We start from the raw sequence: 57,261 nt of genomic DNA, 5'->3' as shown, positions 1-57,261 counted from the left end.
TTCTATGTGAGTATGTATATTCGACATAATTTAATAAAATCCTTTTTGTATTTATTACCCTTTTAATGAATTTATTACAAATGTAATTCATTAAAAGGGTTTTTGTATAGTCGGAAGATGAGTTATAGAAGGATTTTTTAAATATTATAACCAAAAGAATTTAGAAGGTATGAATACATTCACAACTGAAAAATATCATTTAAATTGGGAATTTGATAATTTAGAATATATTAAAGTTATCAAAATAATTGAAGATACTAATAAAACAAATAAGGAAGTCTATCTACACCAGATGAAAAAGGGTCTGATAATAGATACGGAAAAAGAAAAATCAGAATTAGAAAATGTAACCATTTTTAACGTGGATTTTTATGTTAAGTATAAGAAAGAGGGAGTAGGTCCAACTGATAGTGGTCCCGATAAATATAGTTATACTTTAATCAGAAAAGACAAAAATTCACCTTGGCTAATAAGTTCTTTTGGACATTAGTATAATCAAACAACATTAAAAAAATATGTACTTGCAAACGGATATTTCCTAATCTTCATTTAAGAAGTCATAGTCAAATTGATTTCAAGTATATTATGGCTTATTAATAGGTTATAAGGAGGACTAAATATGCTTAAAAAACTAATTTATGAAAAAATTTGGATTCTGGGAATAGTGCTATTGATTTGTAGTGTATTTACTTTAAATAGTTTCTATTTTATATCTAATGTTGTACAAAATATTTATTATGGTATACATGTTGTTTTGTCAATTATAACTATTTTAATTATTCATAAGCATAATTCTTTTAAAATTCATCATGGCTTGTTTATACTTTTTAATTTGTTACTGATATATATATTATATGAAACTTTTATTCCTGTAACATTATTTGTAATATTTCCATCATTATTGATATTCCCATTATTTTGCTCCGAAAAATCACATAGAATATTTAAATTTCTTTCTAATTTTTCATATATTCTGATTTTAATTATCCTATTTGTGGGATTGATTTTTACGGATGCAACATTAGTTAAATTAGTAGATTCACCAAATAACAAACAGATGATTGAAGTTTATTCTATAAACAATGGTGCTGTAGGTGGCTCTACTCGTGTATATTTAGCAGAAAAATATTGTTACTTATTTAAGAAAAATAGGCTTATTTACACTGGTCATTATGGAGAAGGCAATGATGTTGTTAAGTGGATAGACAGTAATCATGTTCAAATTGATAGTAAGACTATAGATATTACATCCCAGTAATTGGTGAAATATATAATTATAAAAACCCTTATGTATTTTCTATCAATATTCTTAAAACATAGCCATTATTTATAACTTCACAGGTGATAAGGGAGTAATTATTATCTGTGAGTTAGTATAAGGTATAGGTAATAGTTGTATTTCCGAATTACCAATTTGTAATGACGATGTCGCTCGAACTCCTTCATTACTAACCTTCTCTTTAGTATTTGGGATACAAGACTTTTCAATATGGGAAAGATAGAGGTGTTTAAAAAGCATGAACAAAATAAAAAATGTTTTTATTGGCTTAGGTGTAAGTGCGTTCATACTAATAATATGGGTATATAAAATGGTAGTTACAAGTGATATACCTGTTGAAATATCTTATAAGGATAGTGTAGTAATATATTGTTTGTTAGTGCTATTTCTAATAATATATAGTTTTTATATAAGAAAAACAAAATATATATTAATGAATACGAATTTGTTGTTAATACCGTTGTTTTTATGGGGTATGTGTATGCAACAGGCATTAACATATCACTATCACAAATATGATACTCTGGTTAGTATTATAGGCTTTTCTATTACTTTGATTTCATTTTTACAACTTATCTATAGGAAAGTAAAAGTAAAAATAAAGGTTAAGTCGTAATTTATGATGAATTGAAAATATTGGATAGGGGGTATAAAATGCTACTTATAAAAAGGTTATTATTAATACCAATAGGTTTGTTAATATGCTCATTTATTTTAGTAGGGTGTAAAGGCAATAATCCAGAAATTAAAACGGTAATCACATTAAGCAATATTACAGAACAGGAATACAACAATAATGATTTAAGCAAGTCAGAAGGGGCCTCTATAGACGATATTAAAAAACTATATATTAATGTTAAAATTAGCAATTCAAAGAAAGCAGAAGAGAGAACAATTATTATACCAGACTTATCTATAGTTCTTAATGGGCACGATAAAGTTAGAGCAGTAGGAGGTGGAACTACTGAACAAAATAATGTAGGTAAACAAGATACCGCAGATTCTATGGCATTTGTTATTTTTGATAGCAGGGGTTTAAGTGAGCAAGACATAAGAAACTTATATAGCAAGTCAGAGATTAAAATAGAATATAAATTAAAGAATAGTAATATGGTTGAAAGCAAGATTACTATAGGAAAAGATTTAATGATTAATAATAAAAATTAATGTTATCAATGTTCATAAAGGCTACATTAATCATGGGTTTAGATATAGTGCAACATTGTAAAAAAATACGAAGTGAAAATTATATATAATATTGGGGAGTGTAGTTATGAAAAAGTATGAATATAAATTTGTTAAACAAGAAGTGAAATTAGGTTTTGTACAAAATAAAAAAGTTGAAGATGTGGAAATGGAATGGAATGAGCTTGGTAAAGATGGATGGAGATTTTGCAGAGAAGGTACTGGAGTAATGATTTTTATTCGAGAAATTAACGAATAAAATAATTATAATTTTAGTTAATGTCGTACTTTTCTAATTATGCGTCACAACTGTATAATATTGTGCCTTAACTAACCTAAATAATGGGGGGATATTATGAAAAACAAAAAAACATTTATTAGTTTTGTTATCCTAAAGTGGTTCAAGTATTATGCGACCTATTGGCACTAATACTTTAGTAACAATATATGAGAAGGCACTTGTAGATAAAGAATCCTGGCTATTTGTACGGATACCAACATACGATTCTTCTGCAAATAATAGAGGTTGGATAAGAGAATCTGATACGACTGCATATACAAAAGACAAGATAAAATTAGTTCAAAGTGATGTAGATATTAAAGCAGGTTCAGAAGTCTATGAAACATATGAGTTTAAAGATGTTAAAACTATAACTCCTATAAAGTTGAGAGCAATAGATGGTGGGAGGCTTGAGGAGAGAAAAGATGGCTATTGCAGAATTTCTCTTGCAGGTGGAAGAGATATGTGGGTAAAAGAAAGTTCTGTGATTTATCCCGAAGTAAAATAAATTTTAATGAATTAATTTTTCTTTTATAATAGAAATTTATAATTTTTTCTTTATGAAAAACTTTTTTTCAATATATACGTCTAATTTATAAAATAGAGAAAGGAAGGTGATTTATAGTGAAAAAACTATTATGTATTGTAATTGAATTGCTATTTCTAATTGTTACTGGTTGTAGTGAAACTGGTGATAAAGGCACAGCAGTAAAGTATATTAAAACCCAAGGTTATGAGATTATTACTTAAAAGGGAGACATACAGAAATACACATTAGATAAAAGCAAACTTCAAACTTTCACATATCAGCAATATTGGGGTGTACAGAATACATACCCTTATAAATATTTAGGAAAAGAAATAAGCACCTATTGTTTTACAGTAGAAAAACACCCTTTGGAAAAAAATTATAAGGTTAAGACCAATCTTTACATTATGATTTCTGATGGTAAAGTTATTGGTGGATACGCATTCGCAGATGGAACATTTGTAGGTTCAGTATATTCATTAGATGGAAAAACATTAGAAGAAGTAGTGGGATTAAGTTATGAAAAGTGGAGAGAAAATTGGAAAAACAAATATGAAAATTAGATTAGTGATACGCACTTTTCTAAGGTTGTGTCTCAACTGTATAATAATGCGGTCGGTGCGTCTATTAATTATTGTGAGTTAATTAAATTTGTATGGAATAAAACTAATTGTATGATATTTTTATTATGGAAGGTGGCATATTATGTGGTTATATAAAATTATATTTGCTACAATAACTTTCTTATGTTCTGTAGGTATCTTTATTATGGCATATAGAAGCAAAAATAAAGGAGACAAATTTAGTACAATTGCATGTATAGTTGGAGGAATACTAACACTCTTTAGTTCTTTTTTTATGCTGACGAGGTATAGGAATAATTATATTTTTTACTTTATACTGATTGTAATAAGTATAGTTATTGTGATATCTATAATCTTTGAAATAAGAAGATATAACAAGAAAAAGAGTTCATAATAAAATCAAGGTTGTTTTAATGTAACTTAACAATTGTAGTAAACTTGTAAAAAATGACGAAGTGAAAATCAAAATGGGGGGGTATGCGAAATTAATAGAAGAGGTGCAGGAGTAGTATTTTGCTTTATATCAGCATTTTTATTTGTAACAAGGTACATTAGTGCTTCTATTTTTGGTTCAAGTCTTACTTCATTGAATAAAGAATTATTTAATGCTATGCTTCAATTCACGGGTAATATGCTTATAACTTTAAGCATAATTTCATTAATTGCAGGAATTATTTATCTTGTATTAGCAGAAAGAGAAAGTAAATAGCAAGTTCAGGTAAGCCTTCACAAACACCCCAGGGGTGTTTATCTTCCAACTAACGAGGGATACCAACAGTTGCAAAGGTTAGAAAGCTTGAAATTTATTTGTTTTCCGACGTTATCTAAGCCCGTCGGAAAAGTTTTTGAAATGTATATCAACAATTTGCATAGGGTCAATAATTATATGTAAGGACCTTAAAACCAAAAGAAAGAACTATCAGCTTAGATAGTTCTTTCTTTTGGTTCACCATAACATTTTATTATATTGTATGGCACGTTATTATTTAAATTAGCAAAATTCTTTATATGGAATATATGTTATATATAGTATAATTAAGTAAAAAATCTAATTAATAAAATTATGCGGAATATGAGGAGGACTTCAATATGACTGATTTAGAAAAGAATAACGATAGAGAAAGCATTGATGAAAATAAAAAAAATCTAAAACCAAGCTATCTGGAAAGGGAACTTACCTTGCTATTGCTTTAGGAGTTGCTATTGGAGTATCAATGGATAATATATCTATTGCTATTGCTATAGGAGTTGCTATTGGAGCATCAATGGATGCTGTAGCAAACAAAAATAAGAGGCGACAATAGTAACATATTATGCATAAATAGAACCTATTCAAGATATACCAATACAGGTTTAAGATATTCTGAAAGTAACACAATACCAACTGAGTTACTTCCACATTGAGGCTATTGAGCATTTTTTAAGAATTGTAAATATACTTAATTTATGGTAATTATGTTATAGTTAAATATATATTTTATGACGAACTTGTATCTTAAGGTTTTATGTTTATGAATAAGAGGGGGTGATATTTTGGCTGTTTTTTACTCATAGGTTTCTTAGTATACATATTGATGATTGAAACAATACAGCATGTTTCCCACAGCGAAATATTTGATATAAATGATATTATTTTAAATACTCTTGGATTCTTTTTAGGTGTTTTATGTAGTAATTTTATTATGAAAACTTCTGTAAAACATTTTCCAAATACCTACTGTTAATAGACACTTTTCTTATAGGTTGTGTAAATACAAGAAATACTATATATACAACTTTGTATTTCATTGCAAGATAAAAGGGGGAGAGAGTAATGCTCTGGTTAGTAATTCGATTTGTGCTTTGTCTTTTGACTATTCCTTTGTTCATGATAATCTCAATAAGATTTGGATGGAGCAGAGCATTATGGACTGTTTTGGAAAGAAATATTAAGATAAAACATACGATTGTTTTCTATATTCTTTTATTCATTATTTTTGACGTGATAGTACAATTTTTCTGTGGGATTATTGGTGTGAATTATAGAAGTGTCAATTTTATTGTGGTAGCATTGGGTTTTGCCTTCATGCCACCACTTGCAAAAATCTCCAAGTGAGTTAATTCGCAATTTTCTTAGAGGATTCATTAATTTTAAAAATGAAATAAATGAACAATAGTATTCTAAGATGCTTTAGCATACTTTACGTTATTTGCAAGTAACAAAAAAGGGGGACTATTCTTGAAAAGATTATTATTACAAAAAGGTGTTTGCATTAAATATAATGTTAATATATAATTACACTTGGCACTTTTGATATCTCAAATAAGATATGCTAGCTAAGTATTTTTTATGAAATTATATTAGTGTGTAGGTGAAAATACAATAGTTGGGTGTTAGTTATTCGTAAAAATCTAAAAAAAGAATGGTTATCAAATATTAACAAGGACATTATGGCAGGAATAGTTTTAGCATTGGCAATTATTCTTTGCTTTAGCAAAATATTTTATAAATGTTTTCAAATACGATGAAGACAAGAAAAATATTCATATTGATTTTCAAATTCTCATATTTGGGACCATTCAGCAGTTAATGCCATAGATAAAGTGGTTTTGAAATATCATAAAATAGGAGTAAAGATATATATCGTAGGAGCTAATACTGATAGCATGAGTCTTATAGACCAGGTTGCAATGTTTAATAAACCAGGTGGATTAGAAGGACAAATTGGGCATTAGTTATATAATTATTTGTGAATTTAATCAAAATATGTACCCTTTTTTATTTGAATTGCATATAAAGTAATATATATGCAAATGAAGGGGGCACATGCATGTCAGAAATACTTATTCAATATGTATTAATACTACTTTTGGTATCAGGACTTGGCTATTTAGTTTACTTATTAAAGGATAAGGATATAAATATTAGGGAAGACTATTATGGTCTTGACTATATAATACTGGGATCTTTATCCGCAGAGGAATCCACACCTGAAAATGTAAAAAAAATTATCAGAATTGTTTCAGATGGAGTGCAATATGTAGAAATCAACTATAAAAACAGTGCAAATACCTTTAAAGAACAGGAAGCTATTGCGAAGTCTAAGGATGCTATTAGTTTAATGGGTTTTAAAAGTAACATAGATGATGATAGCCTAAAATATCTTATAAGATTAGCTGCGGCATTATTATCACCAACTAACAAAGTAGAAGAGTAAGTATCAGCAAAATTACAGCAAATCACACTATTAACCGGCAGGAGAATTTTGTTCTGCCGGTTAATGTTTTGAAAAACGATAATAAATTTTACAGTTAACAGTGGTAAGTTAATTGCTATATTTTAACTATACAAAAGATGAACAACGAGGAGGAAAGTTAATGCTAAAGACCATAGAATATGGAGAACTTCAAGGAAATTATATATTAGTTGACGTAAGAAGCCCAGGTGAATTTCTCGATTCAACTATAAAAGGGGCGATTAATATACCTTTATTTGACGACGAAGAAAGAAAAATTATTGGTACCGTGTATACAAAAGAAAGTGCTGAAAAAGCAAAAAGACTTGGCCTAGAAGTGGCATCTGGAAAATTGCTTCGTATTTATGATGAAATTAAAGGACTTTATAGTAAGTGCGATAAAATTGTACTGTTTTGTGCTAGAGGAGGAATGCGAAGTGGTGTACTTGGAATGCTACTTAGTTCCCTAGGAGTTAACACAGAGAGAATAAGTGAGGGTTATAAGGGATATAGAAGGTTTGTAAATGAAAATCTATCAGCACTTAATGATAGGGTTCAATATATTGTTTTACATGGTAATACTGGTGTTGGGAAAACTGAAATACTTAAACAATTAGAATGTGATGGATTTGATGTTTTAGACCTAGAAGGTTTTGCCAATCATAGAGGATCACTTTTAGGTACGGTAGGACTTGGAAAAACAACTAGTCAAAAATCATTTGAATCTAAAATATTTCATATGTTAAAGGACTGTAAAAGTTCATACGTGTTTATTGAAGCTGAAAGCAAACGTATAGGTAATGCTACTATACCTGATTTTATATTTGATAAAATGAAAGCTGGAATACATGTATTTGTGGATGCAGATATTGAGTTTAGAACAGATCTTATTATTAAAGAATATACACAATATGAAAACTGTAATGAGGAAATAATTAATTGTTTAAAAAGACTAGAAAAATATCTTGGAGAAAAAAATGTTGACAGATACTGTGATTCTGTTTTAAAATCGGAGTATGAAGTTGCAGTAAGTGAACTTATGATAAAACATTATGACCCAATGTATATGCATTCGTCCAATAAATATAATTATGATTTAAAAATTAAAGTAGAAGACATAAAAACTGCCACAAGTGAAATAGAAAGCTGGGCAAAATTTATATAAAAGAATAGAAATGCAAAAAACAGAAACTAATGTTCTGTTTTTTTATTTAAATCCTTTACCTTTTGTAAATAAACATATAGAATAACAAATGTATAATAAATTTTACTGGAGGATTTTTTATGAGTTTAGAAACTGAAGAACTTCAAACCTATGATGTAACGGACTTAACTTCACTAGAAAAACTAGAGTCTGTAAGAATAAGACCAGGTATGTACATAGGTTCTACTGGGAGCAAAGGGTTACATCATTGCATATGGGAAATTTTAGATAATTCTATAGATGAGATAGCAAATGGCTTTGGGGATAAAGCTATAATAATATTAAATAAAGATAAAAGTGTTACTATTGTAGATAATGGTAGGGGAATTCCTACAGGAATGCATCCTATAAAACATAAATCTGGTGTGGAAATGGTCTTTACTGAACTTCACACTGGTGGAAAGTTTAATAACAAGAATTACAAAACCTCTGGTGGACTTCATGGTGTTGGAGCTGCAGTTGTAAATGCCTTATCGGAATGGCTAGTAGTTGAAATCAAACAAAAGGGTGAAATTTTCACTCAAAGATTTGAATATTCTTATGATAGTGAGTTAAAAAGACTTATGCCAGGAACACCGGTAAATAAGCTTTGCGTAGTGGGAGTAACAAAAGATACGGGTAGTAAAGTTACTTTTATGCCAGATAAGAATGTATTTACTACACTGGAATTTAAATATGATGTCATTGATGAAAGACTCCAAGAACTAGCTTTTCAAAATAAAGGAATTACCTTAGTATTTATAGATAAAAGGAAAGAAGGAGTCCCTGAGAAGGAATATCATTCAGAAAGGGGCCTGCTTGATTTTATTGATTATCTAAATGAAAGCAAAACACTAATTCATAAGGAGCCCATATTTTTTCAAGGTGAAAAAGAAATAAATGGCTTACAATTGTACGGGGAAGTATGCATACAATTTACTGATTCTACTACAGAATATATTGCTAGCTATGTTAACAACATACCAACTACAGAATCGGGAACGCACGAAACTGGATTTAAAACGGGAATGACAAGGGCATTTAAAGAGGGAGCTAAAAGGCTTAATCTTTTAAAAGATAAAGATAAGGACTTTGAAGGTGACGATTTAAGAGAAGGTATGACTGCAATAGTTAGAATTAAAATAAGTAACCCAATTTTTGAAGGTCAGACTAAGAGCAAACTAGGAAATAATGAGGCCTACAGCATGATGAATGAATTGTGCTTTGTTAAGATTTTAGAATGGATAGAAGATAATAAAGAAATTGCTACTAACTTAATAAACAATGCTATTTCGGCTGCATCTAGGCGCGATAAAATAAAGAAAATTAATGATGCTGAAAGAAAAAAAGTTGGTAAAGGAGCTTCTCCTCTTGCAGGTAAGATTGCAGTATGCACAATAAAGGATTCGGATTTTACAGAATTTATAGTGGTGGAAGGAGACTCAGCTGGTGGTAGCGCAAAGCAAGCTAGAGACAGAAGATTTCAAGCTATAATGCCTTCTAAGGGTAAAATTATGAATACTGAAAAGCAAAAGTTAGAAAATGTACTAGCTAGTGAAGAACTTAAATTATTCAATACAGCTATTGGAACAGGAGTTTTAGATAATTATCATGAAAAAGATTTAAAATATGGCAAGATAATTATATTGAGTGATGCGGATGTTGATGGGTATCACATTAGAACCCTATGGATGACTTTTATTTATAGGTATATGAGACCGCTCATCGCAAATGGACATCTTTATATGGGAATGCCTCCACTTTATAAGGTTTATAAGAATGGTAAAAATGGTGAAGTTGTTAAGTATGCATATAGTGATGAGGAATTAATTAAGACTAAAAAAGAAATTGGAAAAGGTGCACTTATACAGAGGTATAAGGGTCTTGGAGAAATGAATCCAGATCAACTTTGGGAAACTACACTAAATCCAACATCTAGGACTCTGCAACAAGTTACCATAGAAGATGCAGCAAAGGCAGAAAAAATGGTATCACTTTTAATGGGTGATGTGGTTGCGCCTAGAAAAAATTACATGTACAAATATGCTGAGTTCTAACGACACTTTTGAAAGTCGCTAGCATCACTCTAGGTGATGATTACAGCACTGACAGTGATGATTACAGCACTGAAAGTGATGCTTAAGGGGGATTTATTCAATGGCAAAAAAAATTGACATACCTAAAGATAATAATATAATAATGACTCCAATAGAGGAAGCAATGCCAGATAACTACCTTCCATATGCAGTGGAGGTTGCCAGAGAGAGAGCTCTCCCAGATGTGCGAGATGGTTTAAAACCAGTGCATAGAAGGATTCTTTATGGGGCATATATGCTAAGGGCCTTCCCAGATAAGCCTTATTTTAAATCAGCTAGAATAGTTGGAGATATTCTGGGTAAATATCATCCTCATGGAGATAGTTCTGTTTATGGTGCCATGGTAATACTAGCTCAAAGTTTTGCCACAAGAAAACCACTTATAGATGGCCACGGAAATTGGGGAAGCCAAGATGGTGATAATGCAGCTGCTATGCGGTATACAGAAGCAAGGCTTTCACCTATTGCTCTTGAAATGATAAGGGATATTGATAAGGGCGTTGTGGATATGGTAGATAATTATTCTGATACAGAGAAGGAACCATCAGTTTTGCCTTCAAGATATCCTAATTTGCTAGTGAATGGAACCTTTGGTATAGCAGTAGGAATAGCAACAAACATACCACCTCATAATTTGGGGGAGGTAATTGATGGTTTGCTTGCTTATGCTGATAATACGGACATTACAACAAAACAGCTTATGAAGTATATTAAAGGACCAGATTTACCAACCGGAGGCATATTAATTGGAAAGAATGCTATAGAATCTGCTTACGCAACTGGAGAAGGTAAGGTAACACTACGTTGTAAAGTTAAAATTGAGACTTTAGAAAATGGGAAACTTGGCATAGTTATTACAGAGTTTCCATATAGAAAAAATAAGGCGAAATTACTGCAATCTATTTCTGATATGACTGCAGACAAAAAACATGCAAAGGCACTGGAGTCTATTATAGATATTAGAGATGAATCAGATAGAACTGGGCTTAGATCTGTAATTGAATTTAAAAAGTCTACAGATAAGGACACTGTAACTAAGGTTCTTAAATATTTACTTAAGAAAACAGAACTTCAATGTAATATACCTTTTAACATGGTAGCGCTGGCTAATGGAAAACCTCAAACTATGGGGCTTAAAACTATATTAATGCACTATCTAAATCATCAAAAGGATGTTGTTACTAGAAGGACTCAAAGTGAACTTTCAGTTGCAGAAAATAGATTCCATATTGTAGAAGGATTTATTAAGGCTGTAGATGTTATGGATGAAATTATAGTAATAATTAGAGCCTCAAATTCTAAAAAGCATGCTGGTGAAAATCTTATAGCTAAATTTGATTTTTCAGCTATTCAGACTGAAGCAATACTTGAACTTATGCTATATAAACTTACAGGTCTTGAAATAAAAATATTCTTAAAAGAATATAAAAAATTAGAAGCACTAATTAAGGGGTATAAAAAAATTCTTGAAAACGAAAAGGAACTTCTTAAAGTGATAAAAACAGAGATTTTAGAAATTAAAGAAAAATATGATGACCCTAGAAGAACGGAAATTATTGAAGATGATAACGAAGCTAAGATAGACGTGGAAGAGTTAATCGTAGTAGAGGATGTTATGATAACATTATCTAATGAGGGGTACATAAAGAGAGTTCCAATGAAATCTTATAATAGAGCTAACGTTAACATAGATGATATAGAGTATAGAGAGGGAGATTTTAATGCATATTTAATCGGAGCAAGTACTAAAGATACGTTAATAATCTTTACTGATGCGGGAAATATGTATCAGCTAAGAGGAGATTTAGTTCCAGAATATAAATGGAAGGAAAAAGGTGAAAGGCTTGATACCCTACTGAGAGGAATAGATTTAACAAAAGAAAGAGTTGTTGCTTGTTTTACAACTGAAAATTTATCTTCTAATGTGGAATTTATGCTTTTTACTAATAAAGGGAATATAAAGAAAACCGGCTTAGAAAAATTCACCACAAATTATAGCAAGCTATCTGCGTTAAAACTAAGAGAAAATGAAAAACTTCTAAGTGTTAGCTTAATAGATATAGAAAGGCAAGAAAACTTTATAAAGGTAGTCACTAAAGAGGGGCTAGAATTTTCTGTAGAGGAGCCAGTGCTCCAGAGTGTTGATAGAAATACACTGGGAACTCAACTATTTAATCTTACGGCTGTGGACGAAGTGGTAAATCTAGAATTTACGCAGACTTATGACTATAAAGAATTTTATATTAGCATAAACGCAAAAGGTTCAATAAAAGTATCTAGTAAAAAAACTCATACGCATTTAAGTACTTATACTAAAGCTACATCTACACTGCTGGTTTTCACGCAAAAAGGTATAGTTCATAAATTACCTAGCTACATGATGCAAAACATGGGCAAAAGTGGTACGGGAATTACTACCTTGCTTGATAATTTTGATCTTGATGATAAGATAGTAGATCTTATATCTGTTGATGATTTCAGTGAAGAAGCAAGTATATATTTCTTTACAAAAAAAGGATTTACTAAACGGACTAAGCTTTGTGAACTGGAGGGGGATTTCTTTTCAACACTAGTTTATAAGCTTAAAACAGAAGAAGATAAATTAACCTCTGTAAAAATTAACAGGGATAATGAAGACAAAGATATACTAATGGTGACAAAAAAGGCAATGTGCATAAGATTTAATGTAAGTGCTATTAATTTCATGGGAAAAGTTGCATCTGGTGTAACGGGAATAAGTTTAAAAGATGATGATGACGAAGTTATATTCGTAGATTTGGTAATGGCAGTAACAAATAAATCTGAAGATTCTAATGGAGAAGTAAGTTCTAATGAGACAGCTGTAACTTTTGAGGAGAATTTATGTTTAATAGTGAGCTGCTTTAAAGGTGAAAAAAAGACTATAAGACTACAAGACATAAATGTTCAAAACAGAGCAGGTAGAGGTAAAAACTTAACTAATGCGCTAGTAGATGATTATGTAGAGGGAGTTGTTTTAGCAACTGAAAACAAATAGATTTGTTATGGCATGCAAGATGCCTTTAAATAGAAATGCCTTTAAATAGAAATAAAGAAAAGACACGCAATAAAAGTTAAATAAAACTTTATTCAGTGTGTTTTCTTTTTATTAAAAACAAAAAACTTATTAACTAAAAATCCAAGCAGTCCTATAGTCATAGAATCTATTAGGATACATATATTAAACCAAATATGGTTTAATCGCATTATATTTATACCCCTATGCATATGATGGATTAGTGGATTGTGACTTGTTAATAGGATTAGCATAAGGCTGTTTAAAAGCATACTAAAAAAAAGTACAGAGGCATATTGAAAATAAGCTTTTTTATGTGAAGTTTCTCTAAAAGTAAACTTAGTGTTTAATTTGTAGCCGCAAAATGAATAAACGCAAAAGGCGATCACATTAAAAACAAATAACATTTTTCCGCTAGTAATGCCTGTAGTATAGGAAAGAGTGTTTAATATGATAATATCTATTATAATGTTAGTAGCACCAACTAGTGAATACTTAATAAATTGGGCTAAGGATTTTAATGTTTTATTTTTATTATTCATAGAATATTTTTCTTAAATAAAATAATTTTAAGAAATTAGTCACCACCCTTTTTATGAAAAGAATATAATAATTTGCCACAAACAATAGTGTACAACAAAAGAATAAAAAATAATATAGAAATATTTATAACATGTGAAAAATAAGAAAATGAAGGTGAGTGTGTGGAAAAAATAATATTTAAAAATGGAGTAAAGTTACTATACAAGAGAGCAGAGAATAATTTAACTTCTTTTACCATAGGATATAACGCAGGTGCAAATGTAGAGGAAAACAGTGAACTAGGAATTGCTCATGTGGTTGAACATATGCTTTTTAAGGGGACATCTTCTCGCAGTGAATATCAGATAAATAAATTATGTGATGAAACCTTTGGATTTTGTAATGCTATGACTAATTATCCATATGCGGTATATTATGGTACTACCTTAGATGAAGATTTTGAAAAGGGATTTGAAATTTACTCTGATATTCTTTTGAATCCTACCTTCCCCCAATGTGGATTTAAAGAAGAAATAGGAGTAATCTGCGAAGAATTAAAAGAGTGGAAGGATGATTCCTCGCAGTTTTGCGAAGATTCATTATTTTATAATGGGTTTGAAAAGCGAAGAATAAAGAATTTAATTATAGGCACGGAGGAGTGCATTCGGTCCATAACCATAGAGCAGATTGTGAATTTTTACAAAAGGTATTATAGAGCAAATAATTGTGTAGTATGTGTAATATCATCATTGAGCTTTAAAGATGTTTCAGAAATAGTAGAAAAGTATTTTTGTAATTCTAGTATTATATTAGCTAATGAAAGTCAGCATAATGATGATGTAGCTGACTACAACTACGAAAATAACAAACCGGGCACACACTTTCAATATAGAGAGGATGTGCAAGGAGCCAAAATTCAATACTGTTTTTCAATTCATGATTTAAATCCTAGGCAAATTAGTGCATTAAAATTATTTAATTTAGTTTTTGGAGAGGGTACAAGTAGTATACTATATGATGAAATTAGGACTAAGAGAGGCCTTGTATATGATATAGGAAGTAAAATTAAAAATGAAACAGGAATAAAACTTTTTACTATATCACTTGGGACCTCCTATGAAAATGTGGATAAAACTATAGAAATCATTAATAATGAAATTGAAAAAGTTAAAAAATTAGATAATTTTTTTGATCATCAGTGTATTATGAAATTATGTAAAAGTTACAAATTAAGACGAATGATAGCCTTAGAAAAATCTATTCAAACTAGTGTGAGTTTATGTGCATATGAAATTATGTATGGAGATGGTCCTGGAATTTTTTCTGAATTTGAGAAGATGGAAAACATAAGTGATGAAGAAATGATGGAAGTAGTAAATAAAGTCTTAGTAAATGCTACTATTCAAGTACTAACTACAAATGTGAAAAAATAATTGTAGTAGTGTAGTTATAATAATAGATAAATGGGAGATAGATATGGAGAAAAAGTGGCTAATAAAAAATACCTCGAAAGACATTAGTGGGATAGCAAAAAGCTCAGGTGTAAGTGAGGTTATAGCTAAGATTTTAATTAATAGAGGATTGCACAAGGCCATAGATATAAAAAAATTTATGCGGGCTAGTATGGAGGATTTATATGATCCTTTTTTAATGAAGGATATGGAAAAGGCTACGGAGATAATTGTACAAGCCATTGAAAACAAGAAAAAAATAGTAGTCTATGGTGATTATGACGCAGATGGTGTTACTAGCACTGTTATAATGTATAAGGCATTAAAACAATGTGGTGCAGAGGTAGATTATTATGTGCCAGATAGGGAACATGAAGGCTATGGCATAAATAGTGAGAGGATAAGAAAATTAAATCAGCAGGGTTTTCAAGTGGTTTTAACTTGTGATAATGGAATAGCAGCAACCAAGCAGGTTAAATTGGCCAAAGAATTAGGAATGACGGTTATAGTAACAGACCACCATGAACTGCCCTTTGATGAAGATAGTAATGGCCTTAGAGCTTTCAAGATTCCACCGGCGGATGCAGTTATTAACCCAAAACAAGTAGAATGTAATTATCCTTTTAAACAATTATGTGGGGCAGGTATTGCACTTAAATTTGTACAGGCACTCTATATAAAACTTGGAATTAATGTGGAGGCTTTAAAGGAATTTATAGAAATAGCAGGCATAGGAACAATTTGTGATGTGGTAGATTTGGTAGATGAGAATAGAATAATTGCCAAAAATGCATTAGAAATGCTTACCAATACAAAAAATCTTGGACTAAAAGCCCTAAAAGAGATTCTGAGTATTAATGACAAAGAGATGAAATCTTATCATGTGGGATTTCAAATAGGACCTTGCATAAATGCTACTGGAAGACTAGAGTCTGCAGCTATTTCAGTGGAACTTCTTATATGTGAAGATGAAACTCGCGCAGTGGAGCTAGCTAAAATATTATTTGACCTCAATAAGAAAAGACAAGACATGACAACGGAAAATGTGGAAGAGGTAATAGAACTTATAAAGCATTCTACTTATTTGAATGATAAAGTATTAGTAATTTATAAAGATACTATTCATGAAAGTATTGCAGGGATTGTAGCAGGTCGTGTTAGAGAAACCTTTAATGTGCCAACAATAATATTAACTAAAGGTAAAGAAAACCCTAAAGGCTCGGCAAGATCTATTGAGGAATATAATTTGTTTGAGGAATTAATAAAATGCGAAGAATTACTTTTAAAATTTGGAGGACATCCAATGGCTGCAGGTCTTTCTATAAAAGAAGAAAATATAGAAAAATTAAGGCTAAAATTAAATAAGCTTTGTAAGCTAACGGATGATGATATTATTCCTAAAGTAAGAATAGACCAGAGAATGCCACTTAATAAATTGAATTATGACCTAATTAATGAGTTAGAGATGTTAGAGCCCTTTGGTAAAGGCAATTCATCCCCATTATTGGCTGAAAAAAATATTCCTGTTCTAAAGATAAGTATATTAGGCAAAAAAGCTAATACAATAAAAATAAGATTTTTAATGCCAGGCTCAAATAAAACAATAGATGGAATATTTTTTAATAGAGTAGATGAATTCATGGAAATGTTAAATGTTGCTTATGGAGAAAACTATATGAGCTACCTTGAAAACCCACGAGGAATGAAATTAGATTTAATTTTTTCGCCTCAAATAAATGAGTACAATGGTAGGCAATCTATTCAATTAAAAATTATAGAATTTAAACTCAGTTAAAAAAACTAAACTTTGATAAATTAGTAAGGGTACATAGACAACAGTCTATGTACTCTTATAATATTCTAACTAATATTATAAATTCTGCTCGTATTGCTGTACCATCTTTTTAACCATTTCTCCACCAACTGATCCACACTCTCTTGAAGTTAAATTACCATTATAATCTGTAAAATTAACACCTAGTTCTTTTGCGGTCTCCATCTTAAATGAGTTTAAACCAGCCTTAGCTTGAGGTACTAACTTTCTGTTTGACATTTGTTAATCACTCCTTTTGTGTTTTGTTTTTGTTATGATAGTAGCTTGTGCAAAAATTTAAAATATATAATAGAGTCTTTAAGACAAACTAACCAAGTTCAACATTTTACATTAATACTTGGTATAAAAAGAAATATTTACATAAAAGAAGAATAATTTATTTCTAAAAAATATAGTTAAGAGGTATATGACAAGCATATACCTCTTAACCAATCTTAAATCTTAAATTTTAAATTTGAAATTTTAAATTATAGATTTTTTTCGTATTGTTCAACCATTTTCTTAACCATTTGTCCGCCCACAGAACCGTTTTGTTTTGAAGTAAGATCTCCATTGTAACCATTCTTCAAACTAACTCCAACTTCTTGAGCAGCTTCCATTTTAAATTTGTTAAGTCCCTCTCTAGCTTGTGGTACTAATGTTCTGTTTGCCATTATTAAAAACCTCCTTTTTAATTTGTGATTATTTTATAATAGTAGTTTATCCCCAAATTACAGTTTTATATTAGTGAGTTGAAGGATAGTTTTGAAAAATATATACTGTTTAGTAAATTATGGACGATATGAATTTTAATAAATAGTAGAACTTTTTATTGAAATTGGTATATAATAATGTAGAATAAACTGAGTAAAACATGGTTTTTAAAAGGAGTGTTAAAGTGGAAAAACACAAAATAATAATGACTGGTGGCGGTTCAGCAGGACACGTAACACCCAATCTTGCGCTTGTACCTAAACTTAAAACCTTAGGATATGAAATCCAATATATTGGAACAAAAGCGGGTATCGAAAGAAAAATAATAGAGGACGAAAATATAAAATATTATCCTATTTCTAGTGGTAAACTTAGAAGATATTTTGATGTGAAAAATTTTACTGATCCGCTAAAAGTAATAAAGGGAATTTTCCAGGCTAAAAAAATAATGAAGATTGAAAAACCTGATATTGTTTTTTCAAAGGGTGGATTTGTTTCTGTGCCTGTAGTGCTGGCGGCTTATTTTAGTAAGGTACCAGTAATAGCACATGAATGTGATATCACTCCGGGACTTGCGAATAAACTGGCGGCTCCTTATTGTACAAAAGTATGTGTAACTTTCCCAGAGGCTCTGAATGAAATAAAAGGTGGAAAAGGTGTAGTAACAGGTAATCCAATTCGCGCGGAATTATTTAAGGGGAGCAAATTAAAAGGTAAAGAAATATGCGGTTTTAAAAATGAAAAACCAATATTATTGGTTATTGGTGGAAGCTTAGGCTCTAAAGTTATAAATGAAGCCATAAGGACGAAACTTGAAAAACTGTTGCTTCAATATAATATCATTCATATTTGTGGCAAAGATAACTTAGATAAATTACTCCAAAAGAAAATTGGCTATGTACAGTTTGAATACGTTAAGGATGAATTACCTGATCTAATGGCTTGTTCAGATCTTGTTGTATCAAGGGCAGGAGCAAATGTAATATTTGAACTTTTGGCGCTAAGAAAGCCTAATTTATTAGTTCCCTTATCTGCCAGTGTTAGCAGAGGTGATCAAATACTTAATGCTAAATCTTTTGAAAAAAGTGGCTATAGTATGGTTGTACAAGACGCAGAATTATCTCCTGATTATTTAGAAATGAAAATTGGTGAGTTGTATAGGGATTCGTCACAATATATTAAAAAAATGAAGCTTAGTAGCACTGAGAATAGTATTGATTTAATAGTAGATTTAATAGAAAAATATAGAAAAAGATGAAGAAAGTAAAATTTCTTCATCTTTTTTCTTTCTAATAATATTTTTTAGATAAAAAAGTCCAAAACTGTGTAAACTGTAATAATAAGAATATATATTTGTATATTATATAGAAAAAAATATATGAAAGAAATGAATTATGTAAGAAAGATGAATAATATACATTGAAGGAGTGAAAAAATGGAACTTCAATTTTTAGGTGCGGCGCAGTGTGTTACAGGTTCATGTCATTTGTTAAAGATAGGTGGCAAGACTATTTTATTAGATTGTGGATTGTACCAAGGTAGTGATGGAGATGGAGACAAAAATGAAAAATTTGAATTTAATCCAAAAGATATAGATTTTGTAATACTATCACATGCGCATATAGATCATAGTGGCAGACTTCCACTCTTATATAAGGGCGGATTTAAAGGCGAAATACTATGTACAAAAGCTACAAAAGAGTTATGCCAAGTGATGCTTCCAGATAGTGGTCATATTCAAGAGATGGAAGCTCAGTGGAAAAATAAAAAGCTTAAAAGGAAGGGTCTATCCACAGTAGAGCCCTTATATTCTTCTGAAATTGCGGCAGAGTGTTTAAAACTTTTTAAGAGTTATTCTTATAATGAAGAAATAAAACCTTTTGAGGGTTTATCAATTGTTTTTGTGGATGCAGGTCATTTGCTGGGGTCAGCTATTACAGAACTCACTGTAAAAGAAAGTGGAAAATCCGTAAAACTTGTTTATAGTGGAGATCTGGGCAATGTTGATATTCCACTTATAAGTGATCCTACATTTATAGATAGTGCAGACTATGTAATTATGGAGTCTACTTATGGAGATAAAGTACATAACAATTTCAAAGATGTTTTAAAGGAACTTGCCAATATAGTACGTGAAACTTTTGATAGAGGAGGAAATGTATTAATTCCATCCTTTGCTGTAGGAAGAACCCAAGAGGTTATATATGCACTGAATAATTATTTTGAAAAGGATATGCTTAAAAAGCTCACTGTGGTTGTTGATAGCCCTCTTGCAGAAAAAGCAACAAGAATTTTTGAAAATAACAGAGAATTTTTTGATGATGAGGCAAAAGAGATGGAGAAACATGATAATAATATATTGGGGTTTAAGGGACTTGTGTTTACTCATTCCCCAGAGGAGTCTATGAAATTAAATGAAGTGCAAAAGGGAATGATAATAATATCCACCAGCGGAATGTGTGATGCTGGTAGAATAAAACATCATTTAAAACATGGGCTATGGAGAAAGGAAAACTCTGTAGTATTTGTAGGATATCAAGCAGAAGGAACCTTAGGCAGACAGATATTAGATGGTAATAAAATGGTTAAAATTTTTGGAGAAGATATTGCGGTTAACGCATCTATATATAATTTGCAAGGGCTTTCAGGGCATGCAGATAGAAATGGATTAATTAATTGGATAGACTATATGAGTGTAAAACCTCTCAAGATTTTTCTTGTGCATGGGGATATGGATGCTCAAAAGAGTTTTAAGGACTTATTAGATTCAAAAGACTACACCTCCGTAATAGTAAAAAGTGGAGAAATGTTTAAAATAGGAGAAAATTAGCGAAACTTAGCTGTATTATACTTTATTAAGGAATTATTAAAGTCTAATGCAATATTTATGCAATATTCATAACAAAGAACTTGAATATTTTTCATTTTGATGTATACTTAAAGGGTAAGAATAACTATCTATTAATATGAAAGTATGGGGTGATAATAATGAAAAAATTATCAATAATTTATTGGAGCAATAATGGAAATGTAGAAGTTCTAGCTAATCATATAGCTAAAGGTGCAAAAGACGCAGGGGCAGAGGTACTAGTTAAACTAGTTAGCGAAGCTACAGTGGAAGATGTAACTGGAGCAGATGCAGTTGCTTTCGGAAGTCCATCAATGGATAACAATAGAATAGAACAAAAGGAAATGCAACCTTTCATTGATAAGTTCAAACTAATTCCACTTAATAATAAAGTTACAGCTTTATTTGGATCTTATGGTTGGGATGATGGAGAATTTATGAACAAATGGGAAATTCAAATGAAGGAATATGAGTTTAATGTTATACAAAAATTAACTGTTAATGAGGCACCTTCTAATGCACAATTAGTTGAAGCTGAACAAATGGGAAAAAATTTAGTTAAATAACATTTGATTATAAGAACCTGTAATGCCAAATAGTAAAGATAGTTTATAAAGTAAATGGCATACAATTTGAATAAAAGCAGTTTCAATGGTCAAACTAAACAGAAAAACTTAAGAAAAATTGTTTTATGAAGCTTTTAAATGCTTTTTATAATATTTATGAAAGAAGGTTTATTAATGAGAAAAATGAAAACAATGGATGGTAATACAGCAGCAGCACACGTTGCGTATGCATACACAGACGTGGCAGCAATTTATCCTATAACACCATCATCAACGATGCCTGAATATTGTGATGAACTAGCAGCTAAAGGAACAAAAAACGTATTTGGTCAAAAACTTAAAATTGTAGAAATGCAATCAGAAGCAGGAGCTGCAGGAGCAGTTCATGGTTCACTTCAAACAGGAGCATTAACTACAACTTTTACATCTTCACAAGGATTGCTTTTAATGATTCCAAATATGTATAAGATTGCTGGAGAACTTTTGCCAGGAGTAATTCATGTAGCAGCTAGATCACTTGCTACTCATGCACTTAATATTTTTGGTGATCATCAAGATGTAATGGCTACAAGAGCAACAGGATTTGCATTACTTGCAGAAGGAAGCGTTCAAGAAGTAATGGACCTTGCACCAGTTGCCCATTTAGCAGCTATTGAAGGAAAAATACCATTTGTAAGTTTCTTTGATGGATTTAGAACTTCACATGAAATACAAAAAATTGAAACTTGGGATTATGAAACTCTAGGATCTCTTATAAACAAAGAATCACTAGAAGAATTTAGAAATAGTGCAATGAACCCAGAACATCCTGTAACTCGTGGAACAGCACAAAATCCAGATATATATTTCCAAGGAAGAGAAGCAGCTAATGGATTTTATGATGCACTTCCTGCAAAAGTTGAATCATATATGGGAAAAATAAACGCATTAATCGGAACTGACTATCATTTATTTAATTATTATGGTGCACCAGATGCTGATAGAGTAATAATAGCAATGGGATCAGTTTGTGATACAATTGAAGAAACTATAGATTACTTAAATGCAAAAGGAGAAAAGGTTGGAGTACTTAAAGTACATCTTTACAGACCGTTCTCATTAGACCATTTCTTTAAATACATACCTAGTACTGTTAAAAAAATATCAGTATTGGATAGAACTAAAGAACCAGGATCAATTGGAGAACCATTATTCCAAGATGTTAGAAATGCTTATTTTGAAAAAGAAAACAGACCAGTTATAGTTGGTGGAAGATATGGACTAGGTTCAAAAGATACTACTCCAGCTCAAATTGTTGCTGTATTTGATAACTTGAAAGCAAGTACTCCTAAAGCGGGGTTTACTTTAGGAATAGTTGATGATGTTACTAATACTTCACTTGTAACTGGACCAGAGATAACAACAACTCCTGAAGGAACTAAAGAATGTAAATTCTGGGGTCTTGGATCAGATGGTACTGTTGGAGCTAACAAGAGTGCTATAAAAATTATAGGAAATCATACAGATATGTATGCTCAAGCATACTTTGCATATGATTCTAAAAAATCAGGCGGAATTACAGTTTCTCACTTAAGATTTGGTAAGAAAGCTATAAAATCACCTTATTTAATAAATGCTGCAAACTATGTTGCTTGTGGTAATCAATCTTATGTATATAAATATGATGTTTTAAAAGGAATTAAGGACAATGGAACATTCCTACTAAACTGCATATGGAGTGTGGAAGATTTAGAGAAAAATTTACCAGCATCAATGAAGAGATATATTGCTAGTCACAATATCAACTTCAACATTATCGATGCAGTTGGAATAGCTCAATCAATAGGTCTTGGCGGAAGAACAAACATGATAATGCAATCTGCTTTCTTTAAACTTGCAAACATTATCCCTGTAGAAGACGCAGTTAAGTATCTTAAAGAAGCTGTTATTACATCATACGGTAAAAAAGGTGAAAAAGTTATTAACATGAACAATGCTGCAATAGATAGAGGAATTGAATCAGTTGTTCATATTAATGTACCAGAAAGCTGGAAACAAGCTAAAGATGAAAATGAAACTTCTAAAGAAGCTAGACCAGATTTCATTAAAAATATAGCTGATGTAATGAACAGACAAGAGGGAGACTCTTTACCTGTAAGTGCATTTGTTGGAATAGAAGATGGATCATTACAACCAGGAACAGCAGCTTATGAAAAAAGAGGTATTGCTGTTAATGTACCAGAATGGCAAGTAGATAACTGTATACAATGTAATCAATGTGCATTTGTATGTCCACATGCTGTAATTAGACCATTCTTAGCAACTGACGCAGAACTTAAGAATGCTCCAGAAGGTTATGTAAGTAAAAAGGCTGCTGGTGGAAAGAACTTTGAAGGTCTTAATTTCACTATGGGTATAAGTTTAGAGGATTGTACTGGCTGTGGTAACTGTGCAGAAGTTTGTCCATCAAAAGAAAAAGCACTAGTTATGAAACCATATGCAACACAGGAATCAAAAATTAAAAATTGGAAATTCGAACAATCATTATCTAAAAAAGAAAATCCAATGGGAACTGCAACTGTAAAAGGAAGCCAATTTGAAAAACCACTAATGGAATTCAGTGGAGCTTGTGCAGGATGTGGAGAAACACCATATGCTAGACTTGTTACTCAATTATTTGGAGATAGAATGCTCGTAGCTAATGCTACAGGATGTTCTTCAATTTGGGGAGGAAGTTCACCAGCATCACCATATACAGTTAATGAATGTGGTCAAGGACCAGCTTGGGCTAACTCATTATTTGAAGATAATGCTGAATTTGGACTTGGAATGTTTATTGGAACTAGCCAATTAAGAGATAAGGTTGAAATGTTAGCTAAAGAAGCATTAACTTTAAACACTAGCGAAGCATTAAAAGCAGCTCTTAATGAATGGATTGAAAATAAAGAAGATGCAGAAGGTTCAAAAACTGCAACAGCTAAGTTATTACCACTATTAACTGCTGAAAAAGACAATAATGAAGCTTTAAAAGAAATATTTAGTAAAAAAGATCATTTAGTTAAGAAGTCTCAATGGATATTTGGTGGAGACGGTTGGGCTTATGATATAGGTTATGGTGGAGTTGATCATGTACTTGCATCTGGTGAAGATGTAAATATTCTTGTAATGGATACAGAAGTATATTCAAATACAGGAGGTCAAGCTTCAAAATCTACTCCAACTGCAGCTATAGCTAAATTCGCTGCAACTGGAAAGAAAACTAAGAAAAAAGATTTAGGTATGATGGCAATGAGTTATGGTTATGTTTATGTTGCTCAAATAGCAATGGGTGCTGATAAAAATCAAACACTAAAAGCTATAAAAGAAGCAGAAGCATATAAAGGACCATCACTTATAATTGCTTATGCTCCATGTATCAATCATGGTATAAGAGTTGGAATGGGATGTACACAACTTGAAACTAAGAGAGCCGTTGAATCAGGATATTGGGGTATGTTTAGATTTAATCCAGACTTAAAAGAAGCAGGAAAGAATCCGTTTATATTAGACTCTAAAGCACCAACTACTTCATTTAGAGATTACTTAATGGGCGAAGTAAGATATTCTTCATTAGCTAAAATGTATCCAGAAACAGCTGAAGAATTATTTGTTAAAACAGAAAAAGATGCTATGGACAGATTAGCTGGTTACAAAAAACTTGCTGAAGAAAAATAGTATTAAAAAAACGTTTTATTTGAACAATATTTAAAGTTTTAAAATCAAAAGAAGATGAATTAAATTTCATCTTCTTTTGATTTTTAAAATAACAAATAAAAAACATAAAATAGTTAATACTAGGTATAAGTAGTAAATACTAAGGTTTAAAGCAAAATAAAAGGACTTAACAATAAATTAACAAGAAATTATGAAAAAAACACTTTTAATATTTCACTTTTATTGTTAGAATTAAAACATACTGAATGTAGGAGGTAACATATTATGAATGAAGATAAAAAAACTTCTTGCGGATGCGAGGAAAATGATGGTTGTGGATGTGGTTCTAGCGAACATAGCCATGAAAACGAAGGTTGCGGTTGCGGAGAGCATGATCACGAACATGAGAGTGATGGCTGTGGATGTGGATGCGGCTGTGGAGAAGGCGAAGGAGAAGCACTAACTGTAGATTTAGAAGATGAAAATGGTAATGTAGTTCCATGTGAAATAGTAGATGGATTTACTTTTAAAGATAATGAATATGCATTAGTTCAAAATCCAGAAGACGACTCAATATATCTTTTCAAAGTAATTGGAGACGATGAAACTGGTGAATTAGTTATCCCAGAGGATGAAGAATTTGCAGAAGTAACTGCATATTATGAAGAAATGATTAAAACAGAGAAATAATTTTATCAAAAAAGTCGTTGCTAATGCAGCGGCTTTTTTTAATTTTAAATATTAGAATGTAAAGTAAGTAGATGGTAACAATAATAATAGTAATTTCTTTGTTATAAGAGTACCATGTAGGTAAGACATTTGAAGTTGTTGAGATTACTTATTAGCAATGATTACAACCACATTATAGGAAGAAGGGGTAGCCAATGAAGGAGAAACTAGCTATATTTGATGTGGATTACACATTAACAAAACGAGAGACATTAGTAGAATTTTATCTTTTTATGATGAGAAAGAATCCTAAGTTATTAAAATATCTACCTAAAAGTATATACTCATCTATTTTTTACTTGTTGAAGCTCCATGATGCTTCCACAGTAAAGAAAACATTTATACGATTTATTGATGGTATAGAGGAAAATGATATGAAAAAAATTGTTAAGGAATTTTATGAAAAACGTTTAAGTAAAATATTATACAAAGATGCAATTGCAATGATAAAAAAAATGAGTGCAGAGGGCTATAAGATTTATTTAATTTCAGCTTCTGCTGAATTTTATTTAAACGAGTTGTACAAAATACAGGAAGTAGATAAAGTAATAGGAACTAGGTTTGCCCTAGAGCATGGATTACATAAAAATCAAATTACAGGTGAAAATTGCAAGGGGCAGGAAAAAGTAAAAAGGCTAATGGAAGTTTTAAAAAATGAAAAAATCCAAGTGGATTTTGCAGAGTCCTATATGTTTTCAGATTCATTATCGGATTTACCACTTTTTAATTTAGTGGGGCATCCTTACCTAATAAATTTCAAGAAAACACATGATAAAATTGAAATCTTAAAATGGAAATAAACAAAAATTTGCGAGGAGGAAGTAAATATGGACAAGTGCATTAATGAATACTTTTTATTTGGGAACGAATTTAAGAAAAGCGAGGAATTTGTAAATTATGATATGAGTGTAGGTAAATCACTTTATGAAGTTATAAGGGTAAGTGGGGGCATACCAATTTTTTTTAGTGAGCACTTAGGACGTTTAGAAAATTCTGCTGATATAATGAAATATAAAATGAGAGTTACAAGGGACCAAATTACAAATGGAATTCTTGAGCTAATTGATAAAAATAAAATTTGTGACGGGAATGTAAAATTAGTTGTAAATTATGATCCCAATAAGGGGAATAGTGAAAATGAAAGATTTTTAGTTTATTTCATACCTCATTCATACCCTACAGAGCAGCAATACAAGGAGGGCGTAAAAACCATCACTTATCATGGAGAGCGTAGTAATCCAAATGCTAAGGTTATCAATAGTGACTTTAGAGATAAGGTAAACCAGCAAATTGCAAAAAGTGGGGTTTATGAGGCAATTTTAGTGGATGATAACGGTTTTATTACTGAGGGTAGTAAATCGAATATTTTTATGGTTATAGATTCTACAGTTGTGACCTCAAAGGTTGAAAATGTATTGCCAGGCATTACAAGACAGTTTATTATAAAATCTTGCCAAACTTTAGGCATAGACTTCCAGGAAAGAAATATTCATGAAAAAGATATTGAATCATTAACAGGATTATTTATCTCGGGAACCTCACCTGAGGTGTTACCAATACAGTGTGTAGATTCATTTTCCTTCCATTCTTCAAAAAATTCAATAATAAATTCCATAATGGTTGAATATCAAAGAGAATTAGATCATAATAAACAGAAATTTGTAAAGTTTATTGAAAATAGAACGATAAATTAGTAAAACAATATAAAAAAAAGTAAAAGAAATAAAAAGTAAAAAAATACAGGAATTATGGTATAATTTCTCTATATGAAAGAGGTGGTATAATTGGTAGCTAAAGCATGTGGCAAAAAATTTAAAGGAGTTAATGTTAAGGAATGTTTAGAAAGCGCAAGTTTTAGTTTGGGGGTACCCATAGAAAAGTTTGAATATTCGATACTTGAGGAGAAAAATGGATTTTTTAAGAAACATGCTGTAATTTCTATTGATACTATAGAAGTTGACCAGGAGGAAGACACTAATAAGAAAGATGATGTTGCACAAGATGATGCTAAAGTGAATGAGTCAAAACAAGATGATCTTAAAAAGGTCACGGAGCTAGAAGAGATAAATGGAAGTATAGAAATTCAAAAGGGTAGGATTATTATAAAAAATCCTAAAGAGGGTGGAAAGCCAGCGGTAATTTCTACGAGTGGTGATATTACATTAATTGTAGATGGCAAAAATGTTTATGGTGGCACTGCCGTATATGAGGATAGTAATATAGAAACTGTTTTTGAAGAAGTTTTGGCTAAAAGGCAAATGAATTTAACTACAAGTCCAGACAAGATGAAAGCTTATATTAGTATTTTGTATAGTCCCAGTACTATTTATAAACTAAAAGATGTTGAGCCCAAAAATACACTGAAAATACAAATAGAAGTAAAAGAAGAAATTATGCCACCAAAATTTACTGAATCAGATATTAAAGATGAACTAAGAAAGCAGAACATTAAATATGGTATTCGGAAGATGGCCCTTATAAAATGTTTAGAAGCTAATGAAATTGATGCATTGCTTATTGCATCTGGAAAGAAAACTATAGATTCAATAGATGACAGTTTGGACATCAAATACAAGGATGCAAAGTGTCAACTAGATAAAGTATACAACAATGCAGAAATTATAGACTACAAGGCCATAGGCAGTATAAAATGCGTAGAAAAGGGACAAGTTCTAGCAGTATTAACTCCAGGTAAAGCTGGAGAAGATGGAATAGACATTACAGGGAAGATTATAAGAGTTAAAACTTCGAAAAAAATAGTATTAGGTGCAGGAGAAGGCTGCATTATGGCAGATGAATTTACTGTAGTAGCTACAAGTGAAGGTAGGCCATCAAATAGGGGAAATACTTTTTTCGTTTATAAAGTTTATGAAATAAATGGAGATGTGGAACTCAAAACAGGAAACATAAAATTTGTAGGGGATATTATTATAAGTGGAAGTGTACGGGAAGGTATGAAAGTAGAATCAGGTAATTGTGTTTTGATTAAAAACAATATGGCAGAAGCGGAAATTACTGCAAATGGTGATATTGTGATAAAGGGTAATGTAATTCATTCTAATGTTGCAGCTGGGAAAGAGGATGTATTAACATTAGAATATTTAAGTGACTTAAAAAATATGAAAAATGATCTCACTAAATTAATATCTTCAATAACGCAATTAAAAGAAATGAACCTTTTGGATAGAAATACTAGTGATGGTGAACTTGTAAAAATTTTATTAGAAACTAAATTTAAAAAACTTCCACAATATGCAATTAAGATATCTGAGCGAATATTGAAAGAGGAAAATACAGAGGATGAGTTGCTATTTATCATTAAAAATAGAATACTAAATTTGGGGCCACTTAATATCAAAAATTATGAGGAATTAAATGATGCAATAACAATTATTGATAATAAAATATCACTACTTGAGATGGATTTGACTCTTCCCGTGGATGTAATACTAGATTACTGTCAAGATTCAATAATTAAGAGTTCCGGTAATATTATTTTTAGTGGTAAGGGACAATATGTGTCAGAAATTGAAGCAAGTGACAGTGTGATTTTTCAAAAGGATAGAAGTGTAGCCAGAGGTGGAATCATAAAAGCAGGAAAGGAAATTAAATGCAAAATAGTTGGAGGACAAGGGGGAGTAGCAACAAGGCTTATTGTAGAAAGCCACCATGGTCATATATGGGCAGAGGTTGCTTATCCAAATACTAGATTTATTATAGGTGCGAAAGAATATATTCTGGATACCTCTAGTAAAAATATCCATGCATTTATAGATGAAAACAGAGATTTAATTGTAGATAAATTACAATTGTAGGGGGATGTAATATGAAGCAGCAAGAAATTAAAATCTTGATTTTTAGTATAAATAATGAGTACTATGCTACCAGTATTATGGAAGTTGAAAGAATACTGGATTATGAGAAATCGACTAAGATTCCGGATTCTCCTAAATTTGTGGAAGGTGTTATAAATTACGAAGATAAGATTTTACCAGTTATAACACTATCAAAAAGATTTAATTTGCCAAAAACTGAAATTGGAGTAGAGTCTAAGATAATAGTTGCTAAGCAAGAACGTAGTAAAATAGGTATAATAGTTGATTTTGTTTCTGAAGTTAAGGATGTTAAGCTAGATAGTATAGAAGATTCACCAGAAATAATTTCTGGGATATCTAAAAGATATATTAAAGGACTTATTAAGATTGATGGTAGAATAATAATATATTTAAATCTTGAAGGCATATTAACAGAAGAAGAAAAAAATGAAATATTATAAAATAGGGTGTAATTATGGAATATAGTGAAATAAAAGTTGGAATAGCAGATTTAAATGTAACCTTTGCTCCTAATAGATTAATAACTGTAGGTCTTGGATCTTGTGTGGGCATAGCAATTTTTGATAAGGGTTTAGGAATTGGAGGATTGGCACACATAATGCTTCCAGATAGTCTTCAATTTAATAAAATAACCAACGAAATGAAATTTGCAGATTTAGCTATTCCTATACTCGTAGAAAATATGATAAAAAAGGGTGCAAAGCTTAAAAATATGAGAGCTAAAATAGCGGGAGGAGCATCCATGTTTAACTTCCCGGATAAAAGTATAGTTATGGACATTGGCAACAGAAATGGTATTGCAGTAAAAAATGCACTGAAAATTTTATCTATCCCAATATTATCTGAAGATATTGGCGGGAATAAAGGTAGAACATTAATATTTGATACTACAAATGGGTTACTATCTATTAGAACAGTAGGTATGGGAACGGTAGAAATTTAGTTTAACTTTGTAGTTATTGGGGTGATATATATTGTTAAAAAAAATCAAAGTAATTGTAGTAGATGATTCAGCATTGATGCGGAAAATTGTTTCTGATATGATAAATAGCGAGGCAGAAATGGAAGTTATAGATACAGCAAGAAATGGTGAAGAACTATTGGCAAAAATCAGGTATAAAATACCTGATGTAATAACTTTAGATGTTGAAATGCCTAAAATGGATGGTATAGTAACTCTTAAACAAATGAAAAAAAACAATATAAAAATACCAGTTATTATGCTCAGTAGTGTTTCTAAAACTGGCACGGAATTAACTATGGACTGTCTTGAACTAGGAGCTTTTGACTTTATAGCAAAACCTTCCGGAGCAATATCATTGGACATTAACAAAGTTAAAGAAGAATTGGTAGAAAAAATAAAATTAGCTTTTATGCAAAGTGAGGGTAAAAATACACTGATGTATCAAAAAAACTTTAAAACACAAATAGCACATAATCTAGAGGCGGTAGTTATTGGAGCTTCTACAGGTGGGCCAAAGGCCTTATATAAGGTGATAACAGCTCTGCCTGATAACTTAGGAGTTCCAGTTTTTGTGGTGCAACATATGCCACCGGGATTTACAAAGGCCTTTGCTGATAGACTCAATCTAAACAGCAAATTAAAGGTTGTTGAGGCGCGAGACGGGGATAGGGTGGAAAAAAATATAGTTTATATTGCTCCTGGTGGATTTCATATGGAGATAGGCACCGACAAAAGAATACACTTAAATACAGAGCCGACCATTTGGGGAGTAAGACCAGCAGTGGATAAACTATTTTTATCCGCAACATCGATTTATGGAGCAAAGCTACTAAGTGTTATACTTACTGGAATGGGACGAGACGGTGCTAGTGGCACGGCAGCGGTTAAAGACAATGGTGGGTTTACTATAGCGGAGCATGAATCTACTTGCATAATATATGGCATGCCAAAAGCAGCTTTTGAAACAGGTAAAGTAGATGAAGTTATTCCCCTTGATAATGTTGCCCAGGAAATTAATAAACTTGTAATGGGGAGATGAGCATAGCTAATGGATTTAATAGATTTTCAACATTGGGTTTTAAAAGAGTATAAAATAGATTTAGCAGCTTATAAATCCAATCAGTTACATAGACGAATTTTAAGTCTAATGTCAAGAGTTGGAGTGAGTTCAGTCGAGGAGTACATTAAGTTACTTAAGAGTGATCCTCTTCAAAAACAAAAATTTTTAGATTTTATAACCATAAATGTAACAGAGTTTTTTAGAAATCCTGAAATATTTCAGGAACTTTCAAACAAAATCAAATCTGAGCTGAATTATAACTCCGGGCTTAAAATTTGGAGCGCAGCTTGCTCCGTTGGTGCTGAACCTTATTCTTTAGCTATGATTGTAGATGATTTGAGTTCAAGAGGCAATCATAAAATTGTGGCCACGGATATAGACAGTACAATACTTCAAAAGGCGAAAAATGGTGAATATGTTTATTCGGAAATTAAAAATGTATCAAAGCAATTTCTGAGCAAATACTTTACAGTTAAAGGTGATAAATACTATGTTAATTCTGGAATTAAGAAAATAGTGGAATTCAAGAAACATGATCTTATTTTAGATAATTATGAAAGTAATTTTGATTTAATAGTTTGTCGAAATGTAGTTATTTATTTCAATGCGGATGTTAAGGATAAAATATACAAAAAATTTAGTGAGTCTCTAAAAAAAGGCGGTTTGCTTTTTGTTGGGGCCACCGAAAGTATATATAATTATAAAGAGTATGGATTTGAAAAGGCATCTACATTTATATATAAAAAAGTATAATTGAAGGTACTATTTAAAGGGGAGGGGAAAAAATGGATACATCACAATATATGTCAATGTTCTTAGAAGAATCTATGGAAAATTTACAGACATTGAATGAAGCACTTCTTATATTAGAACAAGAACCAGAAAATATGGATAAGTTAAACGAAATATTTAGGGTAGCTCATACAATAAAAGGTATGGCTGCAACTATGGGCTTTAGTCAAATGGCTGAATTAACACATAAAATGGAAGATGTTCTATCTAAATTTAGAGAGGGCAAACTTAAGGTAACAGAAAAAGTGGTAACTGTTTTATTTACATGTCTAGATACCTTAGAAAAAATGGTGAATAATATTTCAGAGGGGAATCAAGAAGAACTTCCAATTGAACATATAATAGCGGACCTACATTCCATAGCAGAAGGGCATGGTACTCTTGAAGACAAGGAAAAAGAGGCTGCTGTGACTACAGATAGTACGTGTAATCACATTGAGCGAATTACACTTAATGAATATGATTTAGATGTTGTTAAGCAAGCTAAAGAAAAAATGTACAATGTCTATGAAATAAAGATTCTACTAAGTGAAAATACTCTGCTTAAGGCAGCGAGAGCATTCCTGATTTTTAAAAGCTTAGAGGATTATGGTGAAATAATAAAATCATTACCAGGTGCTGAGGACTTAGAAAATGAGAACTTTGAATTTGAAATTAATTTAATTTACATTACTAATAAGCTAAAGGAAGAAGTTAATGATATTTTGCTTAATATTTCTGAAGTAGAAAAAGTAATCGTATATGATGTAGAAATTAACAAGGGCAAGGAGGAATTCTCTGATAACCCAGGAGATTTTAAAACAATAGAACAATCTCCAGAAATTGCTAGTGAAGTAGTAAAAAATGTGGCTACCCCAGAAAGTAAAAGTAAGGGCAAGAAGGAAGCCGTAGTTCATAAAAAAGCTCATCAATCTGTGAGAGTTGAACTTGATAGATTAGACAAATTTATGAATATGGTTTCAGAACTTGTAATCCATAGAACAAGACTTGAGCAGATAAGCAGTGTTCATAAATTAACTGATTTAAATGAAACATTAGAACAAGTAGCAAGGGCTACCTCAGAGCTGCAAGATTTAGTTATGAAGATTAGAATGCTACCCCTGGAAACAGTATTTAATAGATTTCCAAGGATGATAAGAGATTTATCAAAAGACCTTGGAAAAGAGATGGAGCTCCAAATACAAGGACAAGACACAGAACTTGATAGGACAGTTATCGATGAAATAGGTGAACCGCTATTACATTTGCTTCGTAATGCGGCAGATCATGGTATCGAATCTTCTGAGAAAAGAATTGCTAAAGGTAAAAATCCTATTGGCACAATTAAACTTATAGCTTATGCTGAAGGTACTAAAGCTATTATAAAAGTTATAGACGACGGAGCTGGGCTAGATGTTGATAGAATAAAGGCTAAAGCAAATAAAGTTGGTATAAATACAGAAGGAATGTCAGAAGCAGATATAAAGAATTTAATATTTGCACAAGGCTTTAGCACTAATGAAGAGGTAACAGATATTTCTGGACGTGGAGTAGGCATGGATGTTGTTAAAACTAAAATTGCGGCTCTTGGTGGAACTGTAGATGCAATAAGTGAAATTGACAAAGGTACATCATTTATTATAAGATTACCATTGACACTACAAATTATTCAAGCGCTACTAGTAAAAATTGGTGATGAAACTATGGCAATCTCTCTTGGTTACATTGATAGAGTAATAGATTATAAGGATGAGCTGATTAAGAAAACTAATAATAAAGAAGTTATTGTTTACAATGATAGTGTCATTCCATTAGTAAGGGTAAACAAGAAATTGCAACTAGAAACTAGTGACAGCAAAAAGAGATATATTGTTATTGTAAAAGTTGGAGAAAAAACAGTAGGGCTTTTAGTAGATTCACTCCTGGGACAGCAAGAAATTGTAATAAAATCTCTAGGAAAAACATTGCAAGGATTAAAAGAATATATAGGAGCAACTATTTTAGGAGATGGATTAGTTACATTGATACTAGATGTTGCTGCTTTAGTATAAGGAGGATATAATATGGATTATTCTGAGCTTAGTGCTATGCAGTTAGATGTGCTACAAGAAGTTGGTAATATTGGTGCAGGAAATGCAGCTACATCCTTATCGGAGCTACTTAATGAAAAAGTAGATATGGCAGTACCATCAGTAAATATTATTCCTTTTGATGATATTTTTTCTGAAATAGGAGTTGAAGAAGTAGTAATTGGTGTAATTGTAAGAGTCCTTGGAGATATCCCAGGAAATATATTGTTTACATTTGAAAAGGAAGCTGCACTAAAAATCATATCCAGATTAATGGGCGAAAAGCAAGAACAGATAACGGAGATTGGAAGTTCAGCACTATGTGAAATAGGAAATATTATTTCTAGCTCTTACATGAATGCTATATCAAAACTTACGAATCTTATACTTTTACCATCTGTACCAGCTGTTGCATTAGATATGATGGGGGCAATACTATCAACTACTTTTATTGAATCAGGTCAATTTGATGAGTATGTACTTGATTTAGAAACACAGTTTTTACAAGAAAATCAAAAGGTAAGTGGGCATTTTTATTATATACCAATGCCTGGATCGCTCGAAAAAATACTAAATTCATTAGGTGTAAATTAATTGGAGGTAATATAAATGGCTAAAGTACTAATTGTTGATGACGCAGCATTTATGCGAATGATGATAAAAGATATATTGGAGAAAAACGGGTTTGAAGTTGTAGGGGAAGCAAGCAATGGAATAAAGGCTGTGGAACTATATAAAGTAGAAAAACCAGATGTTGTTACTATGGATATTACCATGCCTGATATGGATGGAATTGAAGCTGTAAAAGCAATTAAAGCTTTTGATCCTGCTGCAAAAATAATTATGTGTAGCGCTATGGGTCAACAGAGCATGGTTATGGACGCAATAAGAGCTGGCGCAAGAGATTTTATTGTTAAGCCATTTCAAGCAGATAGGGTACTTGAAGCAATAAAAAAAGTTGTAGGCTAGGAGGGGAATATTATGCAAGTAGTAGTATTTAAAGTTAATGAAGAACAATTTGCAGTGGAAACAGCTAAAGTTCAAAGCATTAATGATATGATGGAGATAACAAAGGTACCGAAGTCTCCAGATTACATAAAAGGTTTAATAAATCTAAGAGGTAATATAATTTCCCTTTTAGATATAAATCTCCTTTTAGATATTGAAAAAGGTGAAGGTAGTCAAGAAAATATTATTATACTAAACCTGGGCGATGAATCTGTTGGTGTAACTGTAGACCAAGTTGATGAAGTATTAGAAATTGATGAAAAACAAATTGAAAAAATTGAAACTGACAGGAAAAAAACCTATATTAAAGGGGTAATAAACTTTAATGATAGGATAATTACGTTAATTGATATTAGTAAACTTATCGAAAGGTAAGAACTTACCGAGAGGTAGGGGTATACCAATAAAGATAAATATTGTTTATATTTTATACAGAGAAATGAGGTAGGAATATGGCAGAAGTATTATCACAAAGTGAAATAGATTCACTTTTATCTGCCCTTTCTTCTGGGGAAATAGAACCAGATCAGCTCCCGGGTGAAGAGGAAAAACATAAAATTAAATTATATGATTTTAGAAGCCCTCAAAAATTCTCAAAAGATCATCTGAGAACGCTTGAGCTAATTCACGACAATTACGGAAGGATAATATCAAGTTATTTATCAGCACAGCTAAGAACTAATGTGAAGGTTAAAATTGAAAGCATTCAACAAATTACCTATGAGGAATTTATTCATTCAATACCTAACCCCACTATCTTAACTATATTTAAAATGCCACCACTAAGTGGGTCTATATTATTTGAGACTAATCCTCAGTTCTCATTTCAAGTAATTGATATACTACTTGGAGGAATGGGTACTAGAAAGGTTAAACTCAAAGAGTTTTCTGATATAGATAAAAATATAATAAGAAATGTTAATGCAGGGCTTATAGCTAATTTGAAACTTGCTTGGGAAGATGTTTTAGATGTGGAACCGGAAATTGAAACATTAGAAACAAATCCCGCACTTAACCAATCACTAGCGCCAAATGAACCAGTTGCACTAATTACTTTTTCGGTAGAAATGGGTAATAACAGTACATTTATAAATATTTGTATACCTTATTTAAGCATTGAAAAGGTATTAGATAAACTAGTGGTTCAATATTGGTTTAGAGAAAATGATGAAGAAATTGTAAATGACTCTAGAAACAGATTAAAGGATAGGTTGAATATAGTAAGTGTTCCAATGACAGGAGTGCTAGGAACAACTAATATTACTGTAAATGAATTTCTACAATTAACGGAGGGAGACGTAATTACATTGGATAATGCAAGTGACAGCCCAGTTAAACTATTTGTAGAGGGACAATTATGTTATACAGGTATTCCTGGTACTATAGGTAAAAACAAAGGAATTCAGATATTAGATATAATAGATAAGGATGTGGAAAATTATGAGTAACGGCTTTCTTTCACAAGAAGAAATCGACGCTCTCTTAAATGGAAGTGATATGAGCCCTACGGAAGACGTGAGCTCTAAGCCTATAGAACAATTTGAACTTTCAGAAATTGAGAGAGATTTGTTAGGTGAAGTTGGAAATATTTCTATGGGATCAGCATCAACCGCTCTTTCTACTATAGTAGGCCAACCGGTAAATATAGCAACACCGGTAGTAACAGTCACTACACTTAAAGAGTTAAGAGGTAATTATGAGCTTCCTAATATTGCATTAGACGTTAAGTTTACAAGTGGTATTGCAGGGGGAAATCTTTTAGTAATGAAGACTTCTGATGCTGCAGTTATTGCAAGCCTCATGATGGGTGGAGATGGAAAACTAGAAGGTGCAGCTGCACTTTCAGAAATTGAAATTAGTGCTGTTTCAGAAGCTATGAATCAGATGATTGGATCTGCTGCAACTTCTATGGCAACAATGTTTGCTAGAGAAGTAAATATTTCTCCACCCCAGTCTAAAATATGGGATGATACTACCTCACCTTTAAGTGATAGTATAGATGACGACGAACAGGTTGTTCAGGTTGCTTTTAAAATTGCTATTGGTGATTTAGTTGATAGTGTTATAATGCAAGTACTTCCTATTAAGACAGCCAAAAAAATAGTAGACATCATGATGGGTACAGAAGAGCCTCTAGAAGTTCCAAAAGAAACTATCCCAGAAACCATGGCGGTAGAGCCTAAACAAGAACCAGTGGTGCCAAAACAAGAACCGGTGGCTCAAAAGGTATCAGCGAAGCAGGAAGCAGCTTATACCAGTGCAAAAGCTGAGCCGGAGTATCGTGCAAAACCTATTGAAAGGGAAGAGCCACAAGTGGAAGTTAGGCAAGCAGCATTTAAACCATTAACAAATGCCCCTGTTTATAATTCTCCTAGGAATATTGACTTAATATTAGATGTTCCATTAGAAATTTCCGTTGTACTTGGAAAAACTAAAAAGAACATTCGTGATATTTTGAATTTAGGAACAGGCTCCTTAATAGAGCTGGATAAGCTAGCAGAAGAACCAGTGGATATATTAGTAAACGGCAAAAAAGTAGCCTACGGTGAAGTAGTAGTTGTAGATGAAAATTTTGGAGTTAGAATTACTAGTATAATTAGTGGAGAAGAAAGAGTTAAGGCATTAGTAGAGTAGTAAAAATTACATATCAAATAAATGGGGATAAAGAAAATTTATTCCTTTTTATTTTTTTGAGATAAAAAATGAACATGCCTTTTGAAGTTTTCTGAGTAAATTAAATCACATTGAAACAAATATATATGCAAATAAATATATTTAGTAAACAAATTATTAATATGGAGTAATAACTAAATCTAGTATAAACTTTGAGAAAGTATATACGATAATATAAATAGATAGAACAATCAAGAACGGATTATAGGATTAATTTATAAAAAGGTAGGAGTGATTAAGATTGAAAATAGATGGAGTAAAGAATAATGTGGTTAACTTTTATAAAAAGAATACACCTAAAACAGAATCAAAGGTGACTGAACAAAAAAAAGATACTATAGAATTATCAACAGCGGGAAAAAGCTTAAGTGCTTTAGCATTAGATAGTAAATCAGTTAATTCTAAAGAAAAAATAGAAGCTATTAGAAATCAGGTAAATCAAGGTACTTACAAGATGGATTCTAAATTAACGGCTACTAGAATGATGGATATTATGAAAGGGAGAGATATTTAGTTATGATACAAAAACTAAATGAAGTTATTTTCCAGGAAACAGAGGCAGTGCGAACCCTTTTATTAGAACTTGATGAGCAACATAGATGCATAATAGCGGGTGATATCTTTGGAATGGAAGCTTGTGTTGGAAAAATTAAAGAAGCTAATAAAAACATAGCGCATATGGAAGTTGAGAGGCGCAGACTTACTGAAAACAGAGCCATGACAGAGATAATTGAAGAAGCACATGATGTACAACTTGAAAGCAATTACAATAAAATTAAACGGTTATTACAAGAAGTAGTACTTCAGAAGGATACAAACGAGTTACTTATAAAACAAGGTCTTAGTTTTACAAATAGGATATTAAATGTATTAAATCCGGCACGTGAGTCAACAACTTACAATGCATATGGTAAAGTAAAAAAATAGTATGGGGTGAAAGAAATGGCAGGATTATTTTCAACTTTTAATGTAGCAACAAGAGGAATGAGCGCCCAACAAAAGGCATTAGATGTTACAAGTCACAATATAGCTAATGCTAATACTGAAGGATATTCAAGGCAAAGAGCCACTATGGAGACTACAAGGCCATTTGGTATGCCTAGTATGAGTAATGCTACAGGGGTGGGTCAATTAGGTACTGGTGTACAAATTTCCTCTATAACGAGAATTAGGGATACCTATTTAGATTACCAGGTAAGAACAGAAAATGGTACTATGGGATTATACGAGGGACGAGAGAAATTTTTATCAGAGGTTCAAAGTATTTTTAATGAAGTTAGTGAAACAGGTCTATCAAGTATGCTGAGTGAAGTATTTAAGTCTTGGTCATCACTTTCCACAAGTCCTGAAAGTTCAAATACAAGAACTGTAGTGGCACAAAAATCTAAAGCACTAACGGATCAACTAAATAGTACATACAACCTGTTAACAAAATTAAAAGTCAACTGCAATGAGGTTATTCAGAAGGATGTAGTTGATATAAATGGTATGCTTGATCAGATAAATGAATTGAATCAACAGGTTAGGGCCGTAAAAATCGGAGGAAATGAGCCTAATGATTTAATGGATAAGAGAGATTTATTGGTGGACCAGCTGAGCACGAAATTTGGTATTACTATAGATAAGAAGGCATTAGGGGGAGAAGATTTAAAGGCTACTGACAATATTGGGGGAACGGACCCTAGTGAAGATTTTTACTTTGTAAAAAGTGATTCAAAGGATGACGTAAGCAGATTTTCTTATGTGAGTGAGATTAATAAGAAAACAGATGGAACTTATGATGTTATTTATTACAAAAATGGCGATATATCAACAGATAATAATAAAAAAACTATAAATATGACATTAACAAGTGAGGAATATAAAAAGTTAGATCAAGGCAGAGTGCTTTGGGCAGATAAGGATGGAAATGCTATTAAAGCAGATGGTACACCAATTGAAACTGGTGATATGTTTGCTGATTTAAAATTATTTGCTCCAAAAACGGGAGAAATACAAGGGTATATGTCTGTACAAGAGGATATAGATAAATATATAGGAGATTTAAACAATTTGGCAAAGGGCATTGCTTTTTCTATAAATGCAGTGCATAGCGGCAAAGATAATGCAACAGATGATACACTTATGTTTTTTATGAACAGTAGTGATAAAACATCTAAGGGGGAAGCTGAAATTACAGCAGGTAATATTTCAGTAAATGAAGATATTCTTAAGAATGTTATGCTTATAAAGGTCGGTGCGGGTGATAATCCAGGACCTACTGATGGAAATAGAGCATTAGCTATTTCACAGCTTCGTGATATTAAGCTAGGAATTCAAGGCATAGATGACACTACTACCAGGAATACATTTTTGAAAGATAAATTTGCTCCTGATGCTACTTTGGGGGTTGATACGATTAGTTCATCAGCAAGTGGAATGACCATTAGTGGATATTTTACAGATATCATTACTAGACTAGCCGATCAGACCCAATACGCAAAAAAAACTGTGACCAACCATACAACACTACTTGCAGGGTTGAACGAATCAAGAACTTCTATATCTGGTGTGTCACTCGATGAGGAAATGGCTAATATGATTCAGTTTCAACATGCTTATCAAGCTAATGCAAAGATAATTTCAACTGTTGATGAACTTCTAGATCTTGTTATAAATGGTTTGAAGAAATAAAAAATAAAATCTATATTTAATAATTAAGGGGTGAAGATATGAGAGTAACCAATCAAATGTTATCAAATAATTTTTTAAGAGATATGAGAACGAATTTAAATAATCTGAGCACAATACAAACCCAAATGTCAACTGGTAAACAAATAAATAAGCCTTCAGATGATCCTGCTAAAGCTTCTAAAATAATGCAAATGTACACGGAGATGGATGCAAATAAACAATATAATAGCAACATAAAAAACACAGCAAATTGGCTTGATGTTACAGATACAACATTAGATAATGTAGGGAAAGTAATTGGAAGGATTGATGAACTTTTAGTATCTACGGGAGGTGCTGCTACTGATGTTAATTCAAGAAAAGCAATTAAGGATGAAATAAATCAAAGAGTTGAAGAACTTTCACAACTACTAAATACAAGTTTTGATGGTAAGTACATATTTGGGGGCACAAACGGAGCAAGTAAGCCTACTGGTGCAGCTAAATATACTGACCCAACTAAAAATGTAGAGGACATAGAATTGAGTTTGACAGCCACTACTGACCCTGAGAAAACACAGTCTGAATCTAAACTGTTAGTAGAAGTATCTCAAGGAGTAACTATGGATTATAACATAACAGCATCACAAGTTATAAACTATGGAGCAGTAGATCCTACTGATCCTGAGAGTCCCAAAGATCTTATGGAATTATTGGGTAATATTACAACCCATCTTAATTCTACAGATCCAACTGTTACTAAAAATTTGACTAGTGCAGACCTCGCAGGAATTCAAAAAGCTATGAGCAATGTATTAAAGTTACGTTCAGAAGTTGGTGCTAAGCAAAATAGAATGGAAAGTGCTGAAACTATAAATTCAGATCAGAACCTAAATATGACAGAAATTCTGACGGCTACTGAGGATATAGATATTACAGAAAAAGCAATGGAATATGCTACTATGCAAACAATTTACATGGCATCTCTTCAAACTAGTGCTAAGGTACTTCAACCTTCATTACTTGATTATCTAAGATAAAATAAATTTATGGTTGAAGATTGGAAGTAGAAAACTAAAAATTCAGGGCGAAAAGTTATAAAACAAGAGAAAAATGATTTTTACTAAAGGAGTTGATTTATGATATGGAGCTAGTTACTAAGTATCATGGAGTTAGAGAATACAGTAATGAAGATATCATCGTATTTAAAAAAGGGTTACCGGGATTTAAAGAATTAAAAAGCTTTATTATTTTCCCCTTAGAAAGTAATGAAGTTTTTAGTATATTACATTCAATTGAGGCTAATGAGGTTGGTTTAGTGTTGGTATCTCCGTATACCGTGGCTTCTGATTATGAATTTAAAATACCAGACCCTGATATAAAAGAATTACAAATAGCTAAACCCGAACAAGTATTAGTATTAACTACGGTAACACTAGATTCAAATATTGAGAATATGACTACTAATTTAAAAGCTCCCATCATTATTAATATAAAAGAGAGATTAGGGGAACAATTAATATTGGATAATGATAAGTATAAAATAAAACAACCTCTATTTAAAAGAAATGACAATTCATAATTGTTATTCATGCCAGAGAGAAGCAAGGGGATGTATAAATGTTAGTAATAGGTAGAAAAAAAGGTGAATCCCTGTTAATAGGTGACGATATAGAAATAACTATAGTTAAAATTGAAAATGGCTCCGTAAAAATTGCAATAAATGCACCTAGAGAAATTAGCATTTTAAGATCAGAACTTTATAAAGAAGTGACGGACGAAAATCAAAAAGCTATTATTTTTGATGCATCTGTATTAGAAAAGTTAAAAAAATAAATTTGGAGGGAAAGAATGGAAATCAGAGGTGTTAGTGGGAATAATTCCATGGATTTTGGTAAGACTCATATGGCTTCAGAAAAAGTTGATGTTTCAAAGTTTACTGAAAGCAATAATTCACTAAGTGAAAAAGATAAGGGTGAAAAACAAATTAAAAGTGCAGTAAGTAAAATAAATAAATTGTTAGAGGGGGAAGGTACCCACCTACAATATGAAAAGCATGATGTGCTAAATCAAATGATTGTAAGAGTAATTGATAACAATACTAATGAAGTTATAAATGAAATCCCAAATAAAAAAATACTAGATATGGTAGTTAAAATGTGTGAAATGGCTGGTGTTTTAGTAGATAAAAAGGCTTAAGTTTTAAGAGAAAAATTCGTAACCCACTAGGATAAAGATGGGAGGAGTATTATGGAATTTAAATTAAATAAAATAGATGTTGAAATACGAAAACGCGTAAAAGATACAACTAGGTCTGGTATAATTCACAGAAAAAACGAAATAACCGTAAATAAAGATAGAAATCCCAGAGATAACTCAAGCTCTTACGAAGAATTTAAGTACAAGCTTTCAAAATATAAGAAACATCATAAAATAACAGTAGGAGCATATAAAAATAATCAATATGAGGTAGAGGTTTTTAAAGAAGCATTAGAAAAAGAACAAAAGATAATGGGAAATTTTATAGACACTAAAAAGTAGGGGTGAAATAATATGGCAATGAATGCTTATGGAAATGCATTTAATACTTATAAAAGTAATAGTATAAATTTTGCATCAAAAGATCAATTACTTTTGATGTTAGTAGATGGGGCTGCAAAGTTTTCAAAAATAGGTAGACAAGCCATTTTAGATAAAGATGTGAAAAAGGCTCATGAAAATATTGTAAAAACTCAGAATATATTTTATGAATTAATGGCGACCATGGATGTGTCAAAAGGCGGACAATGGGTAGAAAGTTTAATGCAGGTTTATGAATTTATAGTGAGAAGGCTTGCTGATGCTAATATTAAGAAAAGTGAAGAAATTATGAATGAGGTAATCCCACTGATTGAAGATGTTAGGGATACTTGGAATGAGGCTTATAAGAAGTCTAAAGGTGGAAAATAAAATAGGGGATGATTATATATGGCAAGTATTTATCCAAGTAGCAATAGTACTAGTAGTACTTCAAGTGCTAATTTAATGAGAATATCCGGTATGGCATCTGGTATTGATACAGATGCATTAGTTAAATCTATGGTTTCAAACTATCAATCTAAGATAGATAAAGCAAATGCAGCAAAGCAGACAGTACAGTGGCAGCAAGAAGGGTATAGGGAAATTATTAAAGGTGTGAAGGGATTACAGGATTATTTTGATCCAATTTCAAGTAAAAATATGTTCTCTGAAAATTCTTTGAATGTTAATACAGCTGTAAGTGAGGATGCTTCTATAGTATCGGCAACTTCAGGGGCAGCCGCTAAGGCTGGAACTTATAAGGTACACGTACAGCATTTGGCAGAACAAGCTAAAATAGAGGGTAAATCACAGAATTCATTGGTATCAGTATCTAATTTAGCCGACTGGACTGGGAAGACATTATCCGTTGATGTTGGTACAAGTAAAGTTGATTTAGCTAATTTAGTGGGAACTACTACTGTAGATTTAGTTGCTGATATAAATAGTAAAATAGCAGCATCCGATTTAAATGGTAAAATTACAGCATCCTATGTTAAAGAAGTTACTGGAGGAGTTACTAAAGAATATATTAAGTTTGCAAAATCTGCGGCTACAACTGATAGTATTACATTGCGTCAAACTGGCGATAATGTTGATAATAGGACTGGTAGTACTGTTATTGGCATATCTAATGATTTAACTATTAATAGCGGAATATCGTCATCTTCAAAATTATCAGATTTGGGACTTCCAAGTAGCATTAGTTTTTCTTTGTCCTACAATGCAGCTACAAATACAAAGCCTATAATCATAACTGCAAGTAATACATCAACTATTAAGGATCTAATGGACAATGTTAATAGTTCAACTGGTGGAGCAGTTACAATGAGCATAGATGATACTACTGGGAAAATTTCATTTAAATCAAAAGATTATGGCTCTGCATCTAATTTTAAGATAATGGAGACTGGGGCAATAGGTGCAACGGATGGTATGATAGCAAAATTAGGATTGCCTGGAGAAGTGTCAGTAGATGCAGCAGGAGTTACAACAAAAACAATAACAAAAACAGGTATAGATGCTATAGTAGAAATTACGGAACCAGGGCAGTCAACAGTTACAACTACTCAAAGCTCAAATAAATTTACAACTAATGGTGTTACCTATAATCTTGTTGGGGTTAATAAAGCAGGTGCAACTTCAAATGTAACTGTAACAGCAAATTCAGATACAGTTGTTAGTAATATGAAAAAATTTATTGAGGATTATAATGCAATAGTATCAACGATTAATACAAAATTAACAGAAAAGAAAGATAAGAACTATGTTCCATTAACTGATGACCAAAGAACAAGTATGAGTGAGACCCAAATTAAAACATGGGAAGCTAAAGCAAAGGTTGGGATACTTAGAAAAGATGATTATCTAAGTAGTTTGTTAACACAGCTTAGAGGAACACTTTATTCACCTGTATATAATAGCTATGATAAAACAAATACTAGCAATGGAAAAATTGCCTTAAATTTTGGTAGTTATGGTGCTAGTGCTATAGGGATAGAAACATCAAAGGATATTCTTGATGGTGGTAAGCTTGTGCTTATTGATGAATCAAAATTAAAGAGTGCTATTGAAAATAACATGGGTGACTTCAGAAAATTATTTATGGGAGCTTCTAGTAGTGATTTAGAGCTAATAGAAGATCCTATAGGTTCAGCAAAACGTAAAGAACCTTATATAGGTTCGAAAAAATATAATGAAGATAGCATATTCAAGAGAATGGACAACATATTGAGAGATTATGTTGCAGCTCCTGCAATAGGTAAAGATGGTACTTACAGCTTGAGCGGATATATGAATATATTCGTAAATAAGCAGTATGATTTTAGTACTACAGGTACTGCTAGTAAAAATACGTTACCTGACCAAGTATATGGTAAGACATTAAGTGTTAAAAAATTACAAGCTCAACTTTCGGCTGCTTCAACTAGGTATTATGCCAAATTTACTGCACTAGAAAAAGCCATGAATAAGTTAAATTCACAACAGAGTTCACTTGCATCTATGCTTGGAACAAGCTCCTAAGTGTAATTGATAATTTTCAATTAAAATAAAGTGGGTGATAAATTGAACTTAGAGGAAAATTTTATTAAATACAAGAACATTACTTTGACTATTATTCAAATAGTTAAAGTAGAGGAATATGAGAAGCTAGATGAAATTTTTCAGCAAAGACAATTAATTTTAGATGATATGAATAAAATTAATTATTCAAATGAAGAACTGAAAGAGTTTTATTTGCAATATGAAATAGAGGATTTAGAAAAAATACTAACTACTGAAATGAAAGTTAGGAAAGTTGATTTATTGAAAAAAATAAAGCAAAATGAAAAAAGGCAAGTAGGAATGGCTGGGTATAATAATATATCAGCAAAAGCGGTATTTTTGAGTAAAGAAATTTAGTGAAAGAAAAAAATTTAAAAACTATAAAGTGTATAATGTATTTCACGATATATATAGTAGCAAGAAAATAACTAAACCAGATTTTAAATTAAAATCAAAAATATTTTAAAAAGACTATAAAGTTTATAAATATACTTACGATATAAATAATAGAATTTAAAATTTAAACAAACCAATAGTCCAATAACAAATTAGTTAGTATGGCTCAACGAGCTTAACTATAGATAACAAATAGAGGACAAGGATGTCCTACTAAAAACTCAAGGAGGAATTTATAATGATAATTAATCACAATTTAGGGGCAATGAATGCAAACAGAAACATGGGTATCAATGCAGGGGCTGCAAACAAGTCAATGCAAAAACTTTCTTCAGGTCTTAGAATTAACAGTGCAGCAGATGATGCAGCAGGACTAGCTATATCTGAAAAAATGAGAGGCCAAATCAGAGGACTTGACCAAGCTGGAGCTAATGCTCAAGATGGTATATCAATGATTCAAACAGCTGAGGGTGGGCTTAGTGAAACTCATAGCATTCTTCAAAGAATGAGAGAGTTATCTAATCAATCAGCTAATGGAACAAACACTGAAGGAGATAGATCTTCAATACAAGATGAAATGAACCAACTTACTTCAGAAGTAAATAGAATAGGTAACACAACTGAATTTAATACACAAAAAGTATTAAATGGCGGAATGAATACTACTTCAGGAGATAAAATTACAAGTGCTACTACTGCTAAATTTACATTATCTACATTAACATCATCTACATTAACAGCAGCAGCTAAACTAACTGTTGATGGAATAACTTTTAGCTTTACTGGAGTTAAAGTTACAGGAACAGCTACGGACGCTGATGCTTTAGGAGCAGTTACTGCAGGTGGAAAGAAATTATCAGATTTGGTTGACATTAAATTTAGTGGTACTTCAATGACGATAACTGCAAAATCAGCAGGAACTTCAAGCACACTTAAAGGAGTAGGTGTATTGGCTGGAACTTCAACAGGAGATCCAACTACGATTGAAAGAACAGGACTTCAAGGTTCATTAAGCCTTACAAATGCTGATACTACTATAAAGGCTAATTCTTCATTTAAAGTTGCAATAGGCACAGGTAGTGCTGTAAATGTTACATTGAATCCAGGAGCACTAGATAAAACTTATGACACTAAAAATGACGATGTTAATGTGGCAAATGCAGCTCTTCAAGATTTAGCAAAGGATATAAATTCATCATTACAAGCAGCAGGATTAAGTGGAGATGTATCAGCTTCAATTTCAAAAGACAATAAAATCCAATTTATATCAGCAAGTGGTAAAGATTTAACACTTGCAGAAGGAACAAATTCACCTATAGCTACTTTAACGACTACACTACCAACAGCTAATGGCAATTTACAACAAGTTGTAGGCTCAGGAGCTCAAGGTAGTGGATTTAATACAACATTCCAAATCGGAGCAAATAAAGGTCAATCTATGGCATTAAATATTAATGACATGAGATCCGCAGCACTTAAGATAACTGGGAATGCAGGTCAATCAGGATTTACTAAAACAAATGGTGTAACTGATGGTACAACGGATGTTAAACAAGAATCAGCATTGAATCTTATGACAAAAGAGGATGCTACTAAATCACTTGAAACTTTAGACAAAGCTATAGCTTCTGTTTCATCAGAAAGAGGTAAGCTTGGTGCTATGCAAAACAGATTAGAGCATACAATATCAAATCTTGGAACATCAAGTGAAAACCTAACATCAGCAGAATCAAGAATTAGAGACGTTGATATGGCTAAAGAAATGTCAACATTCTCAAAGAATAACATTCTTAATCAAGCTGCTCAAGCTATGCTTGCTCAAGCTAATCAACAACCACAACAAGTTCTTGCATTATTAAGATAATTGAAGAACTTATAAAATAAAATCAATAACTGAGGGTCAGAAGAATTTTCTTCTGGCTCTCTTTTAAAATATAGAGAAGAAGGTTGATATGAAAATGGCCTGCTGTGATTTTGAGATTATGTGCATCGATAAAAAAAATCAAACAAAAAATCAAACAATAATTACTATAGGAACTGAAGATTATGTAGCTTGTTACGGAGAGGAAGTTTTTCATTTAAGTGATTATCCTAAAAGAGATATAGACAAAGAGGTGAAAAAGCTTAAAAAAGAATTTATTGAAGAAGTAATTAAGAATAAGTTCGAAGACGAAAATATTAAATTAGAGTATGATATTGATTTTATTATGGAAGGATTAGATGAAACTGTAAGTGAAGAGGAAGATGGAGCAGACATTTATCCGAATGATTTAGATGAATAATGAGTGTTGAAAATTAACCAAAGGAGGTAATATAATGGGTAAGTTTCAAGAACGAAGTCAGCAAATATACGATAATTTGATTGAAAGATTGGATGAAGAAGGCTATAACATTTCAACATCTGGAAATAATGAAATAGTTGATCTTATTAATGATGAACAGTTGGAAAATAATGAGGAGTTTGAGAATCTAGTAAAGGAGTCCAAAGAAAAAATAAGCTTTATGAGAAGTCAAAAGTCAAAATAAACCTGATGGATTTCAACGATAGGTTAGCAAGATGTACATTTGGTCCACCAAGTACTACATAGGTAAAAATATTGGGAAGTATTAAAAAGAATAACAAATGAGCATCGGTGGCTGGAATAATAGCTATTGATGCTCATTTGGTAAGCAAGTTCAGTTGTCCATTATTTGGAATGCTACCTGATAGCAAGGTGTACCTAGGTGGTATAAATTTTGGAAAATGTATAAAAAAATATAAAATTAAAAGAGGTGTTCCAATCTTTAATGGCGAACGTGTAGGTATAATGGATATAGTGACAGAGATTGTCCGCTTTATTTCCAAACTATGTATGGAGTCAGACCTTGAATGAAAATAGAACATGTATTTAAAATAAATCATTAAAATAGGGGGGGGATAACTATGGACATAGGAGTGCTATCAATGACAATGAGTCAATCAAGAGTGCAACAATCAGCTGGAATAGCAGTAATGAAGATTGCAATGGACACAGGTAAGGAAAATGCCACTACTATAACAGAAATGGTAAAGAATATTGCAGTGGAACCTAATGTAGGGCAGAATTTGGACGTAAGGGCATAGGAATAAAGGAAAGAAGAAGTGAAGATGAAAAAGTATTGAAATGAGATTAGTTGCTAAAGAAATATCAAACTTCTCAAAGGATGATATTCTTAATCAAGATTGTTCAAGCTAACCAACAACCACAACAAGTTCTTGCACTATTGAGATAATTGAAGAACTTATAAAAGTAATATTAAGGAGTCAGGGTGAAAATTCTGGCTTTTTTTATATTATAAATTTTGTTGCTTTTGTAGATTCTATTTAAGTAATTCCATGTTTTTTTAGTATTAGTATTAAGATTTTGCTGAAATACACGATAATATATAGTAATGTTGTATAAATGTGTTGAAAGGATGAATTATATGAAGGTAAGTATATGTATGATGGTAAAAAATGAAGAAAAATATTTAGACAAATGCTTAACATATCTTCAGAAATTTATGAAGAGTGTTGACTCTGAATTAATTATTGTAGATACTGGCTCAGAAGATAGTACTGTAGATATAGCAAAAAAATATACAGATAAAGTTTACTTTCATAAATGGAATAATAATTTTTCGGATATGAGAAATATAACTATAAACTATGCAAGTGGTGAATGGATATTTATAATTGATGCAGATGAGATGCTTGTGAAATATGGGGACATATTAAAATTTATAAATAGTGAATATGATAAAAAGTATAACACCGTATTTATAACAGTGAAAAATATAACAGGCAGTAAAGAGGGGGATTATTCTACTTTTTCTTCTCCAAGGATATTTAAAAATGATGGTATTTTTAAATATGAAGGGGCAGTACATAATAATCCTGTATTTAAGAAACCATATGCTAATGTTGATGTGTTAATTGAACATTATGGTTATATATTCACTGATAAAGAGTTTACTGAGAAAAAGTTTCAAAGGACTGCTACTATTTTAAAAAGTGAATTAGAAAAACAACCTGAAAATATTTACTATTGGTATCAATTATCGGTAAGTTATAGTATTCATGGTGAAGAACAAGAAGCACTTAATTGTGCACTTAATGCTTTTAAGCTTATGGAGAAAGACACATCAAAAAAGCAACGTAAAGATTATCTATATGTATATACACAGCTATCACTATGTTATTTGAAAATTCAAAATTTCAATATGGTCGAATATGTTTGTAATAAAGCAGTAGAGGAAGGTAATAAGCATATTGATATTTATTATCTATTAGGTAAAAGTCAAATGCTTATGAAAAAAAACAATATGGCAATAGAATCATATGAAAAATATTTAATTGAATTAGATAATTACCAGCCTAAGAAAAGTGTAGCAGTTCAAGTATATTTTCATGGTAAAAAGCAATATGTGTATTTTGATATGTTTATACTATATAAAAGAAGTGGTGTGCTTGAAAAAGCCCTAGAGTATTTTAGCAAGATTAAAGACGAGGGTATACTTAATCATGAAGAAGCTATAGAGGAGAACATAAATTTATATTTAAATAGTAATGATTATAACGGGTTGAGTCAATTTTATAATAGTATTGTAAAAAAATATGGAAATAAAGACTTGTTTATTTTACATTTAGAAAAGTATACAGGTGATAATAAAATTGATAACAACAAAATAAAGAATATTTTAGACGAAGAAAATTCATACACTGATTTATTGAATTTTAGAGTGAAAATTGAAAATAATAGTGTTGAATTATTAAAAGATGGCTATGAGTTTGATCGTATGTTAGATTTGGATTTTAATGAATTATATTATTTTTATGGGGATATTTTATATTACTACATGAAAAACTCTTTGGATAATTCTATAAAACTCTTGAAAAACATAAATGAATCTAAGCTTATTGTCTTTTTTCAATACTTAGATGGTAAATATGTTGATTTCCAACATAACTTGTCTGAAATATTATATTTTAATGTTGAACAAGATTTAAAATGTATATGTTTAAAAAAGAGTATTGCCAAATATTTAATTAATGTTACCAAGTTTGAAGATGAAAAATATAAAAAGTTATTTAAGACTTATGTTGAGTGTGGTATTAAATATATGTTTTCTATTTATGATGATGAGTTTTTGAGAAGTGAGCAAATCTATTTTCTGAAAGATGAAGAAGAAGCTTTTTTCAAATATATTTACACCGCTAACTTATTTAAAAGTTCAGATGAAAAAGCTTATTTAAAATATTTGAACAAAGCCTTAAATATAGATCCATATATGCATAGGGGTATTAAATTTTTACTAGAAGAATTTCAGGAAATTAAAGATAGTAAGGAATTGGAAAACTACAAAAAGCAGGTTATAGAAAACATAAACGGTTTTATTAGTGAAAATAAAATAGATGAGGCAAAAGAACTTGTAAACCAATATGAAAGTATAATATGCAACGATCCTGAGATTGAAAGTATAAAAGCTATGTTTATGTAAAATGGAGGAGAAGAGTATGCAGATATCAATATGTATGATGGTAAAAGATGAGGAAAAAAATATTAGAAGGTGTTTAGATAGTATATTACCTATATTGCAGAATACAGATTCAGAATTAATTATTGTAGATACAGATTCCAAGGATCATACTGTAGAAATCATAAAAGAATATACCCAAAATATATTTTTTCATGAATGGGAAAATGATTTTTCAAAAATGAGAAACAAGTCTATAAGTTATGCAAAAGGCGAATGGATTTTAATACTAGATGCAGATGAAGAAATTGTGGATTGTGATCATATTATTGAATTTTTAAAGGCAACTAATTGTAAAGATTTCAATACAGGTATTGTAGATGTTAAGAATATATACAATTTAGAAAAAGATTCTCAATATGCAGTACTTAAATCACCAAGAGTATTTAAAAATGATGGTGAGTTTCATTATGAAGGGATTGTTCATAATAACCCACTATTTAAAGAACCTACAATTGATTTAGAATTAACTATAGTTCATTATGGGTATGTACAAGAAAATAAAGAGGTTGCAGATAAAAAATTTATAAGAACAAGTATTTTGCTAAAAAACGCATTAGAAAAAGATTGTGAAAATATATATTATTTATTTCAGCTTTCGGTAACCTATAGAAGTCATAAAGATTATGAACAAGCTTATGATCAAGCAAAAAAAGCATATAAGCTTCTTGAAAGTTGCAAAGAAAAAAAGAAATATAAATATGTATTTTATCAGATGGCATTATGTTATATGGACTTTAAAGAAGATCAGTCTTCGAAAGAGGTTTGTATTGAAGGGTTGAAAGTAGATGGACAATATATTGATTTAATGTTTTATTTGGCAAAAAACCAAGGTTTATGTGGAGAATATGAAGAATCCATAGAGTCTTATAAAAAATACATAAAATTGTGCCAAGATTACAATAACATGAAAATAAATTCAGATGTAAGTTTAGGTATGTATACTTTAGGAGAAAAAGAACAAGCAGTACAGGATATAGTAAAACTATATTATAAACATGGGAAATTTGATGAAGTTTTACAATTTGCTTCTCAGATAGAAAATGAAAAATATATAGTGAATATTATGGAACTTATAATTGTAGCTAGTATAAAAACAAATAAGTTGAAGTTTCTTAAAAGTTTTTATGAAGAAAAGGTTCTAGGAGATAATATGAAAGAAGAAAAATTCTTCCTAATATTAGAGAGCTATGGCAGTGATAATATTTATGAGTTTTTTTCTAATTATGATAATGATTATTCAAAGTTATATTTGTTGAGGCATAAATGCATTCAAAATGATGATGGTTTACAAGAGGTAATTGATAATATAATATTTAAAAGAGATTTTAATAGTCTAGATAATTTCTTTGGGGATATTATTTATTATAAACTTAAATATTGTAAATCTATGTCAAATATATTATTGAATGTATGGGATAAAAATATAGACAGGTATTTAGAATATACTTTAAAGAAATATGAAGACTTTACTGAGATTACTGTAGAATATATAAAATATTTTGCTGATAATTTAAACTTAAGTAATTTAAGATTAAATAAAATTTTGTGTAGATATGTTCTTTTAATGGATAAATTAGATGATGTAGATTATGAAAATATATTTAAAAAATATATCAATATTGGAGTTAAATTTATTGAGAAGATCTATAATAAGGAATTAATAAAAGAGGGAGATTTTATTAATTTTAAAAACCAAGAGGAACAGTTTCTTTTTTATATAAATATTGCTTTGAAAAATAAAAACGTGAAAAAAACATATATAGAATATTTAAGAAAGGCTCTTACTGCATATCCTTACATGAAAAAGGGAATAGAAATACTTTTGGAAGATATAAAAAATGAAGCAAATCAGGTAAGTGATGAATTAGAGCTGTATAAAGTTCAAGTTAAAAATACAATAAAGCAGTTGATAGAAGTTGGAGATATTGAAAATGCAAGGATTATAATTGTGGAATATGAAAAAATTGTTAAAGATGATATCGAGATTGTTTTATTTAAGTCAGAAATTATGTTAAAGCAGATGCAGAGTAAGTCTCAAGGAATTAAACAAAAATATAATATATAAGTATAATTTGGTGTATTATTAATAATAGTGAAATTTTCTAAGGAAAGGATTGACTTAAATGTGTACTGAAATAAAGACATTGCAGCGGTTAATTGTGTTAACTATAGAGTTAAATAAATAATATGCTGAAGGTTAAGTTTTGTTTAGGGGAGAAGATAAAAATTATGTAGAGATGAATTTGATAAATTAGTATCTTCGTTTACAAAAATAAATCCAATGATAAATCACAGCAGAGTTGCTAGAACGTTTATTGATATTTGTTCGCTTTTATATTCTCAATATTATACTATACTATACTAAATAACAATTCCTGTAATAGGCATTATTATGCTCAATTTCCGGTACAATGTATTAGAAAAAAATATTCACGTTCTGCAATGTTTTTGGATGTAACTACGGATATTTCAGTTGCATTAAAAATGGTACAGTATATAAAATACCTAATTATTTAATAGATGGATATTTTGATGGTTTGTTAAAGAGTGGGGAAGATATTGTTGATTTATTTCCTCAACATGATTTGGTATTGGAGTGGGTAAATAACAGGAGAAATGAAAGACAATTTTCAGTAAACAATTCTATTTTGGGCGAAAGTAATCTAGGGATAAGTATATATAACTACTTTTGGGATAGCGATAGGTTATATTGCCCTACTAATGTTAGAAATTCATAATAATTAAGGACGTGATAAAGTGGCTAATGAAATTGAATTAATGAAGAAACAGATAAGAGATAATATACAGTTGCTTATTGATGACAATAAATTAGATGAATCAATGAGTTTAATTGATGAATATTGTAAAATAAATTCAGAAGATATAGAAATATATTCTATGAGAGCTGTTATTTACATAATGCAAGGAAATATGAATGCTGCAAAGAAAGTGCTAAAAGAAGGACTAGCTATTGACGGTGAAAACTTTGATTTAAACTATAACTTAGGGTATCTATATGAGCAAGCGGAAAAATTTAATAGGGCAGTTAAACACTATGAAAAGGCTTTAGAAAATTGTAAGGATGAAAATATAAAAACAGAGATAACTACTGTTGTTGAAAAAATAACATCTGAACATGACATTGTTTCAGTAGAAGATAAAAAGAAGATAGTTTTCTTTGTAAAGCAAGGGATGGATAGTTTTCTTGGAGATATAATAAATGGACTGTCGGATGAATATGAAACAAAGAAAATAATTGTAATAGATTATAAGCAGATAGATGCGGGGATGCAATGGGCGGATATATGTTGGTTTGAGTGGTGTGACGAACTTGTGGCTTATGGAAGCAAGCATAGATTAGCAGGGGAAAAGAAGATAATATGTAGATTGCATAGATATGAAGCATTTACAAATCATATAGAAAATGTTAAATGGGAAAATATAGATAAGGTTATTTTTGTTTCTGAACATATAAGAGATATAGTTATTAATAAAACTAATTTACCTTATGATAAGGGTGAAATAGTTTATAATGGCATAAATTTAAGTAAGTTTAAATTTTATGAAAGAAAAAAAGGATTTAATTTAGCATGGATTGGTTATTTAAATCTTAGGAAAAATCCTATGCTTGTTATTCAATATTTTAATGAATTAGTTAAAATGGATAAAAGATATAAATTGTTTATTGCAGGTTCTTTTCAAGATGATACACTTTATTACTATCTAAAAGATATTATTAGTAAATTGAATATAAACAATAATATACAGTTTGATGGGTTTATTCCTAATGATAATATGAGTGATTGGCTAAAAGATAAGAATTATATTGTAACCGGAAGTATTGCTGAGGGACATCCAGTTGGTGTTATGGAAGCAATGGCAAGTGGATTAAAACCAGTTATTCACTATTTTCCTGGTTGTGAAAAGTTTTATCCTAAACAATATATTTATAAACAACTTTCTGACTTTATTAAGATTATAAATGAGAAAGAATACAATTCAAAGGAATATTCTAACTATATTAAAAATAAGTATTCACAATCGAAACAGATTAATAAAATATTTGATATTTTTTCCGAAATAGCTGGAGAAAGTGTTAAATATCATAAAAATAATAATGCCGAATATGTACAAAAAGAAATAAAGAGTGATGTTAAAGATTCACATGTTATTGAATACTACAATAATTTCTTAAGTTATTTAAAAAGAGATAGGGAAAATGAAAATCCAAGGCATACTTACCTAAAAAACAGGCTGAAAGAGATTGTAAAAAAAGAGGATAAGGTCTTAGATTTAGGCTGTGGTATTGGGATTACAACTGAGTATATAAGCACATTGGGAGTAAACAAAGTCATAGGAGTAGATTTATCACCTGAACTTATAAATCATGCAAAAAAAACAGTTAAAGATATTGAATTTATAGTGCATGATATAACTAATTTTTATATTAATGAAAAGTTTGATGTTATATCATTATGTGATGTTATTGAGCATGTACCTAGAGAAAAATATAATAGTCTTTTTGAGGTTATAAAAAATCATCTCAAAGTTGATGGAACTGTATTTATCTCTATTCCTGATAATGAATATCAAAATTTTGTAAGAATATATAGACCAGAATTATTACAAATAATTGATAACAGTATTTCTTATGTAGAAATTGAAGAGTTGTGCAATAATTCCGAATTGAAAATAAGGTTTTTTAATAGTTACGGAGTATTTTTATCAAATCAGTATAATGAGTATGTTTTGTGTAATAAAAGCAATTATGTGTCAATGTGGAATTCACTAAAAAAATAGATTATATGAATGGGTGGTATTTATGAAATGTGTCGTTTGTGATGAAAATAATTTTCAAGTCATTTTTAAAAAGGTTAAGTAGCAACCAATAAACGTATTCGCTACACTCAGAGCAAGTTCGTCGGCAAACCTCCTCACTAGAAGCGAGTTCGTCGGCAGACCTCCTCACTAGGGTGCCAGGCACTTGTAAAAAAATGTATACAAAAGACTTTGAGGAAAATAGCAAGGATCTGCCTTTCAGTAGCAAGGCATCCCGTTGGTCCGCCAAGTACCCCAGGGGTGTAGAATTTGGTAAAACAATTTAAAAATTTCAAGTAATTCTTAAAATGATATTATATAAATAATTTTAATTAAAGTAATTTGGAGGGTATTGTTATGATAAGTAGCAAGCTCAGGCAAGCCTTCACAAGTACCCCAGGGGTGTAAAATTTGGAAATTAAAAGAGCGAAGAGGATGCGATTAAATGGACATAGTGGCACTGTCAATGATAATGAGTCAATCGAAAGTTCAACAAACAGCTGGCATAGCGGTAATGAAAATGGCAATGGATACTGGAAAAGAAACTGGAGCAAGTTCGTCGGCAAACCTCCTCACTAGGGTGACAGGCACTTGTAAAAGAATGTAAAAATAAAAGTATTAAAATAGTAAAGCCTGTCAATAATATAAATAATAAAAATTGACTGGAGAATTT

At 30.9% G+C, this 57,261-nt stretch carries 61 protein-coding genes; 58 read left to right on the top strand and 3 right to left on the bottom strand.

All coding sequences use genetic code 11. The annotated features are described in order from the left end of the window. The first annotated feature begins 124 nt into the window (after positions 1-124). The 18 genes from ACREVU_RS21105 (at position 125) to ACREVU_RS21025 (ending at position 13,367) form a co-directional block, all read left to right on the top strand. Positions 125-490: a DUF4829 domain-containing protein gene (locus ACREVU_RS21105; RefSeq protein ID WP_431553575.1), complete on the top strand. Its 366-nt coding sequence runs from the start codon at positions 125-127 to the stop codon at positions 488-490. A 129-nt stretch (positions 491-619) separates the two neighbouring features. Continuing rightward, complete coding sequence (locus tag ACREVU_RS21100) at positions 620-1,258, top strand: DUF5412 family protein (RefSeq protein ID WP_431553572.1); 639 nt, start codon at positions 620-622, stop codon at positions 1,256-1,258. Between the two features lie 259 nt (positions 1,259-1,517). Continuing rightward, on the top strand, positions 1,518-1,895 hold the full coding sequence (locus ACREVU_RS21095) for a hypothetical protein (protein ID WP_431553571.1): 378 nt from the start codon (positions 1,518-1,520) through the stop codon (positions 1,893-1,895). 38 nt (positions 1,896-1,933) lie between these two features. Further along, positions 1,934-2,446, top strand: coding sequence for a hypothetical protein (locus ACREVU_RS21090; protein WP_431553570.1), 513 nt, complete (start codon positions 1,934-1,936; stop codon positions 2,444-2,446). A 106-nt stretch (positions 2,447-2,552) separates the two neighbouring features. Beyond that, positions 2,553-2,723: a DUF4177 domain-containing protein gene (locus ACREVU_RS21085; RefSeq protein WP_431553569.1), complete on the top strand. Its 171-nt coding sequence runs from the start codon at positions 2,553-2,555 to the stop codon at positions 2,721-2,723. Between the two features lie 151 nt (positions 2,724-2,874). Then, positions 2,875-3,252, top strand: a complete 378-nt coding sequence (locus tag ACREVU_RS21080; RefSeq protein WP_431553568.1) for a hypothetical protein — start codon at positions 2,875-2,877, stop codon at positions 3,250-3,252. A gap of 116 nt (positions 3,253-3,368) precedes the next feature. Further along, a complete protein-coding gene (locus ACREVU_RS21075) occupies positions 3,369-3,494 on the top strand; it encodes a hypothetical protein (protein ID WP_431553567.1) in 126 nt (41 codons plus the stop codon). A 186-nt stretch (positions 3,495-3,680) separates the two neighbouring features. Further along, positions 3,681-3,836 carry a hypothetical protein gene (locus ACREVU_RS21070; RefSeq protein ID WP_431553566.1) on the top strand — a complete coding sequence of 52 codons (156 nt, stop codon included), beginning with the start codon at positions 3,681-3,683 and terminating at the stop codon, positions 3,834-3,836. Between the two features lie 142 nt (positions 3,837-3,978). Beyond that, entirely contained in the window at positions 3,979-4,251 is a 273-nt protein-coding gene (locus ACREVU_RS21065) for a hypothetical protein (protein WP_431553565.1), read from the top strand. 192 nt (positions 4,252-4,443) lie between these two features. Beyond that, positions 4,444-4,566 carry a hypothetical protein gene (locus ACREVU_RS21060; protein WP_431553564.1) on the top strand — a complete coding sequence of 41 codons (123 nt, stop codon included), beginning with the start codon at positions 4,444-4,446 and terminating at the stop codon, positions 4,564-4,566. A gap of 475 nt (positions 4,567-5,041) precedes the next feature. Continuing rightward, positions 5,042-5,161, top strand: a complete 120-nt coding sequence (locus ACREVU_RS21370) for a glycine zipper domain-containing protein (RefSeq protein ID WP_503417265.1) — start codon at positions 5,042-5,044, stop codon at positions 5,159-5,161. Between the two features lie 246 nt (positions 5,162-5,407). Further along, positions 5,408-5,581 (top strand): VanZ family protein, encoded by a 174-nt coding sequence (locus ACREVU_RS21055; RefSeq protein ID WP_431553574.1) that lies wholly within the window; start codon positions 5,408-5,410, stop codon positions 5,579-5,581. An 89-nt stretch (positions 5,582-5,670) separates the two neighbouring features. Then, entirely contained in the window at positions 5,671-5,952 is a 282-nt protein-coding gene (locus ACREVU_RS21050) for a hypothetical protein (RefSeq protein WP_431553563.1), read from the top strand. 494 nt (positions 5,953-6,446) lie between these two features. Continuing rightward, on the top strand, positions 6,447-6,572 hold the full coding sequence (locus ACREVU_RS21045; RefSeq protein WP_431553562.1) for a hypothetical protein: 126 nt from the start codon (positions 6,447-6,449) through the stop codon (positions 6,570-6,572). Between the two features lie 95 nt (positions 6,573-6,667). Beyond that, positions 6,668-7,054 (top strand): hypothetical protein, encoded by a 387-nt coding sequence (locus ACREVU_RS21040; RefSeq protein ID WP_431553561.1) that lies wholly within the window; start codon positions 6,668-6,670, stop codon positions 7,052-7,054. A gap of 160 nt (positions 7,055-7,214) precedes the next feature. Next, positions 7,215-8,237, top strand: coding sequence for a tRNA 2-selenouridine(34) synthase MnmH (mnmH, locus tag ACREVU_RS21035; RefSeq protein WP_431553560.1), 1,023 nt, complete (start codon positions 7,215-7,217; stop codon positions 8,235-8,237). Positions 8,238-8,356: 119 nt separating this feature from the next. Further along, the gene (locus tag ACREVU_RS21030) at positions 8,357-10,312 is read left to right on the top strand and encodes a DNA gyrase/topoisomerase IV subunit B (protein WP_431553559.1); all 1,956 of its coding nucleotides are present in this window, start codon (positions 8,357-8,359) and stop codon (positions 10,310-10,312) included. Positions 10,313-10,412: 100 nt separating this feature from the next. Further along, a complete protein-coding gene (locus ACREVU_RS21025; protein WP_431553558.1) occupies positions 10,413-13,367 on the top strand; it encodes a DNA topoisomerase IV subunit A in 2,955 nt (984 codons plus the stop codon). A gap of 92 nt (positions 13,368-13,459) precedes the next feature. On the opposite strand, the gene ACREVU_RS21020 is transcribed toward ACREVU_RS21025, so the two are convergent. Beyond that, complete coding sequence (locus tag ACREVU_RS21020; RefSeq protein ID WP_431553557.1) at positions 13,460-13,927, bottom strand: GtrA family protein; 468 nt, start codon at positions 13,925-13,927, stop codon at positions 13,460-13,462. A 162-nt stretch (positions 13,928-14,089) separates the two neighbouring features. On the opposite strand from ACREVU_RS21020, the gene ACREVU_RS21015 reads away from it, so the two are divergent. Beyond that, a complete protein-coding gene (locus ACREVU_RS21015; RefSeq protein ID WP_431553556.1) occupies positions 14,090-15,340 on the top strand; it encodes a M16 family metallopeptidase in 1,251 nt (416 codons plus the stop codon). Positions 15,341-15,383: 43 nt separating this feature from the next. Next, positions 15,384-17,153 (top strand): single-stranded-DNA-specific exonuclease RecJ, encoded by a 1,770-nt coding sequence (gene recJ, locus ACREVU_RS21010; RefSeq protein ID WP_431553555.1) that lies wholly within the window; start codon positions 15,384-15,386, stop codon positions 17,151-17,153. 75 nt (positions 17,154-17,228) lie between these two features. Here recJ and ACREVU_RS21005 read toward each other — a convergent pair whose 3' ends face one another. Further along, on the bottom strand, positions 17,229-17,411 hold the full coding sequence (locus ACREVU_RS21005) for an alpha/beta-type small acid-soluble spore protein (RefSeq protein WP_216162997.1): 183 nt from the start codon (positions 17,409-17,411) through the stop codon (positions 17,229-17,231). A gap of 248 nt (positions 17,412-17,659) precedes the next feature. Further along, positions 17,660-17,845: an alpha/beta-type small acid-soluble spore protein gene (locus tag ACREVU_RS21000; RefSeq protein ID WP_431553554.1), complete on the bottom strand. Its 186-nt coding sequence runs from the start codon at positions 17,843-17,845 to the stop codon at positions 17,660-17,662. Positions 17,846-18,069: 224 nt separating this feature from the next. Here ACREVU_RS21000 and murG point away from each other — a divergent pair, with 224 nt between their 5' ends. The 38 genes from murG to ACREVU_RS20810 all read left to right on the top strand — a co-directional run bounded on the left by murG (position 18,070) and on the right by ACREVU_RS20810 (position 57,195). After that, positions 18,070-19,143: an undecaprenyldiphospho-muramoylpentapeptide beta-N-acetylglucosaminyltransferase gene (gene murG / locus ACREVU_RS20995; protein ID WP_431553553.1), complete on the top strand. Its 1,074-nt coding sequence runs from the start codon at positions 18,070-18,072 to the stop codon at positions 19,141-19,143. Positions 19,144-19,320: 177 nt separating this feature from the next. Continuing rightward, positions 19,321-20,715, top strand: a complete 1,395-nt coding sequence (locus tag ACREVU_RS20990; RefSeq protein ID WP_431553552.1) for an MBL fold metallo-hydrolase RNA specificity domain-containing protein — start codon at positions 19,321-19,323, stop codon at positions 20,713-20,715. Between the two features lie 158 nt (positions 20,716-20,873). Continuing rightward, a complete protein-coding gene (locus ACREVU_RS20985; protein ID WP_431553551.1) occupies positions 20,874-21,299 on the top strand; it encodes a flavodoxin in 426 nt (141 codons plus the stop codon). A 174-nt stretch (positions 21,300-21,473) separates the two neighbouring features. Continuing rightward, positions 21,474-24,992: a pyruvate:ferredoxin (flavodoxin) oxidoreductase gene (nifJ, locus tag ACREVU_RS20980; RefSeq protein WP_431553550.1), complete on the top strand. Its 3,519-nt coding sequence runs from the start codon at positions 21,474-21,476 to the stop codon at positions 24,990-24,992. A 264-nt stretch (positions 24,993-25,256) separates the two neighbouring features. Beyond that, positions 25,257-25,661 (top strand): DUF1292 domain-containing protein, encoded by a 405-nt coding sequence (locus ACREVU_RS20975; RefSeq protein ID WP_431553549.1) that lies wholly within the window; start codon positions 25,257-25,259, stop codon positions 25,659-25,661. A gap of 194 nt (positions 25,662-25,855) precedes the next feature. Continuing rightward, positions 25,856-26,500: an HAD-IB family hydrolase gene (locus ACREVU_RS20970; protein ID WP_431553548.1), complete on the top strand. Its 645-nt coding sequence runs from the start codon at positions 25,856-25,858 to the stop codon at positions 26,498-26,500. 27 nt (positions 26,501-26,527) lie between these two features. Next, a complete protein-coding gene (locus tag ACREVU_RS20965; RefSeq protein ID WP_431553547.1) occupies positions 26,528-27,394 on the top strand; it encodes an aminotransferase class IV in 867 nt (288 codons plus the stop codon). 90 nt (positions 27,395-27,484) lie between these two features. Then, on the top strand, positions 27,485-29,515 hold the full coding sequence (locus ACREVU_RS20960) for a flagellar assembly protein A (RefSeq protein WP_431553546.1): 2,031 nt from the start codon (positions 27,485-27,487) through the stop codon (positions 29,513-29,515). A gap of 11 nt (positions 29,516-29,526) precedes the next feature. After that, positions 29,527-29,976, top strand: coding sequence for a chemotaxis protein CheW (locus tag ACREVU_RS20955; RefSeq protein ID WP_431553545.1), 450 nt, complete (start codon positions 29,527-29,529; stop codon positions 29,974-29,976). Positions 29,977-29,990: 14 nt separating this feature from the next. Continuing rightward, entirely contained in the window at positions 29,991-30,479 is a 489-nt protein-coding gene (locus ACREVU_RS20950; protein ID WP_431553544.1) for a chemotaxis protein CheD, read from the top strand. Positions 30,480-30,510: 31 nt separating this feature from the next. Further along, positions 30,511-31,539, top strand: coding sequence for a protein-glutamate methylesterase/protein-glutamine glutaminase (locus tag ACREVU_RS20945; RefSeq protein WP_431553543.1), 1,029 nt, complete (start codon positions 30,511-30,513; stop codon positions 31,537-31,539). Positions 31,540-31,548: 9 nt separating this feature from the next. Beyond that, positions 31,549-32,313, top strand: a complete 765-nt coding sequence (locus tag ACREVU_RS20940; protein WP_431553542.1) for a CheR family methyltransferase — start codon at positions 31,549-31,551, stop codon at positions 32,311-32,313. Positions 32,314-32,345: 32 nt separating this feature from the next. Further along, the gene (locus tag ACREVU_RS20935) at positions 32,346-34,382 is read left to right on the top strand and encodes a chemotaxis protein CheW (protein ID WP_431553541.1); all 2,037 of its coding nucleotides are present in this window, start codon (positions 32,346-32,348) and stop codon (positions 34,380-34,382) included. 12 nt (positions 34,383-34,394) lie between these two features. Beyond that, on the top strand, positions 34,395-34,994 hold the full coding sequence (locus ACREVU_RS20930) for a chemotaxis protein CheC (RefSeq protein WP_431553540.1): 600 nt from the start codon (positions 34,395-34,397) through the stop codon (positions 34,992-34,994). A gap of 15 nt (positions 34,995-35,009) precedes the next feature. Further along, positions 35,010-35,369, top strand: a complete 360-nt coding sequence (locus tag ACREVU_RS20925) for a response regulator (RefSeq protein ID WP_431553539.1) — start codon at positions 35,010-35,012, stop codon at positions 35,367-35,369. A gap of 12 nt (positions 35,370-35,381) precedes the next feature. Next, complete coding sequence (locus ACREVU_RS20920) at positions 35,382-35,783, top strand: chemotaxis protein CheW (RefSeq protein WP_431553538.1); 402 nt, start codon at positions 35,382-35,384, stop codon at positions 35,781-35,783. 77 nt (positions 35,784-35,860) lie between these two features. Continuing rightward, on the top strand, positions 35,861-36,856 hold the full coding sequence (fliM, locus tag ACREVU_RS20915) for a flagellar motor switch protein FliM (protein ID WP_431553537.1): 996 nt from the start codon (positions 35,861-35,863) through the stop codon (positions 36,854-36,856). A 49-nt stretch (positions 36,857-36,905) separates the two neighbouring features. After that, a complete protein-coding gene (gene fliY, locus ACREVU_RS20910; RefSeq protein WP_431553573.1) occupies positions 36,906-38,042 on the top strand; it encodes a flagellar motor switch phosphatase FliY in 1,137 nt (378 codons plus the stop codon). A 280-nt stretch (positions 38,043-38,322) separates the two neighbouring features. Then, a complete protein-coding gene (flgM, locus tag ACREVU_RS20905) occupies positions 38,323-38,595 on the top strand; it encodes a flagellar biosynthesis anti-sigma factor FlgM (RefSeq protein ID WP_431553536.1) in 273 nt (90 codons plus the stop codon). Between the two features lie 2 nt (positions 38,596-38,597). Beyond that, positions 38,598-39,008, top strand: coding sequence for a flagellar protein FlgN (locus ACREVU_RS20900; protein WP_431553535.1), 411 nt, complete (start codon positions 38,598-38,600; stop codon positions 39,006-39,008). 15 nt (positions 39,009-39,023) lie between these two features. Further along, a complete protein-coding gene (flgK, locus tag ACREVU_RS20895; protein ID WP_431553534.1) occupies positions 39,024-40,754 on the top strand; it encodes a flagellar hook-associated protein FlgK in 1,731 nt (576 codons plus the stop codon). A gap of 38 nt (positions 40,755-40,792) precedes the next feature. Beyond that, positions 40,793-41,773, top strand: coding sequence for a flagellar hook-associated protein FlgL (gene flgL, locus ACREVU_RS20890; protein ID WP_431553533.1), 981 nt, complete (start codon positions 40,793-40,795; stop codon positions 41,771-41,773). Positions 41,774-41,877: 104 nt separating this feature from the next. After that, on the top strand, positions 41,878-42,315 hold the full coding sequence (gene fliW / locus ACREVU_RS20885) for a flagellar assembly protein FliW (protein WP_431553532.1): 438 nt from the start codon (positions 41,878-41,880) through the stop codon (positions 42,313-42,315). A gap of 38 nt (positions 42,316-42,353) precedes the next feature. Beyond that, the gene (gene csrA, locus ACREVU_RS20880; protein WP_431553531.1) at positions 42,354-42,569 is read left to right on the top strand and encodes a carbon storage regulator CsrA; all 216 of its coding nucleotides are present in this window, start codon (positions 42,354-42,356) and stop codon (positions 42,567-42,569) included. 15 nt (positions 42,570-42,584) lie between these two features. Next, complete coding sequence (locus ACREVU_RS20875; RefSeq protein ID WP_431553530.1) at positions 42,585-42,932, top strand: flagellar protein FlaG; 348 nt, start codon at positions 42,585-42,587, stop codon at positions 42,930-42,932. Positions 42,933-42,983: 51 nt separating this feature from the next. Next, positions 42,984-43,274 (top strand): hypothetical protein, encoded by a 291-nt coding sequence (locus tag ACREVU_RS20870; RefSeq protein ID WP_431553529.1) that lies wholly within the window; start codon positions 42,984-42,986, stop codon positions 43,272-43,274. A 12-nt stretch (positions 43,275-43,286) separates the two neighbouring features. Then, on the top strand, positions 43,287-43,682 hold the full coding sequence (gene fliS, locus ACREVU_RS20865) for a flagellar export chaperone FliS (protein ID WP_431553528.1): 396 nt from the start codon (positions 43,287-43,289) through the stop codon (positions 43,680-43,682). Between the two features lie 18 nt (positions 43,683-43,700). After that, complete coding sequence (gene fliD / locus ACREVU_RS20860; RefSeq protein ID WP_431553527.1) at positions 43,701-45,815, top strand: flagellar filament capping protein FliD; 2,115 nt, start codon at positions 43,701-43,703, stop codon at positions 45,813-45,815. A 30-nt stretch (positions 45,816-45,845) separates the two neighbouring features. Further along, positions 45,846-46,193, top strand: a complete 348-nt coding sequence (locus ACREVU_RS20855; RefSeq protein ID WP_431553526.1) for a hypothetical protein — start codon at positions 45,846-45,848, stop codon at positions 46,191-46,193. 277 nt (positions 46,194-46,470) lie between these two features. After that, the gene (locus ACREVU_RS20850; RefSeq protein WP_431553525.1) at positions 46,471-48,096 is read left to right on the top strand and encodes a flagellin N-terminal helical domain-containing protein; all 1,626 of its coding nucleotides are present in this window, start codon (positions 46,471-46,473) and stop codon (positions 48,094-48,096) included. Between the two features lie 88 nt (positions 48,097-48,184). Beyond that, positions 48,185-48,514, top strand: a complete 330-nt coding sequence (locus ACREVU_RS20845; protein ID WP_431553524.1) for a hypothetical protein — start codon at positions 48,185-48,187, stop codon at positions 48,512-48,514. 34 nt (positions 48,515-48,548) lie between these two features. Further along, entirely contained in the window at positions 48,549-48,758 is a 210-nt protein-coding gene (locus ACREVU_RS20840) for a hypothetical protein (RefSeq protein ID WP_431553523.1), read from the top strand. Between the two features lie 107 nt (positions 48,759-48,865). Beyond that, positions 48,866-49,105: a hypothetical protein gene (locus tag ACREVU_RS20835; protein WP_431553522.1), complete on the top strand. Its 240-nt coding sequence runs from the start codon at positions 48,866-48,868 to the stop codon at positions 49,103-49,105. Between the two features lie 50 nt (positions 49,106-49,155). Then, positions 49,156-49,335 carry a YjfB family protein gene (locus tag ACREVU_RS20830; RefSeq protein WP_431553521.1) on the top strand — a complete coding sequence of 60 codons (180 nt, stop codon included), beginning with the start codon at positions 49,156-49,158 and terminating at the stop codon, positions 49,333-49,335. 341 nt (positions 49,336-49,676) lie between these two features. Continuing rightward, positions 49,677-51,731, top strand: coding sequence for a glycosyltransferase (locus tag ACREVU_RS20825; protein WP_431553520.1), 2,055 nt, complete (start codon positions 49,677-49,679; stop codon positions 51,729-51,731). Between the two features lie 16 nt (positions 51,732-51,747). After that, on the top strand, positions 51,748-53,835 hold the full coding sequence (locus ACREVU_RS20820) for a tetratricopeptide repeat-containing glycosyltransferase family 2 protein (protein ID WP_431553519.1): 2,088 nt from the start codon (positions 51,748-51,750) through the stop codon (positions 53,833-53,835). 692 nt (positions 53,836-54,527) lie between these two features. Further along, positions 54,528-56,570 (top strand): methyltransferase domain-containing protein, encoded by a 2,043-nt coding sequence (locus tag ACREVU_RS20815; protein ID WP_431553518.1) that lies wholly within the window; start codon positions 54,528-54,530, stop codon positions 56,568-56,570. A gap of 463 nt (positions 56,571-57,033) precedes the next feature. Next, positions 57,034-57,195 (top strand): YjfB family protein, encoded by a 162-nt coding sequence (locus ACREVU_RS20810; protein WP_431553517.1) that lies wholly within the window; start codon positions 57,034-57,036, stop codon positions 57,193-57,195. Positions 57,196-57,261: the final 66 nt, after the last annotated feature.

It is taken from the genome of Clostridium sp., assembly GCF_050717535.1.
Taxonomy (GTDB): Bacteria; Bacillota; Clostridia; order Clostridiales; family Clostridiaceae; genus Clostridium_AD.
The sequence above is the reverse complement of the archived record's forward strand: the minus strand, read 5'-3'. Positions and strand labels throughout refer to the sequence as shown.

Excerpts from the sequence above, each read along its gene's own strand:
- ACREVU_RS21030 (WP_431553559.1), top strand. The coding sequence starts at position 8,357 with ATGAGTTTAGAAACTGAAGAACTTCAAACCTATGATGTAACGGACTTA.
- ACREVU_RS20920 (WP_431553538.1), top strand. The coding sequence starts at position 35,382 with ATGCAAGTAGTAGTATTTAAAGTTAATGAAGAACAATTTGCAGTGGAA.
- csrA (WP_431553531.1), top strand. The coding sequence starts at position 42,354 with ATGTTAGTAATAGGTAGAAAAAAAGGTGAATCCCTGTTAATAGGTGAC.
- ACREVU_RS21065 (WP_431553565.1), top strand. The coding sequence starts at position 3,979 with ATGTGGTTATATAAAATTATATTTGCTACAATAACTTTCTTATGTTCT.
- ACREVU_RS21085 (WP_431553569.1), top strand. The coding sequence starts at position 2,553 with ATGAAAAAGTATGAATATAAATTTGTTAAACAAGAAGTGAAATTAGGT.
- fliY (WP_431553573.1), top strand. The coding sequence starts at position 36,906 with ATGAGCCCTACGGAAGACGTGAGCTCTAAGCCTATAGAACAATTTGAA.
- ACREVU_RS20825 (WP_431553520.1), top strand. The coding sequence starts at position 49,677 with ATGAAGGTAAGTATATGTATGATGGTAAAAAATGAAGAAAAATATTTA.
- ACREVU_RS21080 (WP_431553568.1), top strand. The coding sequence starts at position 2,875 with ATGCGACCTATTGGCACTAATACTTTAGTAACAATATATGAGAAGGCA.
- ACREVU_RS21005 (WP_216162997.1), bottom strand. The coding sequence starts at position 17,411 with ATGTCAAACAGAAAGTTAGTACCTCAAGCTAAGGCTGGTTTAAACTCA.
- flgK (WP_431553534.1), top strand. The coding sequence starts at position 39,024 with ATGGCAGGATTATTTTCAACTTTTAATGTAGCAACAAGAGGAATGAGC.
- recJ (WP_431553555.1), top strand. The coding sequence starts at position 15,384 with ATGGAGAAAAAGTGGCTAATAAAAAATACCTCGAAAGACATTAGTGGG.
- fliW (WP_431553532.1), top strand. The coding sequence starts at position 41,878 with ATGGAGCTAGTTACTAAGTATCATGGAGTTAGAGAATACAGTAATGAA.
- ACREVU_RS20965 (WP_431553547.1), top strand. The coding sequence starts at position 26,528 with ATGGACAAGTGCATTAATGAATACTTTTTATTTGGGAACGAATTTAAG.
- ACREVU_RS21000 (WP_431553554.1), bottom strand. The coding sequence starts at position 17,845 with ATGGCAAACAGAACATTAGTACCACAAGCTAGAGAGGGACTTAACAAA.
- ACREVU_RS20970 (WP_431553548.1), top strand. The coding sequence starts at position 25,856 with ATGAAGGAGAAACTAGCTATATTTGATGTGGATTACACATTAACAAAA.
- nifJ (WP_431553550.1), top strand. The coding sequence starts at position 21,474 with ATGAGAAAAATGAAAACAATGGATGGTAATACAGCAGCAGCACACGTT.
- ACREVU_RS20930 (WP_431553540.1), top strand. The coding sequence starts at position 34,395 with ATGGATTATTCTGAGCTTAGTGCTATGCAGTTAGATGTGCTACAAGAA.
- ACREVU_RS20985 (WP_431553551.1), top strand. The coding sequence starts at position 20,874 with ATGAAAAAATTATCAATAATTTATTGGAGCAATAATGGAAATGTAGAA.
- ACREVU_RS20935 (WP_431553541.1), top strand. The coding sequence starts at position 32,346 with ATGGATACATCACAATATATGTCAATGTTCTTAGAAGAATCTATGGAA.
- ACREVU_RS21050 (WP_431553563.1), top strand. The coding sequence starts at position 5,671 with ATGCTCTGGTTAGTAATTCGATTTGTGCTTTGTCTTTTGACTATTCCT.
- ACREVU_RS20850 (WP_431553525.1), top strand. The coding sequence starts at position 46,471 with ATGATAATTAATCACAATTTAGGGGCAATGAATGCAAACAGAAACATG.
- ACREVU_RS20810 (WP_431553517.1), top strand. The coding sequence starts at position 57,034 with ATGGACATAGTGGCACTGTCAATGATAATGAGTCAATCGAAAGTTCAA.
- ACREVU_RS21070 (WP_431553566.1), top strand. The coding sequence starts at position 3,681 with ATGATTTCTGATGGTAAAGTTATTGGTGGATACGCATTCGCAGATGGA.
- ACREVU_RS20950 (WP_431553544.1), top strand. The coding sequence starts at position 29,991 with ATGGAATATAGTGAAATAAAAGTTGGAATAGCAGATTTAAATGTAACC.
- ACREVU_RS21040 (WP_431553561.1), top strand. The coding sequence starts at position 6,668 with ATGTCAGAAATACTTATTCAATATGTATTAATACTACTTTTGGTATCA.
- mnmH (WP_431553560.1), top strand. The coding sequence starts at position 7,215 with ATGCTAAAGACCATAGAATATGGAGAACTTCAAGGAAATTATATATTA.
- ACREVU_RS21095 (WP_431553571.1), top strand. The coding sequence starts at position 1,518 with ATGAACAAAATAAAAAATGTTTTTATTGGCTTAGGTGTAAGTGCGTTC.
- ACREVU_RS21020 (WP_431553557.1), bottom strand. The coding sequence starts at position 13,927 with ATGAATAATAAAAATAAAACATTAAAATCCTTAGCCCAATTTATTAAG.
- ACREVU_RS20870 (WP_431553529.1), top strand. The coding sequence starts at position 42,984 with ATGGAATTTAAATTAAATAAAATAGATGTTGAAATACGAAAACGCGTA.
- ACREVU_RS20955 (WP_431553545.1), top strand. The coding sequence starts at position 29,527 with ATGAAGCAGCAAGAAATTAAAATCTTGATTTTTAGTATAAATAATGAG.
- fliM (WP_431553537.1), top strand. The coding sequence starts at position 35,861 with ATGGCAGAAGTATTATCACAAAGTGAAATAGATTCACTTTTATCTGCC.
- ACREVU_RS21025 (WP_431553558.1), top strand. The coding sequence starts at position 10,413 with ATGGCAAAAAAAATTGACATACCTAAAGATAATAATATAATAATGACT.
- fliS (WP_431553528.1), top strand. The coding sequence starts at position 43,287 with ATGGCAATGAATGCTTATGGAAATGCATTTAATACTTATAAAAGTAAT.
- ACREVU_RS20990 (WP_431553552.1), top strand. The coding sequence starts at position 19,321 with ATGGAACTTCAATTTTTAGGTGCGGCGCAGTGTGTTACAGGTTCATGT.
- ACREVU_RS20900 (WP_431553535.1), top strand. The coding sequence starts at position 38,598 with ATGATACAAAAACTAAATGAAGTTATTTTCCAGGAAACAGAGGCAGTG.
- ACREVU_RS20820 (WP_431553519.1), top strand. The coding sequence starts at position 51,748 with ATGCAGATATCAATATGTATGATGGTAAAAGATGAGGAAAAAAATATT.
- ACREVU_RS20840 (WP_431553523.1), top strand. The coding sequence starts at position 48,549 with ATGGGTAAGTTTCAAGAACGAAGTCAGCAAATATACGATAATTTGATT.
- ACREVU_RS21100 (WP_431553572.1), top strand. The coding sequence starts at position 620 with ATGCTTAAAAAACTAATTTATGAAAAAATTTGGATTCTGGGAATAGTG.
- fliD (WP_431553527.1), top strand. The coding sequence starts at position 43,701 with ATGGCAAGTATTTATCCAAGTAGCAATAGTACTAGTAGTACTTCAAGT.
- flgL (WP_431553533.1), top strand. The coding sequence starts at position 40,793 with ATGAGAGTAACCAATCAAATGTTATCAAATAATTTTTTAAGAGATATG.
- ACREVU_RS20975 (WP_431553549.1), top strand. The coding sequence starts at position 25,257 with ATGAATGAAGATAAAAAAACTTCTTGCGGATGCGAGGAAAATGATGGT.
- ACREVU_RS20925 (WP_431553539.1), top strand. The coding sequence starts at position 35,010 with ATGGCTAAAGTACTAATTGTTGATGACGCAGCATTTATGCGAATGATG.
- ACREVU_RS20940 (WP_431553542.1), top strand. The coding sequence starts at position 31,549 with ATGGATTTAATAGATTTTCAACATTGGGTTTTAAAAGAGTATAAAATA.
- ACREVU_RS20875 (WP_431553530.1), top strand. The coding sequence starts at position 42,585 with ATGGAAATCAGAGGTGTTAGTGGGAATAATTCCATGGATTTTGGTAAG.
- ACREVU_RS21090 (WP_431553570.1), top strand. The coding sequence starts at position 1,934 with ATGCTACTTATAAAAAGGTTATTATTAATACCAATAGGTTTGTTAATA.
- ACREVU_RS20830 (WP_431553521.1), top strand. The coding sequence starts at position 49,156 with ATGGACATAGGAGTGCTATCAATGACAATGAGTCAATCAAGAGTGCAA.
- ACREVU_RS20845 (WP_431553524.1), top strand. The coding sequence starts at position 48,185 with ATGAAAATGGCCTGCTGTGATTTTGAGATTATGTGCATCGATAAAAAA.